Raw genomic sequence first — 57,671 nt, 5'->3', positions numbered from 1 at the left:
ACTACTTCGTCGACGACGCCGAGTTCGACCGGATGGTCGCGGCGGGGGAGTTCCTCGAGTACGCCGTCGTCCACAACGCGCACCGCTACGGCACGCCCCGCGGTCCCATCGACGCCGCGCTGGAGCAGGGCCGCCAGGTGATGCTCGAGATCGACATCCAGGGCGCGCGCCAGGTGCGCGAGCGGATGCCGGACGCCCGCCTGGTCTTCCTCCTGCCGCCGAGCTGGGACGAGCTGGTCCGTCGGCTGGTCGGCCGCGGCACCGAGAGCGCGGAGGAGCAGGAGCGCCGCCTGGCCACCGCGAGGGTGGAGCTGGCCGCGCAGGACGAGTTCGATTTCGCCGTCGTCAACAGCACCGTGCCCGAAGCGGCCCGCGAGGTCGTAGAATTGATGTCGCCTCGTGCCGACGGCGCGCCCGCTGACCCGGGCCGCTGACACCGGGCCACCGACCACCTCCGGGCCGACGCCCCGGGTCCCACCGGGCTCACGCCCCTCGGGGCCCGCGCGCCGTGTTGCTCCGGAGCCGCAGATCGGCGCTGATGCGCCTGCAAGGAGACACCCATGGCCAACAACCTCGGCATCATCGACCCGCCCATCGACGAGCTCCTCTCGAAGGTCGACTCGAAGTACGCGCTGGTGATCTTCGCCTCCAAGCGCGCCCGCCAGATCAACGACTACTACGCCGACCTCCACGAGGGCAGCCTGTTCGACAACGTCGGCCCGCTGGTCGACTCCACCATCGACGACAAGCCCCTCTCGGTCGCACTGCACGAGATCAACGAGGACAAGCTCGTCGCCAAGCCCCTCGCCGAGTAGTCCCCTCCGGGTGGGCTCCTCTCTCGAGGCCGGCCGACGGCTCAACGTCGTCGTCGGCATCACCGGCGGCATCGCCGCGTACAAGGCCGTCGGAGTCGTCCGCGCGCTGGTCCTCGCGGAGCACGACGTGCACGTCGTCGCGACCGAGGCCGCGCTGCGCTTCGTCGGGAAGCCCACCCTCGAGGCCATCTCGCGGAACCCGGTCCACACCGAGCTCTACGAGGGCGTCGCCGAGGTCCGGCACGTGGCCATCGGCCAGGCCGCCGACCTCATCGTGATCGCGCCCGCCACGGCGCACACGCTCGCGAAGCTCGCCGTCGGTCTCGCCGACGACCTGCTCGGCAACACGGTGCTGGCGAGCACGGCCCCGCTCGTGGTCGCCCCCGCGATGCACACCGAGATGTGGGCGAACGCCGCCACCGTCGCGAACATGGCGGTGCTCCGCTCCCGCGGCGTGCACGTCGTCGGCCCCGCGGTCGGGCGCCTCACCGGCGCCGACTCGGGCCCGGGCCGCATGGAGGAGCCCGAGACGATCGTCGCGGAGGCCCTCGCCGTCCACGCCCGCTCCGCCTCCGCCCGCCGCGACCTCGCGGGCGTGCGCGTCCTCGTGACCGCCGGCGGCACCCGCGAGCCCCTCGACCCGGTGCGCTTCGTCGGCAACCGCTCCAGCGGCAGGCAGGGCGTCGCGCTCGCGCTGGCCGCTGCGGCCCGGGGCGCGGAGGTCACCCTCCTCGCCGCGAACCTCGACGTGCCGGCGCCGGAGGGCGTCACGGTCCTCCCGGTGGGCACTGCGCTCGAGCTGCGCGAGGCCGCCCTCGCCGCGGCCCCCGGCGCGGACGTCGTGATCATGGCCGCGGCCGTCGCCGACTACCGGCCCGCCGCGGTCGCCGAGGCGAAGATCAAGAAGGAGCAGCAGGGCGACCGGCTCGTCCTCGAGCTCGTCAAGAACCCGGACGTCCTCGCCGAGATCTCCGCCTCCCGGCGGGAGGGGCAGATCGTCGTCGGCTTCGCCGCGGAGACCGAGCCGGACCGGGACGCGATGCTCGCCCTCGGCCGCGCCAAGATCGTCCGCAAGGGCTGCGACCTGCTCGTCCTCAACAGGGTGGGCTGGGCCGAGGGTTTCCAGAGCGACAGCAACGCCGTCGTGGTCCTCGATCGGGCCGGCGTTATAGTTGGCGAGGCCTCGGGCAGCAAGGCGGAGGTGGCCGATCGCGTCCTCGACGCGGTCGTGCGCTAGCCCGGCCGGTCCGCCCGCCCAGGCGCCGATCGCCTGCCGCCCGGCATCGCGCCCGCCAGGCCACTCCCGGTACGAACGACCCCGGTGCGCACGAGCCGGGACGAGAAGAGAAGCATGACCTCCGGTCCCCTCCGCCTGTTCACCTCCGAGTCCGTCACCGAGGGCCACCCGGACAAGATCTGCGATCAGATCTCGGACCGCATCCTCGACGCCCTGCTCCGCGAGGACCCGCACAGCCGGGTCGCCGTCGAGACGCTGGTCACGACGGGGCTCGTGCACGTCGCGGGCGAGGTCTCCACGAGCGGCTACGTCGAGATCCCCAAGATCGTCCGCGATACGATAGTCGAGATCGGCTACGACTCCTCGGAGAAGGGCTTCGACGGCCGCTCCTGCGGCGTCTCGGTCTCGATCGGCCAGCAGTCGCCCGAGATCGCGGCGGGCGTCGACACGGCGCTCGAGGTCCGCTCCTCCGAGGCGGGCGAGGACGCCTTCGACCGCCAGGGCGCGGGCGACCAGGGCCTGATGTTCGGCTTCGCGACCGACGAGACCCCCGAGTACATGCCGCTGCCGAGCTGGCTCTCGCACCGCCTCGCCGAGCGCCTGGCCGCCGTCCGCAAGTCGGGCGAGCTCGACTACCTCCGGCCGGACGGCAAGACCCAGGTCACCATCGGCTACGACGGCACCACGCCGTCCACCATCGACACCGTCGTGCTGTCCACCCAGCACGCCGAGCACGTCAGCACCGAGACCATCCACGCGGACATCGCGGCGCACGTCATCCGCCCCGTGCTCGAGACGGTCGACCTCGACTCCTCCGCCGTGCGCCTCCTGATCAACCCGACCGGCCGCTTCGAGATCGGCGGCCCGCAGGGCGACGCCGGCCTCACCGGCCGCAAGATCATCGTCGACACCTACGGCGGAGCGTCCCGCCACGGCGGCGGCGCGTTCTCGGGCAAGGACCCGTCGAAGGTGGACCGCTCGGCCGCCTACGCCATGCGGTGGGTCGCCAAGAACGCGGTCGCCGCAGGGCTCGCCTCGCGGCTGGAGGTGCAGGTCGCCTACGCCATCGGCAAGGCGGCCCCGGTCGGCCTCTACGTCGAGACCTTCGGCACCGGCACCGTCTCCGACGAGACGATCACCGAGGCGATCCGCTCGGTCTTCGACCTGCGCCCGGCCGCGATCATCCACGCGCTCGACCTGCTCCGCCCGATCTACGCGCAGACCGCGGCCTACGGCCACTTCGGCCGTGAGCTCCCCGACTTCACCTGGGAGCGTCTCGACCGGGTCGACGACCTGCGCTCCGCCGCGGGCCTCTCGTAGCGGACGCGGCGGCGATGGCGACGAGCGGAGCCGTCGCGCGCGTGCTCCTGGACTCGCCCCTCCCGCAGCTCGACCGGCTCCTGGACTACGCGGTGCCGGAGGCGCTGCGCGGCGGGGTGGTCCCCGGCGTGCGCGTGCGCGTGCCGTTGCGCACCGGGGGCCGGATCGCCGACGCGTTCGTCGTCGAGACGGGGGAGGGGACCGAGCACGCCGGAGCGCTCAGCGGCATCGAGGAGCTGGTCTCGCCGCTCGTCGTGCTGACTCCGGAGGTCTGGGCCCTGGCCCGCCGAGTGGCCGACCGCGCCTCCGGCGGCGCGAGCGACGTGCTGCGCCTGGCCGTGCCGCGCCGCCACGTCCGCGTGGAGAAGGCGCGCCTCGCCGCGGGTCCCGCTCCTGCGGCGCCCGCGGTCGAGGCGGGCGGCGTGACGGGCTACCCCGACGCCTCCTTCGCCGGGCTGGCCGAGGGGGCCCGCCTGGCGGTCGGGGCCGTGCCGGCTCCCGTGAGGCTCGCCTCGGGCGCCTGGGTCGGCGGCTGGGCCGTCACGCTCGCCGAGCTCGCCCGGGAGACGCTCGCCGCGGGCCGCGACGCGATCCTGGCCGTCCCCGACTACCGCGACCAGGAGCAGCTGGAGCTCGCACTCGCCGCCCTCGTCCCCGCGGAGGCGGTGGTGCGCCTCGATGCGCGGCAGAAGGGCGCCGAGCGGTACTCCGCCTTCGTCCGCTGCCTCGATCCCGGGCCGCGGGTCGTCGTCGGCAACCGCTCCGTCCTCTACGCGCCCTCCTCCGCCCTCGGCCTGATCGCGCTCTGGGACGACGGGGATCCCCTCTTCGCCGAGCCGCTCGCACCCTACGCGCACGCCCGCGACGTCGCCCTGGTGCGGCAGGAGCAGAGCGGCGCCGGCCTCGTCCTGCTCGGCAACACGCGCACGGTCGAGGTCGAGCGGCTCGTCGAGATCGGCTTCGCGACCGAGGTGGAGCCGCGGCCGAGCCGCCGCCCGCACGTCGTGCCGACGGCGCAGCAGTGGGCGGCCGACGAGCACGACGCGGCCGCGCGCATCCCCTCCTCCGCCTGGCGGGAGGCGCGGAAGGCCCTCGACTCCGGCCCGGTGCTGGTGCAGGTCGCGCGCCCCGGCTACGCGCCCGTGGTCGCCTGCGCCCGCTGCCGGACCGTCGCGCGCTGCAACCGCTGCCAGGGTCCGCTCGGCGTGCACTCCGAGGGCGGGCGGCCGAGCTGCGGCTGGTGCGGCCTGATCGCGGCCGACTGGACCTGCTCCGTCTGCGAGGCGACGGCTCTGCGCCTCGTCTCCCTCGGCGCCGGCCGCACCGCGGAGGAGCTCGGGCGCGCCTTCCCGGGAGCCACAGTGATCGTCGCCGACGGGCAGCGCCCTGTGCTCACCCTCCCCGACGAGCCCGCGCTCGTCGTGGCCACGCGCGGAGCGGAGCCGCGGGCCGACGGCGGTTACCACGCCGTCCTGCTGCTGGACGGCGAGCGCATGCTGGCTCGCGAGAGCCTGCGGGTCGCCGACGACGCGCTCCGCACCTGGTCGAACGCCGCGGCGCTGGCCCGCCCGGGCGCCCCGGTGCTCCTGGTCGGGGTCGGCGGCCGGCTCGCGACCGCCCTGGCGACCTGGCGGCAGGCCGAGTACCTCCGGGCCGAGCTGCAGGAGCGGCGCGCTCTGCGGTTCCCGCCCGCGGTGCGCCTGGCGACGGTGAGCGGTGACGCGCACGCGGTGGAGGAGGCGCTCGATGCGCTCGACGAGGACGACCGGCACGAGGTGCTCGGTCCGGTCGGGCTCGAGGACGGCTCCGTCCGGGCGATCGTGCGGTTCGACTACGCTCGCGGTGCGGAGGTGGCCGCCCGCCTCCGCTCCGCCGTGATCCGCAACGCCACGCGCCGCCGTCGCCCGCCGACCACGCCCGGCCGCTTCCGGCCGGCCCCCCGGCTCCGGGTCCGTTTCGACGACCCCGACATCCTCTGACTCCCCAGGAGACCCCCGTGCGCCTCGTCTTCGCCGGCACGCCCGCCGCCGCCGTCCCGACCCTCCGCGACCTCGCCGCCTCCGCGCACGAGGTCGCCGCCGTGGTCACCCGGGAGGACGCCCCGGTGGGCCGCAAGCGCGTGCTCACCCCCTCGCCGGTCGCCGTCGCGGCCGAGGAGCTGGGGATCCCGGTGATCCGGGCGAACCGCCTCGACGAGGACGTGACGGACCGGATCGCGGGGCTCGCCCCCGATCTCGGCGTGATCGTGGCCTACGGCGGCCTCGTCCGGCAGCGCCTGCTGGCGGTGCCGCGCCTGGGCTGGATCAACCTGCACTTCTCCCTGCTGCCGCGCTGGCGCGGGGCGGCCCCCGTCCAGCGGGCCCTGATGGCCGGCGACACGCGGATCGGTGCGAGCGTCTTCCAGCTGGTCGCCGAGCTCGACGCGGGCGACGTCTACGCCGAGCTCGCCGTCGACGCGGGGGAGCGCACCGCGGGCGAGCTGCTGGCGGAGCTGGCCGGGAGCGGCGCCGGCCTCACCCTCGGCGTGGTCGACGCGCTGGAGGAGGGCACGGCCGTCGCGACTCCGCAGGCCGGAGAGCCGACCCCCGCTCCCAAGCTCGACGCGGCCGACGGCCGGATCGACTGGACGCTCCCCACCGCGCGGGTCCTCGCGCTCGTGCGCGGAACGACTCCCGAGCCCGGAGCCTCGACCGCGGTGGGCGACGCCCGCCTCAAGGTGCTCGCGGTCCGCGCGGCGGAGGGCGACCTCGCTCCGGGCGTCGTCCGCCTCGACTCGGGGCGCGCCCTCGTCGGCACCGCGGACGGAGCGGTCGAGCTCGTCAGCGTCCAGCCCGCCGGCAAGAACCCGATGGCCGGCGCGGCTTGGGCCCGCGGTCTGCGCGAGAGCACGGTGCTCGCGTGAGCGCCCGGCGCGAGGCCGCTCCCGCCCGCCGGGTCGCCTACGACGTCCTGCTCGCGGTGAGCGGGTCGGACGCCTATGCGAACCTGGTCCTGCCGGCGCGGATCAGCGCCGCCGGCCTCTCGCCCGCCGACGCGGGACTGGCCACCGAGCTCTGCTACGGCACCCTGCGGATGTCCGGCTACTACGACCGCGTGATCGCCCTCGCGGCCGGCCGGTCCGTCGAGAGCATCGACGCGCCGGTGCTCGACGCGATGCGCCTGGGCGTGCACCAGCTCCTCGCGACCCGCGTGGCCCCGCACGCCGCGGTGAACGAGAGCGTCGCGCTCGTCGCGGCCGGCTCCTCGCGGGGAGCGGTCGCCTTCGCCAACGCCGTGCTGCGCACGGTCTCCCGCTCCAGCGCCGTCGACTGGCGGGAGCGGGTCTCCGTCGCCGCGGTCTCCGGGGACGACCGGATCGCCGCGCTGAGCTCGCACCCCGTGTGGATCGTGCGCGCCCTGCGACGGGCGCTGGCGGCGGAGGGGGCGGCCGATGAGCTCGACGCGCTGCTCGACGCCGACAACGCGGCTCCGCGCGTGAACCTGGTCGCTCTGCCGGGCCTGGCGTCTCCCGGCGAGATCGCCGACGCCGAGCCCGACCGGTTCTCGCCGGTCGGCATGACCAGCACCGGCGGCGACCCGGAGGCGTTCCCCGCGGTGCACGAGGGCCGCGTGCGAGTGCAGGACGAGGGCTCCCAGCTCGCCGCTCTGGCACTCTCCCGGGCACGGCCGGTCCGCCCGGGCGAGCGCTGGCTCGACCTGTGCGCGGGACCCGGCGGCAAGGCGGCGCTGCTCGCGGCGGAGGCGCGCACGGGAGGGGCGTCTCTGCTCGCGAACGAGGTGGTCCCGGGCCGCGCGGGCCTGGTGCGGCAGGCGCTGGCCGCCGTCGATCCGTCGGTCGAGGTGCGCACAGGCGACGGGCGCGACCTGGGCGACGAGCAGCCGGGATTGTTCGACCGCATCCTCCTCGACGCGCCCTGCACCGGTCTCGGCGCGCTGCGGCGGCGGCCCGAGGCGCGCTGGCGCAAGTCCGCGGCCGACGTGGAGCCGCTGGCCGCCCTCCAGGGCGAGCTGCTGGACTCCGCGGTGCGGGCTCTCGCTCCCGACGGGCTGCTGGCCTACGTGACCTGCTCGCCGCACCTCGGCGAGACCCGGCGAGTGCTCGCCCTGGCGCAGGAGCGGCACGAGCTCGAGCTCGTCGACACGCCGGCCGTGCTGCGCGGGGTGACGGCGGACCCGCTCCCGCTGCCGGACGGGCCCCTCCACGTGCAGCTCTGGCCGCATCGGCACGGCACCGACGCCATGTTCGTGCAGCTCCTCCGCCGCCGGCCCCTCGAGTCGGCGTCGCCGGACGCCTGACGTCCGGAGCGGGAGCGCGCGCGGCCGGGCGGTCGCGGAGGACGCTCCGATCTAGGCTGGAGGCATGCCCGCACGGATCAACCCCAGCATCCTCTCCGCCGACTTCGTGAACTTCGAGGCCGAGCTGCAGCGCATCGCCGGAGCCGACCTCGTGCACGTCGACGTGATGGACAACCACTTCGTGCCGAACCTCACCTTCGGGCTGACCATGGTCCAGCGCCTCCAGGAGGTCTCGCCCCGACCGCTCGATCTGCACCTGATGATCGAGGACCCCGACCGCTGGGCCCCCGACTACGCCGAGACCGGCGCCTACTCCGTGACCTTCCACGCCGAGGCCGCGCGCGACGCCGTGGCCCTCGCGAGGCGCCTGCGCGAGATCGGATCGCGGGCGGGGATCGCGCTCAAGCCGGGCACGATGGTGGACGAGTACCTCGACCTCCTGCCCGAGTTCGACCAGGTCCTCGTGATGACGGTCGAGCCCGGCTTCGGGGGACAGTCCTTCATGGAGGAGACGATGCCCAAGCTGCGCACGCTCCGGGACGTGGTGGACCGCACCGGGCTCGACGTCTGGCTCCAGGTCGACGGCGGGATCGCACCCGGGACGATCGAGATCGCAGCGGAGGCGGGGGCCGACACCTTCGTCGCGGGCTCCGCGGTCTTCGGCGCGGACGACCCGGAGGCCGCGATCGCGTCGCTGCGCGAGACGGCGACCGCGCACCTGCACCGGCACTGAGGCGGCGCGCGGGGGCCGGGGGGCGCGGGCCGGAGGTCGTGCGGACTGCAGGCCCCTGTGCGATCTGCAGGCTCCCGTGCGATCTGCAGGCTCCCGTGCCGTCTGCAGGACTCTGTGCGATCTGCAGGATCCTCGGGCCCGATCGCCGGTCCTGCCGCTTGCGAGCCGCGCGAGAGCGCGAATCCCCTGCACACGGCCCCTGCACACGGCAGGGTCGCCTGCACACGGCACGAACCCCTGCAGACGGCAGGGTCGCCTGCACACGGCAAGAACCCCTGCAGACGGCACGACCTCCTGCAGACGTTACCGTCCCCTGCGAATCGCACCATCACCGGCGGATCGCGGGGGAGCGACGTCCGCGCACGTCCGCCCTGCACCGCAGCCCCCACGCGGCTGCGGCCCGCCCGCCGTATAGACTTCCCCGGTGAAAACTTTCGACGACCTCTTCGCTGAGCTGGGCGAGAAGGCCGCCGCCCGTCCCGAGGGTTCGGGCACCGTCCGCGAGCTCGACGCCGGCGTGCACTTCATCGGCAAGAAGATCGTCGAGGAGGCCGCCGAGGTGTGGATGGCCGCCGAGTACGAGGGCGATGAGCGCACCGCCGAGGAGATCTCGCAGCTGCTGTACCACCTCCAGGTGCTCATGCTCGCCAAAGGACTGACGACGGCCGACGTCTACCGGCATCTGTGAGCCCCGCCCCGCTCGCCGGGGTGCGCCTCCGCTCCGCGCCGTCGCGCCCGCACGCTCCCCGAGGAGCCGTGCCGCCCCCTGAACAGCCGTCGAGTCATGAAGGACGTCCCGTGACCACCACCCCCGCCCCGGCGCTCCTGCGCGTCGCCGTCCCCAACAAGGGCTCCCTCTCGGAGACCGCCGGTCAGATGCTCGCGGAAGCGGGCTACACCGGCCGTCGCGACCCGAAGGAGCTGCACGTCGTCGACGAGCGCAACGGGGTGGAGTTCTTCTACCTGCGCCCCCGCGACATCGCCACCTACGTCGGCTCCGGCGCTCTCGACGTCGGGGTCACCGGCCGCGACCTCCTGATCGACTCCGGCTCCGAGGCGCGCGAGATCGCGAGCCTCGGCTTCGCGAACTCCACCTTCCGCTTCGCCGGGCCCGCCGGCCGCTACGACGAGCTCGCGCAGATCGACGGCCTCCGCGTGGCGACCAGCTACCCGGGGCTCGTGGGCCGCTTCCTCCGGGAGCACGGCGTCGAGGTGACGCTGATCCGCCTCGACGGCGCGGTCGAGTCCGCGATCCAGCTCGGCGTCGCCGACGTCATCGCCGACGTCGTCGAGACCGGCACCACGCTCCGCAAGGCCGGCCTCGAGATCTTCGGCCCGGTCATCCTGGACTCGACCGCCGTCCTCGTCTCCGCCGCGGGAGAGCCCGAGGGCATCCCGGTGCTGCTGCGCCGCCTGCAGGGCGTGCTGGTCGCCCGCGAGTACGTGCTGCTCGACTACGACTGCCCCGTCGCGCTCCTCGAGAGCGCCACGGCGATCGCGCCGGGCTTCGAGTCGCCGACGGTGTCACCGCTGCACGACGCCGAGTGGGTCGCCGTCCGTGTGATGGTGCCCCGCTCGGACATGAACCAGGTGATGGACCGCCTGTACGACCTGGGCGCCCGCGCGATCCTGGTCACCTCCATCCACGCCGCGCGCCTGTAGAGGGGGAGCCGATGAGTCTCGCCGTCCGCGTCATCCCCTGCCTCGACGTCGCCGCCGGCCGCGTCGTGAAGGGCGTCAACTTCCAGAACCTGCGCGACGCGGGCGACCCCGTCGAGCTCGCCCGCCTCTACTTCGAGCAGGGCGCCGACGAGCTGACCTTCCTCGACGTCACCGCCACGGTCGACGACCGCTCGACCACCTACGACGTGGTGAGGGCGACGGCCGAGCAGGTCTTCATCCCGCTCACGGTCGGCGGAGGCGTGCGCAGCGCCGAGGACGTCTCGCGACTGCTCGCGCACGGCGCCGACAAGGTGGGCGTCAACTCGGCCGCGATCGCCCGGCCCGAGCTCCTCGGCGAGATCGCCGACGTCTTCGGCGCTCAGGTGCTCGTGCTCTCGCTCGACGTCAAGCGGAGCGACGCCACGGCGTCCGGCTTCGTCGTCACCACCCACGGCGGCCGCCGCGAGACCGAGCTCGACGCCCTGGCCTGGGCGGCCGAGGCCGTCGAGCGCGGCGCCGGGGAGCTGCTGGTCAACTCCATCGACGCCGACGGCACCAAGCAGGGCTTCGACCTCGAGCTGATCGCCGCGATGCGCGAGCTGAGCTCCGTGCCGGTGATCGCGTCCGGAGGCGCCGGCGCCGTCGAGCACTTCGCCCCGGCCGTCGACGCGGGAGCCGACGCCGTGCTCGCCGCCTCCGTCTTCCACAACCGCGAGCTGACGATCGGCGACGTCAAGCGCGCGCTCGCCGCCTCCGGGATCGAGATCCGATGACCCCCGCCGAGCTCGACGCCGTGCTGGACCGCGCCGCCTTCGATCCGACCGGGCTCCTGCCCGCGATCATCCAGCAGCACGACACCCGCGAGGTGCTCATGATGGGTTGGATGGACCGCGAGGCGCTCCGGCGGACCCTCACTGAGGGCCGCGTCACCTTCTGGTCGCGCTCGCGTCAGGAGTACTGGCGGAAGGGCGACACGTCCGGTCACGCGCAGTACGTGCGGGGTGCCGCCCTCGACTGCGACGCCGACACCCTGCTGGTGCAGGTCGAGCAGATCGGCGCCGCCTGCCACACGGGCGAGCACGCCTGCTTCGACGTCGATCCCCTCGTCCCGTTCACAGGCGTCGGCCCGGCGGATCGAGCATGAGCGGACGGCGGCTGAAGTACACCGCGATCCTCGGGGTCGTGCTGCTCGCCGCGCTCGAGCTGACCTCCTCCACGCAGACCTGGTCCACGCTGACCCTGGCCGCGATCGAGGGGGAGGGCCAGCGGATCGACGTGGCCGGGACCGTCGCCGCGCCCGCGCTCTCCGCTCTGGCGCTCGCGGGCCTCGCCCTCGCTGCGGCCCTGGCCATCGCCGGTCCCGTCTTCCGGATCGTGCTCGGACTGCTCCAGGCCGTCCTCGGCGCCTCGGTGGTGCTCGCGGCCGCGACGGCGCTGGGCGATCCCGTGCGCGCCGGGGCCGCGCTGGTCACGGAGGCGACCGCCATCGCGGGGGAGCAGTCCGTCGCGGCGCTGGTGGCCTCGTCCTCCGCGACGGTCTGGCCCGTCGTCGCCCTGGTCTGCGGCGTGCTCACGGCGCTGCTCGGGATCGGCGTCCTCGCGACCTCGCGCCGCTGGCCGGGGGCGGCGAAGAAGCGCGCGTCCCGCTTCGAGCCCGCCGACGGCTACGGCCACGGCGCGACGACCGTGCAGACGGACGACGGCGACATCGATCCGGTCGTCTCGTGGGACGAGCTCTCCCGCGGCGGCGACCCCACCTCCGGCCGCTGACCCCGGCCGGGGCGCGTCCTGCGGTCCGGGATCCCGGCCTCCTGGGGGGCTCCTCGGGGCGAGTCCGGGGCCGGGTGCCCAGGCGCCTCACGCTAGACTGCTCTGGTCCCGATGCACCCCCAGGAGGAGACCCATGAGCACCGAGCACGACGACGACAACCACGGCCACTCGCCGGCAGCGTGGACGGCCGTCGTCATCATGCTGGTCGGATTCACGATCGGCACGATCGCGTTCTGGTTCGACGTGCCCCTGGTGGTCTGGCTCTCGGCCGGCCTGGTCGTGGTGGGCCTGCTCGTCGGCATGGGCATGGCCAAGGCGGGCTACGGCGTCGACGGCGCGAAGGCGAACCCGAAGGCGCGCGCCTAGGTGCTCGCCGACCTCACCGCCGGCGCCCTGGCCGACGCGGCCCGGCGCCGCGAGAGCGCTCCTCTCGAGGCCGTCGAGCGCCGTGCGCTCGCCCAGGCGCCCGCCCTCGACGCCCTGGCCGCACTGGCCCCCGCCGAGCGCGTCAGGATCATCGCCGAGGTCAAGCGCGCCAGCCCGTCGCGCGGAGCCCTCGCCGACATCCCCGTCCCCGCCGAGCTGGCCGGGCAGTACGAGCTCGGGGGAGCGAGCGCGATCAGCGTCCTCACCGAGGAGCGCCGCTTCAAGGGGTCCCTCGCGGACCTCGAGGCGGTCCGGGAGCGCGTGTCGATCCCCGTCCTGCGCAAGGACTTCGTCGCCGAGCCGTACCAGGTCCTCGAGGCCCGCGCGGCCGGAGCCGACCTGGTCCTCCTCATCGTCGCCGCGCTCGAGCAGCCCCTGCTCGTCGAGCTGCACGCCCTCGTCCTCGAGCTGGGGATGACCCCGCTCGTCGAGACGCACTCGGCCGATGAGCTCGACCGGGCCGCGGACCTCGGCGCACGGCTCATCGGCGTGAACGCCCGCGACCTCTCCACCTTCCAGCTCGACCGCGACCTCTTCGGCCGCCTCTCCGAGCGCTTCCCTGACGACGCGGTGAAGGTGGCCGAGTCGGCCGTCCTCACCGCCGACGACGTCGCGCACTACCGCGGCTCCGGAGCGGACGTCGTCCTCGTGGGCGAGGCTCTCGTCACCGGCGGCGACCCCGTCTCCACCCTCGCCGGCTTCCTGGCGCACTGACCACACCGATAGGCGGTACCCCCATGGCACTCCGGGATGAACTCGGCCCCTACTTCGGCGAGTTCGGCGGACGCTACGTCCCCGAGTCCCTCGTCGAGGCCCTCGACGAGCTGAGCGCCGAGTACGAGCGCACGAAGGTCGACCCCGCGTTCGCCGCCGAGCTGATGGAGCTGCACCGCAGCTACACCGGCCGTCCGTCGATCATCACCGAGGTGCCGCGGTTCGCCGAGCACGCCGGCGGTGCGCGGATCATCCTCAAGCGCGAGGACCTCAACCACACCGGCTCGCACAAGATCAACAACGTGCTGGGCCAGGCGCTGCTCACCAAGCGGATCGGCAAGACCCGCGTCATCGCCGAGACGGGAGCGGGCCAGCACGGCGTCGCGACCGCCACGGCCGCCGCCCTGTTCGGCCTCGACTGCGTGGTCTACATGGGCGAGGTCGACACCGAGCGCCAGGCCCTCAACGTCGCCCGCATGCGCCTGCTCGGCGCCGAGGTCATCCCCGTGACGACCGGCTCGCGCACCCTCAAGGACGCGATCAACGACGCGATGCGCGACTGGGTCACGAACGTCGGCACCACGAACTACATCTTCGGCACCGTCGCGGGCCCGCACCCGTTCCCGGCCCTCGTCCGCGACTTCCAGAAGATCATCGGCGAGGAGGCGCGCGAGCAGGTCCTCGAGCTCACCGGCTCGCTGCCCACCGCGGTCACCGCCTGCGTCGGCGGCGGCTCCAACGCGATGGGGATCTTCCACGCCTTCCTCGACGACCCCGAGGTCCGCCTCGTCGGCTTCGAGGCCGGCGGCGACGGGATCGAGACGCCCCGCCATGCGGCGACCATCAGCAAGGGCCGCCCCGGCGTCCTGCACGGCGCCCGCAGCTTCCTCCTCCAGGACGAGGACGGCCAGACCGTCGAGTCGCACTCGATCTCGGCCGGCCTCGACTACCCGGGAATCGGCCCGGAGCACGCGTGGCTCTCGAGCATCGGCCGCGCCGACTACCGCGCGGTCACCGACTCGGCGGCGATGGACGCGCTCATGCTCCTCAGCCGCACCGAGGGGATCATCCCGGCGATCGAGTCCGCGCACGCGCTGGCCGGCACGCTGGAGCTCGGGCGCGAGCTCGGCCCCGAGGCCACCATCCTGGTGAACCTCTCCGGCCGCGGCGATAAGGACATGACGACGGCGGCGCACTACTTCGGCCTCATGGACCAGGGCGCGGTGCAGTCGTGAGCGGCCGCGGACCGAGCGTCGCCGAGACCGTCCGGCGCCGGAACGAGGAGGCGGCGGGCGCCCTGATCGGCTACCTCCCCGTCGGCTTCCCGGACCTGCCGACCAGCATCGACGCCGCCGTGGCCATGGCCGAGAACGGCGTCGACGCGATCGAACTGGGCCTGCCGTACTCCGACCCGGTGATGGACGGTCCCGTCATCCAGGAGGCGACCCAGGCCGCCATCGCGGGCGGCTTCCGCCTCCGCCACGGCTTCGAGGCGGTCCGTGAGATCCGGGCGCGCGTCGACGTGCCGGTCCTGGTGATGACCTACTACAACCCGGTCCTGCAGTACGGGGTCGAGCGATTCGCCACCGATCTGGCCGAGGCCGGCGGGTCCGGCCTCATCACGCCCGACCTGATCCCGGACGAGGGCGCCGAGTGGCTCGCCGTCTCCGAGCGGCTCGGACTCGACCGCGTGTTCCTCGCGGCACCGTCCTCGACGGACACGCGCCTGCGTCAGGCCGTCGACTCGAGCCGCGGATTCGTCTACGCGGTCTCGACGATGGGCATCACCGGCGCGCGCACCGACGTCGACTCCGCGGCCCGCACCCTGGTCGACCGCCTCCGCGCCGCCGGCTCCGAGAGCGCGTGCGTCGGCCTGGGCATCTCGACCGGCGAGCAGGTCGCCGAGATCCTCGCCTACGCGGACGGCGCGATCGTCGGCTCCGCTCTCGTGCGCGCCCTGGCGTCCGGCGGTGTCGACGCGGTCGCCGAGACCTCCCGCGGCCTCGCCGAGGGCACCCGCCTGCGCTCCGCGCGCTGACACCCTCCCGCTACAATCGGGATGCCCACCGGGGCGCGGCCGAGCCGTGCCCGGGGGACCCCCTCCTTCGAAAGGTCGAGTACCGGTGTCCGTACCGCTGAGCATTCCGAGCCCCCCCGACGCGTGGAGTCAGTACGACCTCACGATCGGCACCTTCACGCTCGCGATCCACACCTACGCGCTCTGCATCCTCGCGGGGATCATCGTGGCGACGATCATGACGAACCAGCGCCTCAAGCGCCGCGGCGCCGAGCCGTGGGTCGTCCTCGACATCATCATCTGGGCGGTGCCGCTGGGCATCGTCGGCGCCCGCGCCTACCACGTGCTCACCCACCCCGGCGACTACTTCTACGACGGCGCCGACCCGTGGGAGGTCGTCCGCATCTGGAACGGCGGCAACGCCATCTTCGGCGGCCTGATCGGAGGCGCGGTCGGCGCGTTCATCGGCTGCCGCTGGACAGGAGTGCGCTTCTGGACCTTCGCCGACGCCCTCGCGCCGGGCATGCTCGCCGCGCAGGCGCTCGGGCGCCTGGGCAACTGGTTCAACCACGAGCTCTTCGGCCTGCCCACGACCCTGCCCTGGGGCCTCGAGATCGAGACCACCAACCCCGCCTTCCCCGTCGGCCTCCCGGCGGGCACGCTCTTCCACCCGACCTTCCTCTACGAGATCCTGTGGAACGTGGTGGGCATCGCGGTCATCCTCCTGCTCGAGCGCCGTCTGAAGCTGCAGTGGGGGACCGTCTTCGCCGCGTACCTGATCTGGTACGGGATCGGACGCGTCTGGTTCGAGTCCATCCGGATCGATCCGAGCGAGTTCTTCTGGGGCATCCGCACGAACGTCTGGGCCGCGCTCATCGCCGTGGTCGTCGGCCTGGTCCTCGTGGTGATCCAGAAGCGGGAGCACCCCGGTGCCGAGCCCTCGGCCTACCGCCCGGGTCGCGAGTGGACGCCCGCCCCGGCTGCGGTAGAATTCGAGGACGTCGAGTCCGACTCCGACGACACCACCACCCCTGCTTCCGGCACCGACGCCGAGAAGCCGACGGTCTCCCGCACCTGACGGAGGTCGCGGAGCCTCCGCGACAGCCACCCGGGTGCCCGACACCTCCACGACCGCCCCATCGCGGCGCAGCCACGAGCGCTGCCGCGGGCGGGTCGTCGTGCAGGCACCGCCGACGGCGCGCGACGCTCGCGCCGCGGCAGAACCCTGCGGCCCTCCCGATCGGGGAGCCGCCCCTCCTCCACCACCGCGGGCCAGCGACGTCCCGATCAGCCATCACCCCCGTGAGGACGGTTCCCATGGCCTCCGCCCAGCCCTCGACCCCGGCCCGCGCCGTGCCCTTCCTGGGCATGCCGCCGGCGCAGGGGATGTACGACCCGGCCGCCGAGAAGGACGCGTGCGGTCTCGCGATGGTCGCCACCATGCGCGGCACCGCCGGCCACGACATCATCGACGCCGCGCTGAACGCGCTGCGCAACCTCGAGCACCGCGGCGCGGTCGGTTCCGACGCCGGAACGGGCGACGGCGCGGGCATCATCACGCAGATCCCGGACGAGTTCCTCCGCGCGGTCGCTCCCTTCGAGCTCCCACCGCTGGGCCAGTACGCGGTCGGCAACGCCTTCCTCCCGGTGGACGTGTTCGAACGCGAGCGGGTCAAGTCGACGATCGCCGACATCGCCCGCGAGGAGAACCTCGCCGTGGTCGGCTGGCGCTCCGTGCCCGTGCAGCCCGACGAGATCGGCACGCTCGCCCGGGCCGCCATGCCGGCGATCGAGCAGCTGTTCATCCGGAGCGAGCTGACCGACGAGAGCGGCACGCCCCTCTCCTCCATCCGCCTCGACCGCCTGACCTTCCGCCTGCGCAAGCGCGTCGAGCGCGAGCTCGAGGTCTACTTCATGTCGCTCTCGAGCCGGACGCTCGTGTACAAGGGCATGGTGACGACGCTCCAGCTGGAGCCGTTCTACCCGGACCTGTCCGACGAGCGCTTCGCCTCGAAGCTCGCGCTGGTGCACTCCCGCTACTCCACCAACACCTTCCCGTCGTGGCCGCTCGCTCAGCCGTTCCGGATGATCGCGCACAACGGCGAGATCAACACGGTGCAGGGCAACCGCAACTGGATGCGCGCACGCCAGTCGCAGCTGAAGAGCCGCGAGCTGGGCGACCTGGCTCCGCTGTTCCCGATCGTCTCGCCCGGCCGCAGCGACTCCGCCTCGTTCGACGAGACCGTCGAGCTGCTCAACCTGGCCGGCCGGTCGCTCCCGCACGCGGTCATGATGATGGTCCCGGAGGCCTGGGAGAACCAGGACGGCGCGCTCGACCCGAAGCGGCGCGCGTTCTACGAGTACCACTCGATGCTCATGGAGCCGTGGGACGGCCCGGCCGCGATCGTCTTCACCGACGGCGAGCTCGTCGGCGCCACCCTCGACCGCAACGGCCTGCGCCCCGGCCGCTACGTCGTCACCGACGACGGGCTCGTGGTGCTGGCCAGCGAGATCGGCGTGCTCGACATCGACCCCGCGAAGGTGGTCCGCAAGGGACGCCTCCAGCCCGGACGCATGTTCCTCGTCGACACCGAGCAGGGCCGCATCGTCGAGGACGAGGAGATCAAGGGGCAGCTCGCCGCCTCCGGTCCGTTCGAGGAGTGGCTCGAGAAGGGCCGCATCAACCTCAAGGACCTCCCCGAGCGCGAGCACATCGTGCACACGCCGGCGTCGGTCAACCGCCGCCAGCGCACCTTCGGCTACACGGAGGAGGAGGTCCGTCTCCTCCTGCTGCCGATGGCGCGCGCCGGTGCAGAGCCGCTCGGAGCGATGGGCTCGGACACCCCCGTGGCCGTGCTGTCGAAGCGACCCCGCCTGCTCTTCGACTACTTCACGCAGGCCTTCGCGCAAGTGACGAACCCGCCGCTGGACTCGATCCGCGAGGAGGTCGTGACCTCGCTCCGCCTGGGGCTCGGCCCCGAGCGGAACCTGCTGACCGCCGGCGCCGAGCACGCACGCCAGGTGGTCCTCGACTTCCCGGTCATCGACAACGACGAGCTCGCGAAGATCCAGCACATCGCGCCGCGCCCGCTGAGCCACATCACCACGACGATCCGCGGCCTCTACCGCGTCGACGCGGGACCCCGGGCGATGCAGGACCGCATCGACGAGATGTGCGACGAGGCCGACGAGGCCATCGCCGCGGGAGCCCAGTTCCTGGTGCTCTCGGACCGCGACTCCACCAAGGACCTCGCGCCGATCCCGTCGCTGCTGATGCTCGCCGCCGTGCACCACCACCTCATCCGCACCGAGAACCGGATGCGCGTGGGGCTCGTGGTCGAGGCGGGCGACGTCCGCGAGGTGCACCACGTGGCGACGCTGATCGGCTACGGCGCCTCCGCGGTCAACCCGTACCTGGCGATGGAGACCTGCGAGGACCTGGTCCGCAGCGGCATGCTGTCGGACGTCTCGCCGGAGAAGGCCGTGAAGAACGTGATCAAGGCGCTCGGCAAGGGCGTGCTGAAGATCATGTCCAAGATGGGGATCTCCACCGTGTCGAGCTACGCCGGCGCGCAGACCTTCGAGGCCGTCGGCCTCAGCCAGGTGTTCGTCGACCAGTACTTCACCGGCACCGTCTCGAAGCTCGGCGGCATCGGCATCGACGTCGTCGCCGAGGAGAACGCCGCGCGCCACCGCGCCGCGTACCCCGAGGACGGCGCGATCGTCGCCCACGAGCGCCTGGCGGTCGGCGGCGAGTACCAGTGGCGCCGCGACGGCGCCCCCCACCTGTTCAACCCGGACACGGTGTTCCGCCTGCAGCACTCGACGCGTAACCGCCGCTACGACGTCTTCCGCGAGTACACGAAGATGGTCGACGACCAGGCGAGCTCGCTGATGACCCTCCGCGGCATGTTCACGCTCGACACCGCGGGACGCACCCCGATCCCGATCGACGAGGTCGAGCCGGTCGAGGCGATCGTCAAGCGCTTCTCGACGGGCGCGATGAGCTACGGCTCCATCTCGCCGGAGGCGCACGAGACCCTCGCCATCGCGATGAACCGCCTCGGCGCCAAGTCGAACACCGGAGAGGGCGGCGAGGACACCGAGCGGCTGCTCGACCCCGAGCGCCGCTCCGCGATCAAGCAGGTCGCGTCGGGTCGCTTCGGCGTCACGAGCATGTACCTCACCCACGCCGACGACATCCAGATCAAACTCGCTCAGGGCGCCAAGCCCGGCGAGGGCGGTCAGCTGCCGCCCACGAAGGTCTACCCGTGGATCGCGCGCACCCGGCACGCGACCGCCGGCGTCGGCCTGATCTCGCCGCCGCCCCACCACGACATCTACTCGATCGAGGACCTGAAGCAGCTGATCTTCGATCTCAAGCGGGCGAACCCGTCGGCGCGCATCCACGCGAAGCTGGTCAGCCAGTCGGGCATCGGAGCGGTCGCCGCCGGCACCGCGAAGGCCCTCGCCGATGTGATCCTCGTCTCGGGTCACGACGGCGGCACCGGTGCGAGCCCGGTGAACTCGCTCAAGCACGCGGGCACGCCCTGGGAGCTCGGCCTGGCCGAGACCCAGCAGACGCTGATGCTCAACGGCATGCGCGACCGCGTGGTCGTGCAGGTGGACGGCCAGATGAAGACCGGCCGCGACGTCGTCATCGGCGCGCTGCTCGGAGCCGAGGAGTTCGGCTTCGCGACGGCTCCGCTGATCGTCGAGGGCTGCATCATGATGCGCGTCTGCCACCTCGACACGTGCCCGGTGGGCGTCGCGACGCAGAACCCGGAGCTGCGCCAGCGGTTCTCCGGCAAGCCCGAGTTCGTCGTCAACTTCTTCGAGTTCATCGCCCAGGAGGTGCGCGAGTACCTCGCGAAGCTCGGCTTCCGGAGCGTCGACGAGATCGTCGGCCACCGCGAGCTGCTCGACGTCGACCGGGCGATCGAGCACTGGAAGGCGAGCGGGCTCGACCTGACGCCGATCCTCGTCGGACCGGTCTTCACGGCCGAGGAGCCGCGCCGCCACGGCCGCGCGCAGGAGCACGAGCTCGAGCGCCACTTCGACAACGAGCTGATCCGCGTCGCGGCGAACGTGCTCGACCACCGCGGCACCGTCCGGATCGAGCGCGAGATCAAGAACACCGAGCGCGCCGTCGGCACCATGCTCGGCCACGAGGTCACGGTCCGCTTCGGCGAGAACGGCCTGCCGGCCGACTCCATCGTCGTGTCGCTCCGCGGCTCGGCCGGGCAGTCGCTCGGAGCCTTCCTTCCCGCCGGCATCACGCTGCGGCTCGAGGGCGACTCCAACGACTACGTCGGCAAGGGCCTCTCGGGCGGCCAGATCGTGGTGCGGCCGGATCGCCGCAGCACCTTCGACGCCTCGACGAACGTGATCGCGGGCAACGTGATCGGCTACGGGGCGACCCAGGGCACCATGTTCATCCGCGGGATGGTCGGCGAGCGCTTCCTGGTCCGCAACTCCGGCGCCACCGCCGTGGTCGAGGGAGTGGGCGACCACGCGCTGGAGTACATGACGGGCGGTCTGGCCGTGATCCTCGGCGAGACCGGGCGCAACCTCGGCGCAGGCATGTCCGGCGGCACCGCCTACATCCACGGCCTGCGCCGCGAGCTCGTGAACCGCGACGCGATCGCCTCCGGCGAGCTGACCCTCTCCGAGCTCGGCAGCGCCGATGTGGAGATCCTGCGCGACCTGCTCGAGCGGCACGTCGCGGAGACCGAGTCGACCCTGGCCCAGGGGATGCTCGACGATTTCGACGGAACGGTCTCGCGTTTCGTCAAGGTACTGCCCCGCGACTTCGCCGCGGTGCTCGCGACGCGCGCATCCGCTGTGGAGGAGGGGCTCGACCCCGACGGCGACGTCGTCTGGGGACGGATTCTGGAGGTGACCGGTGGCTGATCCCAAGGGGTTCCTGAAGGTGCAGGACCGGGAGCTGCCCAAGCGGCGTCCCGTGTCCGTCCGCCTGATGGACTGGAAAGAGGTCTACGAGCAGGGCGACTCCGCCGTGCTGCGCCGGCAGGCGGGCCGCTGCATGGACTGCGGCATCCCGTTCTGCCACAAGGGCTGCCCGCTGGGGAACCTGATCCCCGAGTGGAACGACCTGATGTGGCGCGGCGAGGGTCGCCAGGCGATCGAGCGCCTGCACGCGACGAACAACTTCCCGGAGTTCACGGGCCGGCTCTGCCCGGCGCCGTGCGAGTCGTCCTGCGTGCTCGGCATCAACCAGCCGGCCGTCACGATCAAGCAGATCGAGGTCTCGATCATCGATCAGGCGTTCGGCAACGACTGGGTGCAGCCGCACCCGCCGGAGCGCCTGACCGGCAAGACCGTCGCGGTCGTCGGCTCCGGACCCGCGGGGCTCGCCGCCGCGCAGCAGCTCACCCGCGCCGGGCACACCGTCGCGGTCTACGAGCGCGACGACCGCATCGGCGGCCTCCTGCGCTACGGGATCCCGGACTTCAAAATGGAGAAGAAGCACCTCGAGCTGCGCCTGAACCAGATGAAGGCCGAGGGCACCCGCTTCCGCGCGGGCGTCGACATCGGCTCCGACATCACCTGGGACGACCTGCGGGCGCGCTACGACGCGGTCGTCGTCGCCACCGGCGCCCTCGTGCCGCGCGACCTGCCGATCCCGGGTCGCGACCTCGACGGCGTGCACTTCGCCATGGAGTACCTCGTGCAGTCGAACCACGCGATCGCGGGCGACCGCGTCTTCGAGCAGATCTCGGCCGAGGGCAAGCACGTCGTCGTCCTGGGTGGAGGCGACACCGGAGCGGACTGCATCGGCACCGCCCATCGCCAGAAGGCCGCCTCGGTCACGAACCTGGCGATCGGGCAGCAGCCGCCGTCGCAGCGCCCGGACAGCCAGCCCTGGCCGATGGACCCGACCGTGTTCGAGGTCTCGAGCGCTCACGAGGAGGGCGGGGAGCGGATGTTCCTCGCGTCGACCGTGGAGTTCCTCGCGAACGAGGGCGGCGAGGTCCGCGCGGTGCGCGTGGCCGAGACCGAGTACCTCGACGGACGCCGCGTCCCCAAGGCGGGCACCGAGCGCGAGATCCCGGCGGACCTGGTCCTCCTGGCGCTCGGCTTCACCGGTCCGGAGTCGGACCACCTCGGCCGCCAGCTCGAGGTCCCCTTCACCGAGCGCGGCAACGTCGCGCGCGGCGACGCCTTCGAGACCAGCGTCCCCGGGGTCTTCGTGGCCGGAGACGCCGGGCGGGGCCAGTCCCTGATCGTCTGGGCGATCGCCGAGGGCCGCTCCGTCGCGGCCGAGGTCGACCGCTACCTCGAGGGCACGACCCAGCTGCCCGCGCCGGTCGGTCCGAACGACCGGGGCTTCACGCTCTAGTCCCCGGGACGCGATAGTCTCGGCCCGCCAGCAATCAGCTCACCCTCCCCGCTAACGACGCGCCTCCGGGCGCAGAACAACGGAGCACCCCCTCAATGAGACGAGCGAAAATCGTCGCCACCCTCGGCCCGGCAACGTCGTCGTACGAGACCATTCGTGCGATCATCGACGCCGGCGTGGACGTGGCCCGCATGAACCTCAGTCATGGAAGCTACGACGTCCACGAAGGGATCTACCGCCTCGTGCGGAAGGCCGCGGACGACGCCGGGCGCGCGGTCGCGATCCTCGTCGACCTGCAGGGTCCGAAGATCCGCCTCGGCAAGTTCGAGGGCGGTCCGTACGCCCTCGCCGAGGGCGACGTCTTCACCATCACCACCGAGGACGTCCTCGGCACGCGCGAGCTCTCGGGCACCACGTTCAAGGGCCTCCCGGACGACGTGAACCCGGGCGACATGCTCCTCATCGACGACGGCAAGGTCGCTGTCCGCGTCACCGCCGTCGAGGGCCCCCGGGTCGTCACCGAGGTCGTCGTCCCCGGCAACGTCTCGAACAACAAGGGCATCAACCTGCCCGGCGTCGCGGTCAACGTCCCCGCACTCTCCCAGAAGGACGAGGACGACCTCCGCTGGGCGATCCGCCTCGGCGCCGACATCATCGCCCTCTCCTTCGTGCGCAACGCCAGCGACATCGAGCGCGTGCACGAGATCATGGCGGAGGAGGGCCGCAAGGCTCCCGTCATCGCCAAGATCGAGAAGCCGCAGGCGGTCGACAACCTCCAGGAGATCATCGACGTCTTCGACGGCATCATGGTCGCCCGCGGCGACCTCGGCGTCGAGCTGCCCCTCGAGGCGGTGCCGATCGTGCAGAAGCACGCCGTCGAGCTCGCCCGCCGCTGGGCGAAGCCGGTCATCGTCGCCACCCAGATGCTCGAGTCGATGATCGAGAGCCCCCGCCCCACGCGGGCCGAGGCCTCGGACGTCGCGAACGCCATTCTCGACGGCGCGGACGCGGTCATGCTCTCGGGCGAGACCAGCGTCGGCGCCTGGCCCGTCGTCACCGTGCAGACCATGGCCCGCATCGTCGAGTCCACCGAGGAGCACGGCCTGGAGCGCATCCCCCCGCTGGGCAGCAAGCCCCGCACCCAGGGCGGATCGGTCACGCTGGCCGCCGCCGAGGTCGCGGAGTTCGTCGAGGCGAAGTTCCTCTGCGTGTTCACGGAGTCGGGCGACTCGGTCCGCCGCATGACGCGCCTGCGCCACGGCATCCCGATCATCGGCTTCACCCCCGAGCCCGCCGTCCGCCGCCGCATGGCGCTGAACTGGGGCGTCCAGTCCTTCGTCACGCCGCGCGTCAACCACACCGACGCGATGTTCGCGCAGGTGGACGCGGTGCTGCTCCGCGAGGGCCTCGCCCAGGCGGGCGAGACCGTGGTCGTCGTCTCCGGATCGCCCCCCGGGCGCGCCGGCACGACGAACGACATGCGGGTGCACATCGTCGGCTCGTCCAGCTCGGCCGACAGGGCCGAGAACTGGGACCACTGAGACCAGCACCCCCGGAGGGCCCGGCCGCGCGAGCGGCCGGGCCCTCCGGCGTTCCCCGGCGGTCCGCGTGGCGGGACGTGCCTCCGCGGGCCTATACCGTGGACCCATGCGACTCGGCGTACTCGACATCGGCTCCAACACGGTCCACCTGCTCCTCGTCGACGCGCACCCCGGCGCCCGCCCGGTGCCCTACCGCTCGCACAAGCGGAGCCTCGCTCTCGTGGCGCACCTGGACGCGGCGGGGGAGATCACCGAGCGTGGCCAGCGCGAACTGATCGCATTCGTGACCGAGGCCGCCGAGGTCGCCCGCGAGCATCGCGCGGAGGACCTGCTGGCGTTCGCGACCTCCGCGATCCGCGAGGCCGGCAACGGTGCGGCGGTCCTCGACCGGGTCCGCGCCGAGACGGGTGTGCACCTCCAGGAGCTCGGAGGCGAGGCGGAGGCCTCGGCCACCTTCCTCGCCGTGCGCCGCTGGTTCGGCTGGGGCGCGGGCTCGATCCTGGACCTCGACATCGGCGGCGGCTCGTTCGAGCTCTCGATGGGTGTGGACGAGGTGCCCGAGCTCGCCGTGTCGGTCCCGCTCGGAGCGGGCAGGGTGACGCGCGACCTGCTGCTCGGCGATCCCGCTTCGGCCACGAGCGTGAAGGCCGCCCGGCGTCACGCCCGCGAGGTGCTCGCGGAGCCCGTCCGCGGCTTCCTCGCCCTGGGGCGCCCCGACCTGGTCGCAGGCACGTCGAAGACCTTCCGCTCCTTGGCGCGGATCACCGGCGCCGCTCCGAGCGCGGCCGGTCCGCTGGTGCGCCGCGAGCTGCACCTGGTCGACCTCCGGCTGTGGTCCTCCCGCCTCGCCGCGATCAGCACGGCCGACCGCTCAGCCCTCCCCGGCGTCTCCGCTCTGCGGGCTCCGCAGCTGCTCGCGGGCGCTCTCGTCGCGGAGGCGGCCATGGACGCCCTCGGCGTCGAGACGCTGGTGATCTGCCCCTGGGCCACCCGCGAGGGGCTCATCATCCGCCGCTTCGAGCTGCTCGACGCGCAGATCCAGCGCGAGGACGTTCAGCTCAGCGCGATGCTGTAGGACAGCGACCGCCGTCCGCCCGGCTCGAGGACGATCTGGCGCGGCTTGTCGACGATGTCGCCGTCCCAGCCCTCGGGTGTCGGGACGCTCCGCCACGGCTCGAGGCAGACGAACGGTGCCCCGACGGGCTTCCATACGCCGACCACGTCGAAGTCCCCGGTGTCGACGACGATCGCACGGGCGGCGCCGTCGGCCTCGAGCCTGAGGGTCCGGCGGCGAGGCTCGTCGAAGATCATCACGCCCTCCTCGAAGCGGCCGTCGTCCACCGTCAGGACCCCGTCCTCGAGCGGCGCCGGGTGGCGGGCCTCCAGCAGCAGGTTCTCCGGAGCGCGGCGGAACCCCTCCGGCTCGGGCTGCGCGAAGCGGATGCGGTGCTCGCCGCGGCCCTCGGGCAGCGGCAGCGCGAATGCCGGGTGGTTGCCGAGCGAGAAGCCCAGGGGAGAGGGACCCCTGTTCTCGACGGTCTGGGTGATCCGGAGCGAGGCGCCGGTCACGGCGTAGGCGATGAGGAGCGTCCAGTCGAAGGGGAACACCGCGCGCGTGGCGTCGTCGCTCCGGAGCCGGAACACCGCCTCGTCCGCCGAGACGCCCGCGAGCTCGAAGACGCGGTCCCGCGCGAAGCCGTGCTGACCCATCCGGTGGTCCGCGCCGTCGTGGTGCAGCGTGTCGCCGGGGAGGCGGCCGATGATCGGGAACAGCACGGGCGCGTGCCGGCGCCACTCCGGGCCGGCCTGCCACAGGTACTCGCGGCCCTCCTCGTCGCGGAGGGACGTCATCTCGGCGCCGGCGGTCGTCAGGGCGAGGCGCAGGCTCTCGCTGCCGAGGGTGAGGGCGGTGGGCGCGGGGGAGTCGCTGCTGGTCATTCTCCGATTCTGCCCGTCGCGCGGTGCGGGCGGGCATGTCGGCGGCGCGTGGCAGCATGGGGCGGTGCCTCCCGAGTCGATCCCCTCCTCCTGGCGCGCCCGCGTCGGCGAGCTCAGCGGATCCGCCGAGGCCGAGTCGCCGCCCGTCCTCACGCCGATCGGGCTGCAGTTCGAGCTGCGCCGACTGGTGCGCCGGGCCGACGATCCGTGGAGGGCGCCCGCGAGCGAGCGCGTCACGGCGAAGACCTACGACCCCGGCGAGCGCCGCGACCACCGTCTGGCCACCCGCCCCGTCGTCCGCGGGCGCGGGGGCGCCTGGAACCGCACCACCCTCACGTGGAAGTCGCTGAACTTCCAGACCCACCGGCTCTCGCTCGACCCCGCTCACCAGCGCTGGTTCGCCGAGTTCGCGGCCCTGCACCGCGCCACGCGCACCGTCCACCTGGGGCAGGACCCCGACTGGATCCACCTCGACGACTACGAGAGCCCGCTGCTCTGGCGGCTTCTCGAGCAGGCGCAGGCCGCCGGGATCCCGCTGCTCGCCCCGGAGAAGGGATCGGTCCGCCTCGCCGGTCCCGCGCACGTGGCGGTGACGGTCTCGGCGGAGGAGGGATCGCTCCGGTTGCGGCCGGTGCTGCGGATCGACGGTGCGGAGCACTCACCGGAGTCGGCGCGTCCGGTCGCCCGGCACGGCGTGTACGCGGTCGAGGGCGGCGATCCTTCCTCGCTCCTGCTCGCGCCCGCGTCCCTTCCCTTCGACGACGAGGAGCTGCGGCTCCTCGACCACCCCGAGGAGACGGTGGTCCCGGCGGAGGACGTGCCCGAGTTCGTCGGCGAGCACCTCCCCGCCCTCCGGGGCCGGGTCGCGGTCCGCGAGGAGGGCGTCGACCTCGTCCTGGACGACCCGGAGCCGCCGCGCCTGGTCTGCACGGTCTCGTTCGAGCCGCGGCGCGCCGTCAGGGTCGGCTGGCACTGGCGCCGCTCGCCCGATCGCGCGGGCGAGCTCGACGGCACGGCCGACGCGGCTCTCGAGCGCGCGGTGCTCCGCCGGGTGCGCTCGGTGCTCGGCGAGGCCGGATCCGCCGTCGTGCCGGAGCCGGGGACGAGCGCGGTCCTGCGCGGGGCCGAGGCGGCGGTGTTCGTGGTGGAGCAGCTCCCGCAGCTGGAGGGGATCGGCGGCGTCCGGGTCGAGCGCGAGGGCGCGGCCCCGGACTACCGCCTGCTGAACGGGCCGCTCACGCTCACCATCACCGCCGTCGACACCGAGAGCGCCGACTGGTTCGACCTCGGCGTCGTCGTGACGATCGGCGACGCGACCGTGCCGTTCCTGCCCCTCTTCCGCGCTCTGGCGGCGGGCGGCGACCGCATCCGCCTGGTCGACCACTCCTACCTCTCGCTCGCGCACCCCGGCCTCGACCGGCTCCGGGAGCTGCTGACCCGGGCGGACGAGCTCGAGGAGTGGGAGACGGGACCGCGGCTCGGCCGGCACCAGACCGGGCTCTGGAACGAGCTGGAGGAGCTCGCTGACGAGAGCGTCCCCTCCGACGCGTGGCGCGCCGTGCTCGACTCCGCGCTGGCCGCCGGGTCGCCGGAGGACGTGGAGCCGCCGGAGGGACTGACCGCCCGGCTGCGCCCGTACCAGCGGGCGGGCTACGCCTGGCTCGTGCACCGCCTCCGCCACGGACTGGGCGGGATCCTGGCCGACGACATGGGCCTCGGCAAGACCCTGCAGGCGCTGGCCATGATGCTCGACGCGGTCGAGGAGGCGGGCCGCGCCGGGATCCGCCGCGCGCCGTTCCTCGTGGTCGCCCCCACGTCGGTCGTGCCGGGCTGGCGCTCGGAGGCCGAGCGCTTCGCGCCCGCCCTGCGCGTCCACGTCGTCGCGAGCTCGCGGGAGGGCGCGCTCGACGCGATCCCGGCCGACGCGGACGTGGTCCTCACCAGCTACGCGGTCCTGCGCCTCGGTGGCGAGCGCTGGGCGGCGAGGACGTGGTCGGCGCTGATCCTCGACGAGGCCCAGTTCGTCAAGAACCGGGCCTCGCAGACGCACCGGGCCGCCCGCGGGGTCGGCGCGCCCGTCACGCTCGCTCTCACGGGCACTCCGCTGGAGAACTCGCTCGATGAGCTCTGGGCGGTCCTCGCCCTCGTGGCGCCCGGGCTCCTGCCGCCGCTGCGCCGCTTCCGCGAGGAGTACACCCGGCCGATCCTGCACGCGGAGGCGCCCGTCGGCATCGCCTCGCCCGATCTGTCCGAGGGGCGGACCGTCAGCCACACCGAGGGCGCGCGCCGCCGCCTCGAGAGACTGCGCCGGCGACTGCGTCCGTTCCTGCTCCGCCGCACCAAGGAGGCGGTGGCGCCGGAGCTCCCCGAGAAGCAGGAGCAGACGATCGAGGTCGCGCTGACTCCCGCCCACCGAGTGCTCTACGACGGCTACCTCCAGCGCGAGCGCCGGAAGCTCCTGGGCCTGGTCGACGACCTCGACCGGCAGCGCTTCACGGTGTTCCGCTCGCTCACCCTGCTGCGCCTGCTCGCGCTCGACGCGTCTCTGGTCGACCCGGCCTACCGGCACGTCCCGTCCGCGAAGCTCGACGTGCTCGTCGAGCAGCTCGACGACGTGATCGCGGAGGGCCGCCGAGCCCTCGTCTTCAGCACTTTCACGTCGTACCTGGAGCGGGCGGGGGAGCGGCTGCGCCGGCGCGGCATCCCCTTCGTGCAGCTCGACGGCTCCACCCGGGACCGCGCGGGAGTGATCGAGGAGTTCCGCTCGGGAGCCGCGCCCGTCTTCCTGATCAGCCTGAAGGCGGGGGGCACCGGGCTCACGCTCACCGAGGCCGATCACGTCTTCATCCTCGACCCGTGGTGGAACCCGGCGGCCGAGGCGCAGGCCGTCGACCGCGCGCACCGCATCGGCCAGGAGCGGCGGGTGAACGTGTACCGGCTGGTGGCGGCGGACACGATCGAGGAGAAGATCGTGCGCCTCCAGGAGCGCAAGGGCCGCCTCAGCGCAGCGGTGCTCGACGAGGGCGAGCTCTTCGCGCGGGCGCTGACGGCCGATGACGTCCGCGAGCTGTTGGCCGAGTGACCACGGCCCCACGAAGGGTGACGGAACGGCCAGCCGCGACCCAGGGTCCGAGCGCACACTGAGCGGATGAGACGCCGCCGCCCCCGCCCCCGCGCCGACTGGATCGTGGCCCTCGAGAAGGGCGACGACGCCGGGCTCTTCGGACCGGGCAGCGCGGTCTGGGCGGTGAACGGAGGGCTGCCGACGATGATCGCCGGAGTGCGGGCTCTGCTCATGCAGACCCTTCACGCCGGAGCGATGGCCGGTGTCCACGACCACTCCCGCTACCGCGAGGACCCGATGGGCCGGCTCGACAACACGGTCCGCTGGGTCCTGACCACCAGCTTCGGGGACACCGCCGCGGCGAGCGGAGCGGCGCGCTGGGTGACCGGCGTGCACGAGCGGATCGTCGGCTCCTACGAGGACGCCGGCGGGCGCGAGCGCTCCTACTCCGCCCAGGATCCCCGCCTGCTGCTCTGGGTGCACGACGCCTTCACCGACGCGTTCCTCGGCGCTCACGAGATCTGGGGTGGACGGATCCCCGGCGGCCCCGACGCCTACGTGCGCGAGTGGGCCGCCTCCGGCCGACTGCTCGGAGTGGAGGATCCGCCCGAGAGCGTCGCGGAGCTCCGCGCGCAGCTCGCCGGATTCGCGGGCGAGCTCAAGCCCGACGCGCGCGTGCACGAGGCGGTCGGCTTCCTCCGTGACATCCGGCTGCCGGGCGAGGCGGGCGTGGTCTACCCGCTGCTGTTCGCCGGCGCGGTCGCCTCGCTCAGCCCCGAGGTGCGGAGGCTCCTGGGCCTCCGGCGCCCGTGGTGGCCGGCGATCACGGCGAACCGCCTGCTGTTCGTGTTCCTGGGCCGGTATCTCGGCCGGGTCTCGCCGAGCGAGCAGGCCGCGATCGACCGCATCGCCGGCCTCGATCCGGTGCGCACCGGCGCCTGACGCTCTTTCCGTACACCTGTCCGGGAAGTGGTAGACTGCCGTCGATGACTTCCGCCCGCCTCGCCTCCGTGCCCGCGGCGGAGTCCCCGGTGGCGCCCGGTTCCGCCGACCCGCGGGCCCGGCGCACCCGCCGCCGCGTGTTCGACGCGGTCGAGCGCCTCGTCATGCAGAGCGACGGCGAGAGGGCCGAGGGCATCGCGGTGAGCGACATCGTGCGCGAGGCCGGGATCAGCCGCAGCTCGTTCTACGCCCACTTCGACGACGCGGCGGGAGTCGCCTCCGCGCTGCTCCGCCAGGACCTCGCGGTCGCCGACGTCGCCGAGGGCGATCCCGCCGACCGCTGCGGAGCCGACGCCCTGCAGCGCGGCTACTCGCGGCTCGTCGAGCGGCTGGTCGACCGCCACGCCTTCCACGCCCGGCTCCGCGCGCGAGCCTCCGCCCGGGTCGCCTCCGACGACGCCGTGCTCGACACGGCGCTCGCCCTGCACCGCGAGGTGCTCGGCCGGGTCGACGTCCCCGCATCGGTCGACCCCGAGCTCACCGCGGTCTTCGCGGCCGGCGGTGTCCTCTCCGTGGTCGGCGCCTGGCTCGCCGGCTCCCTCGACGGCACCGACGAGGAGCTGGTCGAGCACCTCGTCGCGCTGCTCCCGGCCTGGCTCGCCGCGGCGCCGCTGCGCCCCCTGGACTCCTCACTCCCACCACGCCCCACGACGAAAGGCACGACATGATGACATTCGAGGTCGGCGAGACGCTGGTCTACCCGCACCACGGAGCGGTGACGATCACCGGGCTCGAGAAGCGCTCAGTCAAGGGCGTCGAGAAGACGTTCATGACCATGAACGTGCACACCAGCGAGCTCACCATCACCCTCCCCGTCGAGAACGCCGAGCTCGTCGGCGTCCGCGAGATCATCGACGACGCCGGAGTCCAGGCCGTCTACGACGTCCTGCGCAGCGACGTCGCGGAGGAGGCCAGCAACTGGTCCCGCCGCTTCAAGGCCAACCAGGAGAAGATGGCCAGCGGCAGTGTGTACCGCGTCAGCGAGGTCGTCCGCGACCTGTGGCGCCGCGAGCAGGCGGGCGGCGTCTCCGCCGGCGAGAAGCGGATGCTCCTCAAGGCGCGTCAGATCCTCGTGTCGGAGCTCTCGCTCGCCCTGAAGGGCACCGATGAGGAGGCCTCGGCCAAGCTCGACGAGGTCCTCGCCTCGGCGATCTGACCTCCCGTCGCGGCGGGCCGGCTCACTCGGGTCGGCACGCCGCGATGATCCTCGCGGCGACCTCGTCCTGCGAGGCGGAGCCGTCGATCCGCACCAGGAGCTCGCGCTCGTCGTAGACCTCCGCCAGGGGAGCGGTCTCGCGCTCGTAGACCTCGATCCGGTTCCGGACGACCTCGGGGTCGTCGTCGGCACGGTCCTGCTCCTGCGCCCGCACGTGCAGCCGCGCGAGGACCACGTCCGCGTCGGCCGTGAGCAGCACGACGCACGTCAGCGGCGTGCCCCGCTCCTCGAGGAGCTCCGCCAGCGCGTCCACCTGGGCGAGCGTGCGCGGGTAGCCGTCGAGGATGAACCCGTCCCGGGCGTCCTCCTCGGCGATGCGCTCCGCCACCAGCGCGTTCGTCAGCTCGTCCGGCACGTACTCGCCGGCCTCCACGAGCGCCTGCAGGCGCCGTCCGAGGTCGGTGCCGTCGGCGACGTGCGCGCGGAACAGATCGCCGGTGGAGATGGCCGGCACCCCCAGCTCGCGCGACAGCACGGCCGCCTGGGTGCCCTTGCCCACGCCGGGCGGGCCCATCATGATGACGCGCATCGCTCGTCCTCCTCGGTGTCGTCAGGCGATGCTAGCGGTGCGGAGCGGGGAGGCCGGTGCACACCGCGCCCGTAGGCTGGCGGGACGAGCCGAGGAGGACCGATGCCCGCAGCACCAGGGGCCGAGCAGGCCGCCGCCGATCTGGCCGCGCTCCTGCGCGAGGTCTCCGCCGAGCTCGACGCCCGCGGCATCGCCGACCAGGCCGTCGCCGAGCTGCGGACTCCGCGCGCGATCCTCGGCTTCCGCCGCAAGCCCGTGATGGCCTCCGTCACCCGCGCGTGGCGCCTGGGCGTCGTGCTCCTCGGGCGCGGAGGCGAGCTGTTCGCGACGGGCTCGGTGACCCGCGCCGTCGCTCCACTGCACGCCAACAACCAGTCGGAGTCGCAGGAGGCGCGCCGCGAGATCCGGCGCGCCGCCTTCGACGGACCGTTCCAGGAGGGCGAGATCGTCAACTACGGCTGGCGTCGCCTCATCCTGGACGCCCCGGCGCTCGAGTCTGGCCAGGAGCCGCTGGCCCTGCGCGGCTCCGAGGTGCTCGTGCGCTGGGCGCCCGGTCTGGGCGAGCAGGGACTGATGCCGCTGCGACGGTACCTGGCCGACCGCCTCGACCTCCTCGAGGCCGACTAGCGCCGGGTCACTCCTCCTCGGCCACCGGGTGGAACCACGGCGGGTAGACAGCGACGCGGGGAGAGGCGTCGATGCCCTCGAAGAGAGCCTTGACGCGGTTCCGGGCGGCGACCGACGCCACGCCGACAGTCGCGACGCCGTCGAGCGGGAAGCGCTCGGGCACGAGCGCCTCGGCGCTGCGCAGAGCCGGCTCGTCGACGAGGAGGCGCGCGAAGGTGCGCACGAGCGCGTCGCCCTCGGTGAAGCGCGTGAGGACGTGGGAGGCGTCGCCGTCGCTCAGCACCGGGGCGGAGGCGAGCGAGCCCACCAGGACGACGTACTGCGAGGCCGTGGTCGTGTGGGCGCTCGGCGACCAGTGCGGAGCGACCCGCTCGCCGCGCAGATCGGCCCAGAGTGCGGCGTCGGGGGAGAGGAAGAAGGGCACGAAGCCGGCGACGCTCATGCCGTCCTTCACCTGCACGGCACGGCGGTGCTCGCGGGTGGTCTCGGCACTGACGTCGATCGCGGGGCGCTCCTCGAGCTGCTGGTCCGCCAGGATCGCGCCGGCGGCGACGATCGCCTCGAGGTTGTCGAGGTGGGTGACGTGGTAGATCCGCTGCGCGGCGATGTCGACCTTGGGCAGGGGCTTCTCGCGCGCCGTGCCGCGCGCGGCCGCGCGGGCGGTGGCTGCACGGGAGGTTCCGGGCACGCGCGCGGGGGTGCGGGTGGCACGGCCGACCTGCTCGGGGAGCTTCTTCGGGGTGCAGACGTCGCAGAGCGCGATGTCGAGGCCGTGGATGCATTCGGTGGGCACTCTGGATTCCTTCTGCGCGCGGGCTCGGGGTTCCGCCGCAGGGACGACGTTACGCGACCGGGGCCCCCGTGCGTCCCGGCGGCGGCGATCCGCCGGGCCGCGGCGCCCGGCCGGGCATCCTCTGGGAGGCGCCGGAGCGCCGCTCCCCGCCGCGTAGCGTGAGCGGGATGAAGCGTGTGCCGCCCGCCGAGGGCCAGGAATCCGTCTGGGACTACCCGCGACCCCCCAGGGTCGAGACCACCTCCGAGCACGTCGTCGTGACGCTCGGGGGAGTCGTCGTCGCCGAGACCCGCGAGGCGCTGCGCGTCCTCGAGACGAGCCACCCTCCCGTCTACTACCTCCCCGTGTCCTCGTTCGCGCCAGGGGCGCTCGAGCCCGCGCCCGGCCGCAGCATCTGCGAGTTCAAGGGCGCGGCCTCCTACCTCACCGTGCGCGGAGGAGGAGCGGTCGCGGAGGCGGCGGGCTGGACGTACCCGGAGCCGATGGGCGGCTTCGAGGCCCTCGTCGACACGGTCGCCCTCTACCCCGGGCGGATGGACTCCTGCACGGTCGACGGCGAGACGGTCCAGCCGCAGCCGGGCGACTTCTACGGCGGTTGGATCACCTCACGCGTGGTCGGTCCGTTCAAGGGGTCCCCGGGCACGATGTTCTGGTGAATCAGGCCGGGGAGGACGGACCGAGCGAGTCCTGGACGAGGATCGCCCGTGCACCGTCGAGCCCAGCGACCCCGAGCGTCCACTCCGGCCGCACCAGGGTCTCCGGGGTGACGCGGAATCGCAGCTCCTCGACCGACGCGCCGTCCGGGCCGACGATCCGGTGCGCCCCGTTCGGCTGGTAGCCGAGAGCCTCCGACACCCGGATCGAGCGAGCGTTCCAGGCGAGGGCGGCGCTCTCGGCGACCTCGGCTCCGAGGTGGTCGAAGGCGAGCAGGAGCACGGCGGCGCGCATCTCGCGCCCGAGGCCGCGGCCCTGCGCCGAGCGGGTGAGCCACGAGCCCGAGGTCAGGGTGCGGGTGGCGGCGAAGGACTCGCCGACCACGTCCTGGCAGCCGACGACCCGGCCGTCCTCGACCACGGCGAACGCGACGCGCCACGACTCCCGCGTCGTCTGCGCGCGCTGCGACCAGTGGAAGCGGGCGAGCTCGCCGGGCAGGCGCTCCGGCGGCGCCTCGGCCCAGGGGGAGGGGAACGGCGAGCGGCCGCTGTCGTGCACGCCCGCGAGAGCGGCGTCGGCGAGAGGGCCGAGGTCGGCGTCGCGGACCGGATGCAGCTCGAGCCGCGGCGTGCGCAGCTCCAGCGAGAACAGGGGCCAGGGGTCGGTGCTCATCCGACGACGCTAGCGAGCGGAGGCGCGCAGCGCGCGACCCGGCGGGTACCGGTGGTGGGACTCGAACCCACAAGCCCTCTCGGACAGAGCATTTTGAGTGCCCCGCGTCTGCCATTCCGCCACACCGGCTCATCACCAGCCCGTCGAGAATACCGTAGGCTCATCGGCGTGACTGACCAGGAACCCTCGTCGACCGCACCCCGTCGGGTCGTCGTCGCCGAAGACGAATCCCTCATCCGCCTCGACATCGTGGAGATCCTCCGCGACAACGGCTTCGAGGTCGTCGGCGAGGCCGGCGACGGCGAGACCGCTGTGGCCCTTGCCACCGAGCTGCGCCCCGACCTCGTCATCATGGACGTCAAGATGCCCCAGCTCGACGGCATCTCGGCGGCCGAGCGCCTCTCGAAGGCGCACATCGCGCCCGTCGTCCTGCTCACCGCCTTCAGCCAGAAGGAGCTCGTCGAGCGTGCCAGCGAGGCCGGAGCGCTCGCCTACGTCGTGAAGCCCTTCACGCCCAACGACCTGCTGCCCGCGATCGAGATCGCCCTCTCGCGGTACGCGCAGATCCTCACCCTCGAGGCCGAGGTCGCCGACATGGTCGAGCGCTTCGAGACCCGCAAGCTCGTCGATCGCGCCAAGGGCCTGCTCAACGAGAAGATGGGCCTCACCGAGCCCGAGGCGTTCCGCTGGATCCAGAAGGCGTCGATGGACCGCCGCCTCACCATGCACGACGTCGCCCAGGCGATCATCGAGCAGCTGAGCCCGAAGAAGGCCTAGCGCTCACCGCCCTCCGGGGCTCACGGCCAGAGGCGGGTGCGCTCCCACGGGGAGCCGCCCGCCTCCGTCGTTCCCGGGCGGTACTCGAGGCGGGTGTGGTCCTGCTCCGGCGCCGTCGAGCCCTGCCAGAACTCGATGCGCTCGGGGACCACGCGGTACACGGCCCATTCGCGGTCGAGCGTAGCGGGTGAGCAGCCGACGGCGACGCTGGTCTGCAGCGTGACGAGCCCGAAGTCCTGGGCGCTGCGCATCGGCTCGCTCTGGCGTCCGACGAGCAGGGCGGTGCGCCCGGCCTCGGAGCGGCGGCGGAAGTCGTCGGCCGACTCCTGCGCGGACGCGCGCTCGACGCGGCCCTCGACCCGGACCTGCCGGCCCTGCACCGGCCAGAAGAAGGTCAGCGCGGCGTGCGGGTTCTCCTCCATGGCGCGCCCCTTGGGGCTGGTGGCGTGGGTGGAGAACGCCCAGCCCGCCTCGTCGATCTCGCGCAGCACGAGCACGCGTGCCGAGACGGTGCCGTCGTCGGAGGCGGTGGAGAGCGTCGCGCCGTGGGGGAGGAGCTGCCCGGCGTCCTTCGCCTCCTCGAGCCACTGCGCGAACAGCTCGAGGGGATCGGCCGGTGCCGCCTCCGCGTCGAAGGAGGGCAGATCGGAGGGCATGGACGGGAGGCTCTTGAGGAGTTGGCGAAGGCTCATCCGCTCAGTGTCGTCCTTCGTGCGCCACCTGGCACAGTCGCGCGCCGTCGCTTGACAGGGCTGCGCGCCGCGGTGCTACGGTCCGAATGGTCACCCACGGAGGATGCTCTTTCGGTCAGCGAATCGGTCGCTCAGCGATGTGGAGCGGCTGCCGGGGTCGCGATCGCTGCAGCCGACCCCGCTCACGACGAAGGGAAATGCGTCGGTGTTCGGCACCCGCACTCTGTGGCCGTTGCATCCTTCCCCGTCGTGGAACCGTGCAGGGAGTAGGAAATGGTCCGAGTACACGCAGTTCGTGAGCCCAGATGGGGTCGACCTCGGACCAGGCTCGGCCTTCTTCTCTTCACCGTCTCGCTCGTCACCTTTCTCGCGGTCGGGGCATCTCGATCCGCCATCGAGACGACGGCGCCTCCCGTGATCCTGATCGGCGGCCTCCTCATCCTCGCTTTCGTGCCACGAGCGATCCCGCCGTCTTCGGGAGGACGGTGGTCATGGTTCTTCGAACGAATCAGCACGAGGTCTGCGGCACGGGCGTACTACCTGCAACTCGCGGTGGGCATCGTCGGCGCGGTGGTCGCTCTTGAGGTCGGAGCGCCGATCGCATCATCGATCGCGGCGGGGATCGTGGCGGTCCTCGGCACGGTCCTCGATCTCATCTTCCGCAGCGATGCCTGACCGAGCTCGGATCCGCGCGGTCAGCGGGCGTCGCGGATGATGTTGGTGATCCGCACGGTCGAGAGGCGGCGCCCCTCCTGATCGCGCACGACGATCTCGTGGGTGGTGAGGGTGGAGCCGAGGTGGATCGCGTCGCAGGTGGCGATCACGAAGCCGGAGTGGATCGAGCGGCTGTGGCTCGCGTTCAGCTCGATGCCCATCGCCAGCCGGCCCTCGCCCGCGTGCACGTTCGCCGCGATCGAGCCCATCGACTCGGCGAGCACGACGTGCGCGCCGCCGTGCAGGATGCCGACCGGCTGCCGGTTGCCCTCGACGGGCATCGAGGCCACCGAGTGCTGCGGCGTGAGCTCGTGCCAGAGGATCCCCATCCGCTCGGCGAGCTCGCCCATGCCGCGGCCGATCCCGGCGACGAGGTCGAGCGCGGGCGGGCGGATCCAGGCGGTCGTGGTGGGGGTCGGCTCGGTCACGTCGCTCCTCGAACTGGAGCCTCGGAGCGGTCCTGACCGGCGGGCGCGAGCGGGCCGATCCGGTGTCGGAGGCGCTGTGTAGTCTGGCCCTGTGTCAGATCCGGAACAGCCTACCCTCCTGCTCGTCGACGGCCATTCCCTGGCGTTCCGGGCGTTCTACGCGCTTCCGGTCGACAGCTTCCAGACCCGCGAGGGCCAGCACACGAACGCCATCCACGGCTTCCTGTCGATGCTGATCCTGCTGCTGAAGAACGAGAAGCCGACCCACCTCGGCGTCGCTTTCGACATCTCCCGCTACTCGTTCCGCACCCGCGAGTACCCGGAGTACAAGGGCACCCGCGGCGAGACCCCGCCCGAATTCAAGGGCCAGGTCCCCCTCCTCGAGGAGGCGCTGCACGCCATGAACATCCGCACCGTCTCGAAGGAGGACTTCGAGGCCGACGACATCCTCGCGACGCTCGCGCGGCAGGGGGCCGAGGCCGGCTTCCGCGTGCTGGTCGTCTCGGGCGACCGCGACACCATCCAGCTGGTGACCCCCGACGTCACCCTGCTCTACCCCTCCACTCAGGGCGTCTCGCAGCTCACCCGCTACGACCGCGACAAGGTTTTCGAGAAGTACGGTGTCGAGCCGCACCAGTACCCCGAGATCGCCGCCCTCGTCGGCGAGACGAGCGACAACCTGCCCGGCGTCGACAAGGTCGGCCCCAAGACGGCCGCGAAGTGGGTCAACCAGTACGGCACGGTCGCCGACATCATCGCCCACGCCGACGAGATCAAGGGCGTGGTCGGCGAGAAGCTGCGCGAGCAGAAGGAGAACGCCCTCCGCAACCGCCGCCTGAACCGGCTGGTGACGGACGTCGAGCTCCCTCTCGGCCCGCACGACCTGACGCGCCGTCCGATCGACCCCGACGCGGTCCGCGAGATCTTCAGCCGCCTCGAGTTCAAGACCCTGCAGGAGCGGGTCCTCACGATCGCCGCGGAGGAGGGCGTCGACGGCGCCGCCGCGGCCCTGGCGGGCGACGTGGTCACGACCTCCGCCCCCGCCGTCCGCACCCTGGTGGACGAGGAGCTCGCGCACTGGCTCGACCGCGTCTCGGCGAAGGGCACCGCCCCCGTCGCCGTCCAGGTGCAGCTCGGAGCCGGCGGGCTCGAGGGCGTGGGCCTGGCGGTCGAGAAGGAGACGGCGTTCGTCCCGTGGGCCGACGAGCGGCCGGACTACACCGCGCTCGAGCAGTGGCTGGCCGGTTCCGCTCCCAAGTACTTCGCCGACGCGAAGCCCCAGATCAAGGCGCTGCGGCGGGCCGGACTCCCCGTCGGGGGGCTCGCCTTCGACACCCGCGTCGCCTCCTGGCTGGTGCAGCCCACCGGGCACCCGGCCACGCTCGCGGCGCAGGTCGCGCAGCACCTCGACGAGACCATGGCGCAGGGCGACCCGAACCAGCTGGTCCCCACCGTCGAGCCGATGGGGCCCGCGACCGAGGCCTGGTACGCGTACCGGCTGGTCGCTCCGCTGCGCGAGCGCCTGGGCGAGGGGATGCTCTCGGTGCTCGTCGACATCGAGCTGCCGATCGTCCAGGTCCTCGCGACCATGGAGCTCACCGGCGTCGCGATCGACGCCGACGTGCTCGCGCGCCTCCGCGCCGAGCTGACCGTCTCGGCCGCCGACCTGGCGAGCCGCGCTTTCGCCGAGATCGGCCACGAGATGAACCTCGGCTCGCCGAAGCAGCTGCAGCAGGTCCTCTTCGAGGAGCTCGACATGCCGCGCACCCGGGCGACGAAGACGGGCTACACCACCGACGCCTCCGCCCTGGCCGACCTGCAGGAGTCGCACCCGCACCCGTTCCTCGGGCTGCTGCTCGAGCACCGCGACGCGACCAAGCTCAAGCAGATCATCGAGACGCTCGAGAAGTCGGTCACCGCCGACGGCCGGATCCACACCAGCTACGACCAGACCGGCACGGCCACCGGCCGCATCTCCTCCAACGACCCGAACCTGCAGAACATCCCGGTCCGCAGCGAGGTGGGCCGCCGCATCCGCACCGCCTTCGTCCACGGAGCGGAGGCGAGCACCCTCCTCACCGCCGACTACTCGCAGATCGAGATGCGGATCATGGCGCACCTGTCCGGGGACGCCGGACTGATCGAGGCCTTCCACTCCGGCGAGGACCTGCACCGCTTCGTCGGATCGCGGATCTTCGGCGTCGATCCGGGCGACGTCACGTCGGCCATGCGCAACAAGGTCAAGGCGATGTCGTACGGCCTCGCCTACGGCCTGAGCGCCTTCGGCCTGTCGAAGCAGCTGCGCATCTCGAGCGCCGAGGCCAAGCAGCTGATGACCGACTACTTCGTCCGCTTCGGCGCGGTGCGCGACTATCTCCGCAGCGTCGTCGAGCAGGCTCGCGAGACCGGCTACACCGAGACGATCTTCGGTCGCCGGCGTCCGTTCCCCGACCTGCAGAGCGCGAACCGCGTCCTCCGCGACAACGCCGAGAGGGCGGCGCTGAACTCGCCGATCCAGGGCTCGGCCGCCGACATCATGAAGCGCGCGATGATCGGCGTGCAGGCCGACCTCGACGGGCAGGGGCTCGGCTCGCGGATGCTCCTCCAGGTGCACGACGAGCTGATCTTCGACGTCGCCCCCGGCGAGGAGGAGCCGCTCGAGGCGATCGTCCGCGGCCGGATGGCGGGGGCCGCCGACCTGAGCGTCCCGCTCGAGGTGCAGGTGGGCCACGGGTCCGACTGGGACGTCGCCGCGCACTGAGCCGGACGCAGCGCCTGGCTAGGCTCGGAGGCATGAGCCCCGACCTCCCCCGCGAGCCCACCGCCGTCGACGCCGTCGCCGAGCGCTGGGTCGACACCCTCGTCGACCTCGACCCCACCCTCGGCACCGCGATCGGACGCAGCGGCGCGAACGGCCGGCTGGGCGACTACTCGCCGGCCGGTCTCGAGCGCGCCCGAGCGGCGACCGCCTCGGCCCTGGCCGAGCTCGAGGCCGCCGAGCCCGAGGACGACGTCGACCGCGTCACGGTCGCCGACCTCGGCGCCGAGCTCCGGCTCTCCCTGGAGGGGCACGACGCCGGCCTGCCGCTGCGGGACCTCAACGTGATCGCGTCCCCGGCGCAGGAGCTGCGCGACGTCTTCGACCTGATGCCGACGGACGAGGTCGCCGACTGGGAGGCGGTCGCCGAGCGGCTGCTGGCCGTGCCGGCCGCGCTCGAGGGCTACGCGGAGACCCTGCGCGAGGGGATCCGCACCGGCGTGGTCCCCGCCCGCCGCCAGGTCGAGCTCGTCGCCGAGCAGGCGCGGAAGATCGCTGCTCCCCGCGGGTTCTTCGCCGAGCTGGCCGCGGAGGCCGCTCCCACCGCGGGATCCCTGCCCGCGTCGCTCGCCCAGCGGCTGGAGGACGGCGCCCGCCGCGCTTCGGCCGCCTACGGGTCGCTCGCGCAGTTCCTCCGGGGTGAGCTCGCCCCCGCCGCGACCGAGCAGGACGCCGTCGGCCGGGAGCTGTACGCGCTGCACTCCCGCCGCTTCCTCGGCGCGGTCGTCGACCTCGACGAGACCTACGAGTGGGGGATCGAGGAGCTGGCCCGGATGACGTCCGAGCAGGAGGCGATCGCGCGCGAGATCCTGCCCGGCGCCTCCGTCGCCGAGGCCGTCGCCCACCTCGAGGCGGACCCGGCCCGCACTCTGCACGGCGTCGACGCTCTGCAGGCCTGGATGCAGGAGACCAGCGACCGCTCGGTCCGCGAGCTCGCCGGCACCGCGTTCGACATACCGGAGGAGGTGCGCCGCCTCGAGTGCAGGATCGCGCCGACCCAGGAGGGCGGCATCTACTACACCGGCCCGAGCGACGACTTCTCGCGGCCGGGTCGGATGTGGTGGTCGGTCCCGGCCGGGGTCACCGAGTTCGCCACCTGGCGAGAGCTGACCACGGTCTACCACGAGGGCGTCCCGGGCCATCACCTGCAGATCGGCCATGCCGTCCACAACCGCGCCCGCCTCAACACCTGGCGCCGTCAGCTGGCCGGGACCTCCGGCCACGCCGAGGGCTGGGCGCTCTACGCGGAGCGGCTGATGGAGCGCTTCGGCTACCTCGACGACCCGGCCGACCGCCTGGGCATGCTGGACGGCCAGCGGATGCGCGCGGCGCGCGTCGTGCTGGACATCGGCGTGCACCTGCAGAAGCCGTTGCCGGGCTCCGCCACCGTCTGGACCGCCGACTCGGCCCTCGACTTCCTGCGCGCCAACGTCAACATGGACGACGCGTTCGTGCGCTTCGAGGTGAACCGGTACCTCGGCTGGCCGGGACAGGCTCCGTCCTACAAGATCGGGCAGCGGATCTGGGAGCAGCTGCGCGACGAGGCGGAGGCGCGCGAGGGCGCCGCGTTCTCGCTCGCGGGCTTCCACCGGAGGGCGCTCGACCTCGGCGGCGTCGGTCTCGACACCCTCCGCTCCTCCCTCGCCGGCTGACCTCGGAACACGCGCCTGGACGGGTGCGGCGAGATTGCCGTGCGCCTCCCGGGGCGTCTAAGCTGGGGTGTCACATCTGTGGCGCCGCCGTGCCCGCGGCGCGCGAGGAAGGCCGGTCATCCGGCCGGCCGAGCGCGGCTCCCGGGTCGGAGGCACATCCCTCACCACCGCAGTGGTCGCCACTCCGCCGAGCCGCGAGGCCCGCAGGCGGCCGCCGCCCGAGACCCATCCATCCTGGAGCATCCCTTAATGACAACCGCAACGACCGACAAGGCAACCAAGCAGGTCGCGATCAACGACATCGGGTCTGCTGAAGACTTTCTTGCCGCGGTCGAAAAGACTCTGAAGTTCTTCAACGACGGAGACCTCATCGAAGGCACCGTCGTGAAGATCGACCGCGACGAGGTCCTCCTCGACGTCGGCTACAAGACCGAGGGCGTCATCCCCTCGCGCGAGCTCTCCATCAAGCACGACGTCGACCCCTCCGAGGTCGTCAACGTGGGCGACAGCGTCGAGGCCCTCGTCCTCCAGAAGGAGGACAAGGAGGGTCGCCTGATCCTGTCCAAGAAGCGTGCGCAGTACGAGCGCGCGTGGGGCGACGTCGAGAAGATCAAGGAGTCGGACGGCGTCGTCACCGGCTCGGTCATCGAGGTCGTCAAGGGCGGTCTCATCGTCGACATCGGCCTCCGCGGCTTCCTCCCGGCCTCGCTCATCGAGCTGCGCCGCGTCCGCGACCTCACGCCGTACCTCGGCCAGGAGATCGAGGCGAAGATCCTCGAGCTCGACAAGAACCGCAACAACGTGGTCCTGTCGCGTCGCGCGCTCCTCGAGCAGACCCAGTCCGAGAGCCGCACCACGTTCCTGAACAACCTGCACAAGGGTCAGGTCCGCAAGGGCGTCGTGTCGTCGATCGTCAACTTCGGTGCGTTCGTCGACCTGGGCGGCGTCGACGGTCTCGTCCACGTCTCCGAGCTCTCCTGGAAGCACATCGAGCACGCCTCCGAGGTCGTCGAGGTGGGCCAGGAGGTCACCGTCGAGATCCTCGAGGTCGACCTCGACCGCGAGCGCGTGTCGCTCTCGCTCAAGGCGACCCAGGAGGACCCGTGGCAGGTCTTCGCCCGCACCCACGCGATCGGACAGGTCGCGCCGGGCAAGGTCACGAAGCTGGTCCCGTTCGGTGCCTTCGTCCGCGTCGCGGACGGCATCGAGGGTCTCGTCCACATCTCCGAGCTGTCGGGCAAGCACGTCGAGCTCGCCGAGCAGGTCGTGTCGGTCGGCGAAGAGGTGTTCGTCAAGGTCATCGACATCGACCTCGACCGTCGCCGCATCTCCCTCTCGCTCAAGCAGGCGAACGAGAACATCGACCCCGAGGGCACCGAGTTCGACCCGGCGCTCTACGGCATGGCCACGGAGTACGACGACCAGGGGAACTACAAGTACCCCGAGGGCTTCGACCCCGAGACCAACGAGTGGCGCGAGGGCTTCGAGTCGCAGCGCGAGGCCTGGGAGCAGGAGTACGCCGCTGCTCAGGCGCGCTGGGAGGCCCACAAGGCCCAGGTCGCCAAGTCGCAGGAGGAGGCGGCCACCGTCTCCGAGGGCGTCTCGGTCGGTGCCGGCTTCACCAGCGAGTCGACCACCGGCGGCACCCTCGCCGACGACGAGTCGCTCGCCGCGCTCCGCGAGAAGCTGTCCTCGAACAACTGATCGCGAGCACATCGCAACGAACGGCCGGTCCCCTCGGGGGCCGGCCGTTCGGCGTTCCGGGCGACGGCGCTGGGTAGGGTGGCCGGGTGCATCTCGTCGCCCTCACCGGAGGCATCGCCTCGGGCAAGTCCACCGTCGCCCGCCGTCTCGCCGAGCACGGAGCGGTGGTGGTCGACGCCGACGTCCTCGCGCGGGAGGTCGTCGAGCCGGGGGAGCCGGCGCTGGCGGCGATCTCCGAGCGCTTCGGCCCGTCCGTGATCCGCGCGGACGGCACGCTCGACCGTCCGGCGCTCGGCGCGATCGTCTTCTCGGACGCCGCGGCGCGGGCGGATCTCAACGCCATCACCCATCCGGCGGTGACTCTCCGCTCGCAGCGGCTGTTCGCGCAGGCCGCCGAGGCGGACCCGGCCGCGGTGGTCGTCTACGACGTCCCCCTTCTGGCCGAGGGCCGTGGCGCGGGGGAGTTCGACGAGGTGGTCGTCGTGCACGCGCCGCAGCACGTCCGCATCCAGCGCCTCGTCGCCCTCCGGGGGATGACCGAGGAGGAGGCGCGTGCGAGGGTCTCGTCGCAGGCGAGCGACGAGGAGCGTCTCGCTCTCGCCGACGTCGTGATCGACTCCTCCGGCACGCTGGAGGAGACGCTCGCCCGGACCGACGCGCTGTGGGAGCGGCTCGCCCGCTGACGGTCCTCCGAGGGCACCTCCCTCGGGGTGGAGCAGTCCGGCCGGGGAGCGCACCCCCGTTCGCCGCCAGCGCACGCGCCGTCCGGTGTCGGTGGTCGCGGCTACGCTTCGAACCATGGAGCCAACCCGTGCCGTGCACCCGTTCGAGGTCATCAGCGAGTACAAGCCGAGCGGTGACCAGCCCGGCGCGATCGCCGATCTGAGCGCCCGCATCAACGCCGGCGAGACCGACGTCGTCCTCCTGGGCGCCACCGGAACCGGCAAGTCCGCGACCACGGCCTGGCTCGTCGAGGCCGTGCAGCGCCCCACGCTCGTGCTCGCGCACAACAAGACCCTCGCGGCGCAGCTCGCCAACGAGTTCCGCGAGCTGTTCCCGAACAACGCCGTCGAGTACTTCGTCTCGTACTACGACTACTACCAGCCCGAGGCCTACGTCCCGCAGACGGACACCTTCATCGAGAAGGACAGCTCGGTCAACGCCGAGGTCGAGCGGCTGCGCCACTCCACCACGAACTCGCTCCTGAGCCGCCGCGACGTGATCGTGGTGTCGACCGTCTCCTGCATCTACGGCCTCGGGCAGCCCGAGCAGTACCTCGAGGCGATGGTGGCTCTCCAGGTCGGCCAGCGCGTCGACCGCGACCGGCTCATCCGCAAGTTCGTGTCGATGCAGTACGCGCGCAACGACGTCGACTTCGCCCGCGGCACCTTCCGGGTGCGGGGCGACACGATCGAGATCATCCCGATGTACGAGGAGCTCGCGATCCGGATCGAGATGTTCGGCGACGAGATCGAGGCGCTCTACACGCTCCACCCGCTCACCGGCGACATCGTCCGGAAGCTCGACTCCGTGTCGGTCTTCCCCGGCTCGCACTACGTCGCCAGCCAGGACGTCATGCACCGCGCGATCGACACCATCCAGCAGGAGCTCGAGGTGCGCCTGGCCGACCTCGAGAAGCAGAACAAGCTCCTCGAGGCCCAGCGCCTGCGGATGCGCACGACCTTCGATCTCGAGATGATGCAGCAGATCGGCTTCTGCTCCGGCATCGAGAACTACTCCCGCCACATCGACGGCCGCGAGTCGGGCGAGGCTCCGCACTGCCTGCTCGACTACTTCCCGGACGACTTCCTCGTCGTGATCGACGAGTCGCACGTGACGGTGCCGCAGATCGGCGCGATGTACGAGGGCGACGCCTCCCGCAAGCGCACGCTGGTCGAGCACGGCTTCCGGCTGCCCTCGGCGATGGACAACCGGCCCCTGAAGTGGGAGGAGTTCAAGTCGCGCGTCGGCCAGACCGTCTACCTCTCGGCGACCCCGGGCCGCTACGAGATGGGCATCGCCGACGGCATCGTCGAGCAGATCATCCGCCCGACCGGCCTGATCGACCCCGAGATCGTCGTCAAGCCGACGAAGGGCCAGATCGACGACCTGCTCGAGGAGATCAAGCGCCGCACCGAGCGCGACGAGCGCGTGCTCGTCACGACGCTGACGAAGCGCATGGCCGAGGAACTGACCGACTTCCTCACGGAGGCCGGAGTCCGCGTCCGCTACCTGCACTCCGACGTCGACACCCTGCGCCGGGTCGAGCTCCTCTCGGAGCTGCGGGCGGGCGTGTACGACGTCCTGGTCGGCATCAACCTGCTGCGCGAGGGGCTCGACCTGCCCGAGGTCTCGCTCGTGGCGATCCTCGACGCCGACAAGGAGGGCTTCCTCCGCTCGTCCACGTCGCTCATCCAGACGATCGGCCGTGCCGCCCGCAACGTCTCGGGCGAGGTCCACATGTACGCCGACAAGGTGACGGACTCGATGCGGCTCGCGATCGACGAGACCGACCGCCGACGCGAGAAGCAGGTCGCCTACAACCTCGACCACGGCATCGACCCGACGCCGCTGCGGAAGAAGATCGCCGACATCACCGACGCCCTCGCCCGCGAGGGGGCCGACACCGCCAAGCTGCTCGCCGGCCGCGACGCCAAGAAGAAGAGCCCGACGCCGAACCTGCGCCGTCAGGGTCTCGCCGCGAACGGCGGCAACGATCTCGAGGCGATCATCTCCGACCTGAACGGGCAGATGCTCCAGGCGGCGGGCGAGCTCAAGTTCGAGCTCGCGGCCCGGCTGCGCGACGAGGTCCAGGAGCTCAAGCGCGAGCTCCGCCAGATGGAGAAGGCCGGACACCTGTCCTGATCGGCGGCGCTGATCCGCAAGGGGAGGGGCCCGCGGATCAGCGCCCAGCGAACGCCACGGGCGATGTCGGTGGCTCCGCATACACTTTCCGAGTGTCGATCCTGAACGCCGTTACGGACCCCTCCTCCACCCCCTCTCCCTCCTTCCACCGCTTCGTCTCCTCGCTCGACGAGTCGTCCTCGAAGCTGGTGGTGAGCGGCGCGCGGGTGCACAACCTGCAGAACGTCGACCTCGAGATCCCGCGCGACTCGATGGTGGTGTTCACCGGTCTCTCGGGCTCGGGCAAGTCCTCCCTGGCCTTCGACACGATCTTCGCGGAGGGGCAGCGGCGCTACGTCGAGTCCCTCTCCGCGTACGCCCGCCAGTTCCTGGGCCAGGTGGACCGGCCGGACGTCGACTTCATCGAGGGCCTCAGCCCCGCGGTCTCGATCGACCAGAAGTCGACGAACCGCAACCCGCGCTCGACCGTCGGCACGATCACCGAGATCTTCGACTACATGCGCCTGCTCTGGGCGCGCATCGGCGTGCCGCACTGCCCCATCTGCAGCGAGCGGATCTCGGCGCAGACCGTGCAGCAGATCGCCGACCAGCTGATGGAGCTCGAGACGGGCACCCGGTACCAGATCCTCAGCCCCGTCGTCTCGCAGAAGAAGGGCGAGTTCGTCGACCTCTTCAAGGAGCTGACGGCGGGCGGGTACTCCCGCGCGATGGTGGACGGGAAGCTCATCCAGCTGAGCGAGCCGCCGGTGCTCAAGAAGCAGTACAAGCACGACATCTCGGTCGTCGTCGACCGCCTCGTCGCCGGACCGGACATCCTCGGGCGCCTCACGGACTCCCTCGAGACGGCCCTGCGGCTCACCGACGGCATCGTGCAGATCAACTTCGTCGACGGCGAGGGCGACGGCGCCTGGACCACCTACTCCGAGAAGCTGTCCTGCCCCAACAACCACCCGATCTCGCTCACCGAGATCGAGCCGCGGACCTTCTCCTTCAACGCGCCCTTCGGCGCCTGCCCGGAGTGCTCGGGCCTCGGCACCCGCATGTCGGTCGACGACGAGCTGCTGCTCGGCGACCCCGACCTGAGCATCGCCGAGGGCGTCATCATCCCCTGGACCACCCAGGGCAAGGGACTGTTCCAGTACTACGAGAAGTTGCTCGACGGCCTCTCCCGCGACCTCGGATTCTCGCTGACCACCCCGTGGAAGCGCCTCAGCACCGAGGTGCAGCAGGCGGTCCTCCACGGCGACAACTTCGAGGTCAAGGTCAAGTGGAAGAACCGCTACGGCCGCGAGATGAGCTACACCTCCGGCTTCGAGGGCGTCGTCCCCTACATCGAGCGCCAGTTCGTCCAGGCCGAGACCGACGTCCAGCGCACCCGCTGGTCCGAGTTCCTCCGCGAGGTGCCCTGCCCCGTGTGCAAGGGCTCCCGCCTCAAGCCCGAGGTGCTCGCCGTGCTCGTGCACGGGGCGAGCATCGCGGACGTGGCCGATCTCAGCCTCGGCGACGCTCAGGACTTCATGAGCCGGCTCGAGCTGACCGACCGCGAGGCGCACATCGCCGCACAGGTGCTGCGCGAGATCCGCGCGCGCATCGACTTCCTCATCGAGGTCGGGCTCAACTACCTCAACCTCTCGCGCGCGGCCGCCTCCCTCTCCGGCGGCGAGGCGCAGCGCATCCGCCTGGCGACCCAGATCGGCTCGGGCCTCACCGGAGTGCTCTACGTGCTGGACGAGCCGAGCATCGGCCTGCACCAGCGCGACAACCGCCGGCTGATCGACACGCTCATCAAGCTGCGCGATCTGGGCAACACCCTGATCGTGGTCGAGCACGACGAGGACACGATCCGCACCGCCGACTGGATCGTCGACATCGGCCCGGGCGCCGGCGTCAACGGCGGCAGGGTCGTGCACTCCGGCTCCTACGAGTCGCTGCTCGAGAACACCCACTCGCTGACCGGCGACTACGTGTCCGGGCGCAAGGCGATCGAGGTGCCGAAGAAGCGGCGGAAGATCGACCGCAAGCGGATGATCAAGGTCGTCGGCGCGAACGCCAACAACCTGCGCAAGGTCGACGCGGAGTTCCCGCTCGGCACCTTCGTCGCGGTCACCGGCGTCTCCGGCTCCGGCAAGAGCACCCTGGTGAACGACATCCTCTACCGGGTGCTCGCCAACCAGCTCAACGGCGCCCGCAAGGTGCCGGGCAAGCACACGCGCGTCACCGGCCTCGAGAACCTCGACAAGGTCGTGCACGTCGACCAGAATCCGATCGGCCGCACGCCGCGCTCGAACCCCGCCACCTACACGGGCGTGTTCGACCGCATCCGCAACCTCTTCGCCGAGACCACCGAGGCGAAGGCGCGGGGGTACCTGCCCGGCCGGTTCAGCTTCAACGTCAAGGGCGGCCGCTGCGAGGCGTGCTCGGGCGACGGCACCATCAAGATCGAGATGAACTTCCTGCCCGACGTCTACGTCGCGTGCGAGGTCTGCGGGGGAGCGCGCTACAACCGCGACACCCTGACCGTGCACTACAAGGGCAAGAACATCGCCGAGGTGCTCGACATGCCGATCGCCGAGGCGGCCGACTTCTTCGAGCCGATCACGGCGATCCACCGCTTCCTCCGCACGCTGGTGGAGGTGGGGCTCGGCTACGTCCGCCTCGGTCAGAGCGCGACGACGCTCTCCGGCGGCGAGGCGCAGCGCGTCAAGCTGGCCACCGAGCTCCAGCGCCGCTCCAACGGCCGCAGCGTCTACGTGCTCGACGAGCCGACGACCGGCCTGCACTTCGAGGACGTCCGCAAGCTCCTCCTGGTCCTCAACGGCCTGGTCGACAAGGGCAACACGGTGATCACCATCGAGCACAACCTCGACGTCATCAAGTCGGCCGACTGGCTGATCGACATGGGTCCCGAGGGCGGCGCCGGCGGCGGCCAGGTGGTCGCGGTGGGCACCCCCGAGCACGTGGCGAAGGTCGAGGGCAGCCACACCGGCATGTTCCTCGCCGAGATCCTCGGCTGACGCGAGCGAGAGGCATGGCGCAGACAGTCGACTTCCGGCCGAAGCCGGGCGAGATCCCGACCCTCCCGGGCGTGTACCGCTTCACGGACGCCCGCGGGCGGGTGCTCTACGTGGGCAAGGCCAAGAACCTCCGCGCGCGGCTGAGCAACTACTTCGCCCCGCTGCCGAGCCTGCACGAGCGCACCCGGCGGATGGTCACCTCGGCCTCCGGGGTCGAGTGGACCGTCGTCGGCACCGATGTCGAGGCCCTGCAGCTCGAGTTCACCTGGATCAACGAGTTCGATCCGCCCTTCAACGTCAAGTTCCGCGACGACAAGTCGTACCCCTACATGGCGGTGACGCTCGGCGACGAGGCGCCGCGGGTGATGGTCACGCGGAACGCCAGGATCAGGAAGGCCCGCTACTTCGGGCCCTACCCGAAGATCTGGGCGATCCACGAGACCATCGACCTGATGATCAAGGCGTTCCCGATCAGGACGTGCAACGACTCCAACTACAAGCGCGCGATGCAGAGCGGCAGACCCTGCTTCGCGTCGCAGATCGGCCGCTGCGGCGGGCCCTGCTCCCACCGCGTCACCTTCGCCGAGCACCGCGAGATGGTGGACCGCTTCGTCGCCTTCATGGGCAGCCACGACCGCCGGATGATCGGCGAGCTCGAGAAGGAGATGCGCGAAGCCGCCGCGGCGATGGAGTACGAGCGCGCAGGCAAGCTGCGCGATCAGGCCGCCGCCCTCGACGCGGTCCTCGCCAAGAGCGCGGTCGTGCTGAAGGACAACGTGGACGTCGACCTCTACGCGATCGTCCACGACGAGCTGGCCGCCTCGGTGCAGCAGTTCCGGGTCCGCGGCGGCCGCATCCGCGGCGAGCGGGGCTGGGTGGTCGACAAGGAGCTCGACATGAGCACGGCGGAGCTCGTCGACACGGCCCTCCAGGCCGCCTACGAGACCGGCGACGTCCCGCCCCGGGAGGTCGTCGTGCCGGAGCTGCCCGAGGACACCGAGGCGCTCGAGGAGTGGCTGAGCGGACTGCGCGGCACGAACGTCCGCCTCCGAGCGGCCCAGCGCGGGGACAAGGCCGCCCTCCTCGAGACGGCGACGCAGAACGCGAAGCACTCGCTGATGCTCTACAAGACCCGCCGCTCCGCCGACTTCACCGCTCGGACGCAGGCCCTCGAGGACATCCGCGACGCCCTCGGCATGAGCGAGGCACCGCTGCGGATGGAGTGCTACGACGTCTCCCACCTCAGCGGCACCAACATCGTCGCCTCGATGGTGGTCTTCGAGGACGGGCTCGCGCGGAAGGACCAGTACCGGCGCTTCTCCATCGCGGAGTCGACGGACGACACCGAGTCGCTGCACCAGGTGCTCACCCGCCGCCTCGCCTACCTGCGCGAGCCGGCCGAGCCCGCCGCGGTCGACCCCGAGACCGGCGAGGCCAAGCGGCGCAAGTTCTCGTACCCCCCGCAGCTGCTGATCGTCGACGGCGGCCAGCCGCAGGTCGCGGCCGCCCAGCGCGCGCTCGACGAGTCGGGGGTGACCGGCATCACCCTCTGCGGGATCGCCAAGCGGCTCGAGGAGATCTGGCTGCCGGACTCCGACTTCCCCGTCATCCTGCCGCGCAACAGCGATGCGCTCTTCCTCTTCCAGCGCATCCGCGACGAGGCGCACCGCTTCGCGATCACCCACCAGAGGACGCGTCGCAAGCGCGACATCTCGTCGCAGCTGGCCGAGGTGCCCGGGCTCGGAGGCACGCGCGTGCGCGACCTGCTGAAGCACTTCGGATCCGTCGCCCGGCTCCGCGAGGCGGGCGAGGCCGAGATCGCCGAGGTCAAGGGCATCGGCCCGACGCTGGCGGGCGCGATCCATGCGCACCTGCACCCGGACGGGCCCGCCCTCGGGGGCACGCCCTAGGCTGGAGGCCCGCGCTCCGGGGGAGAGCGGCCGGTGCGGGCACCGAGGACACGAGCAGACACGAGCACGGAGAGCGCATGAGCACGGAGAGCGAGCAGCAGGACGTGCTGATCGTCACGGGGATGTCCGGAGCGGGCCGTTCCACGGCCGCGAACGCGCTGGAGGACCTCGGCTGGTACGTCGTCGACAACCTGCCGCCGCAGATGCTGCGCCCGCTGGTCGACCTGGCGCAGCGTGCGGGGGACACGCTGCCGAAGATCGCGGCGGTCGTCGACGTCCGCGGACGCGACTTCTTCGAGGACCTCGGCGACATCGTCCGCGAGCTGCGCGCAGGGGTCGACCTGCGCGTGGTGTTCCTCGAGGCCACCGACGCCGCGCTCGTCCGCCGCTTCGAGCAGGTGCGCCGTCCGCACCCGCTGCAGGGCCGGGGGACCCTCCTCGACGGCATCTCCGCCGAGCGCGCGCGCCTCGCGCAGCTGCGGGAGTCGGCCGACATCGTCATCGACACCTCGGACCTCAACATCCACCAGCTGGCCACGAGCATCACCGATCGCTTCGCCGAGGCCGGCCGCGCCGGCCTCCAGATCACGGTGATGAGCTTCGGCTTCAAGTACGGGCTGCCGACGGACGCCGACATGGTGGCCGACGCGCGGTTCCTGCCGAACCCGTACTGGATCCCGGAGTTGCGTCCGCACACGGGTCTCGACGAAGAGGTGAGAGACTACGTGCTGGCCCAGCAGGGCGCCGAGGAGTTCATCGACTCCTACTCCCGGGCCCTGCGCCCCGTGCTCGACGGCTACCAGCGCGAGAACAAGCGCCACGCGACCATCGCGATCGGCTGCACGGGAGGCAAGCACCGCTCCGTCGCGGTCGCGGGCCGTGTCGCGGCCCGCCTGGCCGAGCTGCCGGGCGTCGCCGTCAACGTGGCGCACCGCGACCTCGGCCGAGAATGATCCGCGCGCGCTCCGCCGCGCACCCGACGTAAGGAAGACTCCGTGGCCCTCACCGCAGACGTCAAGGGCGAACTGGTCGCGATCGTCTCGCGCAAGAACACCGTCCGTGCCGCCGAACTGGCGACCATCCTCCGCTTCTCCGGGGGACTGCACATCATCTCCAACCGCCTCGCGGTCGAGGTCGAGCTCGACTCCGCCCCGCTCGCGACCCGCGTGCGCCGCGACCTCGCCGAGCTGTACGGCGTCCGCAGCGAGGGCAGCATCGTCTCGGCCGGCGGGTCCCGCCGGACCACGAGCTGGCTGGTGCGCGTCGTCGAGGGCGGGGACACCCTCGCGCGGCAGACCGGCCTCCTCGACCAGCGGGGCCGGCCCGTCCGCGGCCTGCCGAACCGCCTGACCACCGGCTCCCGCGAGGAGCTCGCCGCCCTGTGGCGCGGCGCCTTCCTGGCGCAGGGCTCGCTGACCGACCCGGGCCGCTCCGCGGCGCTCGAGATCGTCTGCCCCGGCAACGAGGCGGCGATGGCGATCGTCGGAGCGGCCGGACGCCTGGGCGTCCAGGCCAAGTCCCGCGAGGTCCGCGGCGTCCACCGGGTCGTCATCCGCGACGGCGAGAGCATCAGCGCGATGCTCACCCTGATGGGCGCGACCGCGACCGTCGCGAGCTGGGAGGAGCTGCGCCAGCGCCGCGAGGTCCGGGCGACCGCCAACCGCCTCGTGAACTTCGACGACGCGAACCTCCGCCGCTCCGCCCAGGCCGCCGTCGCCGCGTGCGCCCGCGTCGAGCGCGCGATGGAGATCCTCGGCGACGACATCCCCGAGCACCTCCGCTACGCCGGGCGCCTGCGCCTCGCCCACCGCGACGCGAGCCTCGACGAGCTCGGCCACCACGCCGATCCGCCGATGACGAAGGACGCCGTCGCCGGCCGCATTCGCCGACTGCTGGCGATGGCCGACAAGCGCGCCTCCGACCTCGGCATCCCGGGCACCGACGCGAACCTCCCGGCCGAGCTGCAGGATCTGTAGGCCCGGCCGCGCGGCGCGCCCCGCCCGGCGAACGCTGAGTGTCTCCTGGTCGAACAACGCAAGCCCTCCGAACGCGGAGTGGCCCCCTCGCTAGACTGATCGGGTCGCTCAGGACACTCCCGGCCCTCCTCCTCCGCCTCGCGGAGGACGCCGAGACGCCGGCGGGTCGCACGGGAGCGACGACCACGAACAGGAGATCGCACATGGCTGACTACACGCTCGCCGAACTGCCCTACGACTACTCGGCCCTCGAGCCGAACATCAGTGGGCGGATCATGGAGCTCCACCACGACAAGCACCACGCGACGTACGTGGCCGGGGCGAACACCGCCCTCGCCTCGCTGCAGGAGGCTCGCGACAGCGAGAACCTCGCGAACGTGAACAAGCTCCAGAAGGACCTCGCCTTCAACCTCGCCGGTCACGTGAACCACACCGTGTTCTGGAACAACCTCTCGCCGGACGGCGGCGACAAGCCCGTCGGCGAGCTCGCCGCGGCCATCGACGACAACTTCGGGTCGTTCGACAAGTTCCGCGCCCACTTCACCGCCTCCGCCCTCGGCATCCAGGGCTCCGGCTGGTCGATCCTGGCCTGGGACTCGCTCGGCGAGAAGCTCATCATCGAGCAGCTCTACGACCACCAGGGCAACCTCGCCGCGGCGACCGTCCCGGTCCTCCTCCTCGACATGTGGGAGCACGCCTTCTACCTCGACTACGTCAACGTGAAGGCCGACTACGTCAAGGCGTTCTGGAACATCGTGAACTGGGCCGACGTCTCCGCGCGCTTCGAGAAGGCCCGCGAGAAGACTTCGGGCCTGCTGCTACTGTCGTAGCGATCTCGGCGTCCCGGGCCCCGCGTCCGGGACGCCCTGTCGTCGGCTTCCACCCCTCCACTGCACCGTCGAGGTGCCTTTCCTCACCAGGAGATATCTGTGTCCGTCAAGATCGGCATCAACGGCTTCGGCCGTATCGGCCGTAACTTCTTCCGTGCAGCCCTCGCCAAGGGCAGCGACCTCGAGATCGTCGCGGTCAACGACCTCACCGACAACAAGGCCCTCGCGCACCTCCTGAAGTACGACTCCATCACGGGCCGCCTCGACGCGACCGTCGAGCTCGACGGCGACCGCATCGTCGTCAACGGCAAGCCGATCATCGTCCTCGAGGAGCGCGACCCCGCGAACCTCCCCTGGGGCGAGCTGGGAGTCGACGTCGTCATCGAGTCGACCGGCCGCTTCACCAAGTCGGAGGATGCGCGCAAGCACATCACCGCGGGTGCCAAGAAGGTCATCGTCTCCGCTCCCGCCACCGGCAGCGACGTCGCGACCCTCGTCCTCGGCGTGAACGAGAACACCTACGACCCGGCGACGCACGACATCATCTCGAACGCGTCCTGCACCACGAACTGCCTCGCGCCGCTCGCCAAGGTGCTGCTCGACAACTTCGGCATCGAGCGCGGCCTGATGACCACGGTCCACGCGTACACCGCCGACCAGAACCTGCAGGACGGCCCCCACAGCGACCTGCGTCGCGCGCGCGCCGCCGCCGTCAACATCATCCCGACCTCGACCGGTGCCGCCAAGGCGCTCGGCCTGGTCATCCCGGAGCTCGTCGGCAAGCTCGACGGCTACGCCCTCCGCGTCCCGGTCCCGACCGGCTCGATCACCGACCTCACCGTCGAGCTGACCACGCCCGCCACCGTCGAGGAGATCAACGCGGCGTACAAGGCCGCCTCCGAGGGCGACCTCAAGGGCATCCTCAAGTACACGGAGGACCCGATCGTCTCGAGCGACATCGTGACCGACCCGCACTCGTCGATCTTCGACGCGGGCCTCACGAAGGTCATCGGCAGCCAGGTCAAGGTCGCCTCCTGGTACGACAACGAGTGGGGCTACTCCAACCGCCTCGTCGACGTCACCGAGTTCGTCGCCGGCAAGCTCTAAGGGCTGCGCGCAGTGACGCTCCGCACTCTGGACTCACTGGGCTCCCTCGCAGGCAAGCGCGTCGTCGTCCGCTGCGATCTGAACGTCCCCCTGAAGGACGGAACGATCACGGACGACGGCCGCGTGCGAGCGTCGGTGCCCACGCTCCAGCGTCTGGTCTCCGAGGGTGCCCGAGTCGTGGTCGTGAGCCACCTCGGGCGCCCCGAGGGGAAGCCCGAGGCGAAGTACAGCCTCGCTCCCGTCGCCGCCCGCCTCGGCGAGCTGCTCGACGCTCCGGTCGCCTTCGCCGAGGACACCGTCGGCGAGGCCGCCTCGGCCGCCGTCGACGCCCTCGAGGACGGCCGGGTCGTCGTCCTGGAGAACCTCCGGTTCAATGCCGGCGAGACGAGCAAGGACGAGGCCGAGCGCCGCGCCTTCGCCGAGAAGCTGGCCGCCTACGGCGACGCCTTCGTCTCCGACGGGTTCGGCGTCGTGCACCGCAAGCAGGCGAGCGTCTACGAGCTCGCCGAGCTGCTCCCCAGCGCGGCCGGCACGCTGATCGCGGCCGAGCTCGAGGTGCTGGAGCGGCTCACCGAGAAGCCCGAGCGCCCCTACGCGGTCGTGCTCGGCGGCTCGAAGGTCTCGGACAAGCTCGGAGTGATCGAGCACCTGCTGCCGAAGGTCGACTCGATCCTCATCGGCGGTGGAATGCTCTTCACCTTCCTCAAGGCCCAGGGCCACGCGGTCGGCGCCAGCCTGCTGGAGGCCGACCAGGTCGACACCGTGCTCGGCTACCTCGCGAAGGCGAAGGAGCTGGGCGTGGAGATCGTCCTGCCGACGGACGTCGTCGTGGCGTCGGAGTTCGGCCCCGACGCCGAGCACCAGGTCGCCTCGGCCGACGCCATCGAGGGCACGCCCTTCGGCGAGAAGGGCCTAGGCCTGGACATCGGACCGGACACCGCGGCGCACTTCGCCGAGATCATCGCGGCGTCCAGGACGGTGTTCTGGAACGGCCCCATGGGCGTCTTCGAGCTCGAGCCGTTCGCGGCCGGCACGAAGACCGTCGCTCAGGCGCTCACCGAGGTCGACGGGCTCAGCGTCGTCGGCGGAGGCGACTCCGCCGCGGCCGTCCGTGCCCTCGGCTTCACGGACGACCAGTTCGGCCACATCTCGACGGGAGGCGGAGCGAGCCTCGAATTCCTCGAGGGCAAGCGCCTCCCCGGACTGGAGGTCCTCGGATGGTAGACACCACCGCCCGCACCCCGCTCATCGCCGGCAACTGGAAGATGAACCTGGACCACCTCCAGGCCATCGCCTTCGTCCAGAAGCTGGCGTGGAGCCTCAAGGACGCCGATCACGACTTCGACGGCGTCGAGGTCGCGGTGTTCCCGCCCTTCACGGATCTCCGTCCCGTGCAGATCCTCGTCGACTCGGACAAGCTGCCGCTCAAGTACGGCGCGCAGGACGTCTCGAAGTTCGACAGCGGCGCCTACACCGGCGAGATCTCGGGTCAGTTCCTCAAGCAGCTCGACTGCGACTACGTGATCGTCGGCCACTCGGAGCGTCGCACGCTCCACGGCGAGACGGACGCGGACATCGCGGCCAAGTCCGCTGCGGCTCTCAAGCACGGCGTCGCTCCGATCGTCTGCGTCGGCGAGACCGCGGAGGACCTCGAGAAGCACGGCCCCTCGGCCGTGCCGGTCGCGCAGCTGAGGGAGGCCCTCACCGGCCTCCCCGCGGACGCCGACCTCGTCGTCGCCTACGAGCCGGTCTGGGCCATCGGCTCCGGACAGGCCGCGACGCCCGAGCAGGCCCAGCAGGTCTGCAAGGCGCTCCGCGGAGTCGTCGCCGACGTCCTGGGCGCCGACACCGCCGCGAAGACCCGCATCCTCTACGGCGGCTCCGTGAAGTCCGGCAACATCGCCGGCTTCATGCGCGAGCCCGACGTCGACGGAGCACTCGTCGGAGGCGCCAGCCTCCAGGTCGACGAGTTCGCGGCGATCGCACGATTCCGGAATCACGTCGGGGTCTGAGTTTCTGCGACGAAAGGGCGGGCCCGTCGGGCCCGCCCTTTCGTCGTCCACGCCGCTCCCTGCGCGGCGTGGCGCGGTCGGCTTCGCGACGGGGATGGTTTCCGAGAGCGGGGTGCGGTCGGCTACGTCGATCCGCTGGGACGCGGATCGCCGGTTCGCCTCGGACGGGCCCGCTCGGGTTCCCGACGTTCGGCGGCCTCGTGCTTGCGCTTGGCCGCGGGGTGCGGTTCCGAGAGCGGGGTGCGGTCTGCCACGTCGATCCGCTGACACGCGGATCGCCGGTTCCCCTCGCACGGGGCCGCGCGGCTCCCCGACGTTCGGCGGCCTCGTGCTGGCGGCTCGGCCGCGGGATGCGTTTCAGGGAGCGGGGTGCGGTCTGCCACGGCGATCCGCTGGCACGCGGATCGCCGGTTCGCGGTGCTGTGGTCCACGCCGCTCCTCGCGCGGCGTGGCGCAGTCGGCTTCGCGGCGCGGTGCGTTTCCGAGAGCGGGGCGCGTACGGCTACGCCGATCCGCTCCCACGCGGATCACCGGTCCGTCTTGCGCGGCCTCGCACCGGCTCACGGGTCGGGCGGCATCACGTGCTCGGCACGGTCGGGTGGTGCGTCCCCGGACCGGCCGGATCGGGTGGCCTCGTCGCGGTGCCCGGCCGGGCCTGGCGAGCGCCCCGCAGGGGCGCTGGAGGGCACCGCGACGAGGCCATCCGCTCCGCCCCCCGTATACATCGGGCCGAACACGGGACGACGCATTCCTCGCGGATTCGCAGGCGCCGTTATACTCGA

49 protein-coding genes and 1 tRNA gene (1 of these 50 running past the window's edge) are annotated in these 57,671 nt (G+C 72.1%); 43 read left to right on the top strand and 7 right to left on the bottom strand.

Annotated features, from left to right (window positions below):
• The 22 genes from gmk to C5C24_RS07870 form a co-directional block, all read left to right on the top strand.
• Nucleotides 1-434, top strand: partial view of a guanylate kinase gene (gmk, locus tag C5C24_RS07975; RefSeq protein ID WP_104277687.1) — the final stretch only. 493 nt of this gene lie to the left of the window's left edge; 434 of the gene's 927 nt are visible here — the last part of the coding sequence; its start codon lies beyond the left edge, outside the window; the stop codon is at nucleotides 432-434.
• Nucleotides 435-560: 126 nt separating this feature from the next.
• The gene (rpoZ, locus tag C5C24_RS07970) at nucleotides 561-815 is read left to right on the top strand and encodes a DNA-directed RNA polymerase subunit omega (protein ID WP_104221835.1); all 255 of its coding nucleotides are present in this window, start codon (nucleotides 561-563) and stop codon (nucleotides 813-815) included.
• A 10-nt stretch (nucleotides 816-825) separates the two neighbouring features.
• Nucleotides 826-2,052, top strand: coding sequence for a bifunctional phosphopantothenoylcysteine decarboxylase/phosphopantothenate--cysteine ligase CoaBC (gene coaBC / locus C5C24_RS07965; RefSeq protein ID WP_104304706.1), 1,227 nt, complete (start codon nucleotides 826-828; stop codon nucleotides 2,050-2,052).
• 114 nt (nucleotides 2,053-2,166) lie between these two features.
• Nucleotides 2,167-3,372, top strand: coding sequence for a methionine adenosyltransferase (gene metK, locus C5C24_RS07960; protein WP_104221839.1), 1,206 nt, complete (start codon nucleotides 2,167-2,169; stop codon nucleotides 3,370-3,372).
• A 14-nt stretch (nucleotides 3,373-3,386) separates the two neighbouring features.
• Nucleotides 3,387-5,351, top strand: a complete 1,965-nt coding sequence (locus C5C24_RS07955; protein ID WP_104304705.1) for a hypothetical protein — start codon at nucleotides 3,387-3,389, stop codon at nucleotides 5,349-5,351.
• 17 nt (nucleotides 5,352-5,368) lie between these two features.
• Nucleotides 5,369-6,274, top strand: coding sequence for a methionyl-tRNA formyltransferase (locus C5C24_RS18410; RefSeq protein ID WP_104277690.1), 906 nt, complete (start codon nucleotides 5,369-5,371; stop codon nucleotides 6,272-6,274).
• Complete coding sequence (locus tag C5C24_RS07945) at nucleotides 6,271-7,668, top strand: RsmB/NOP family class I SAM-dependent RNA methyltransferase (RefSeq protein ID WP_258065094.1); 1,398 nt, start codon at nucleotides 6,271-6,273, stop codon at nucleotides 7,666-7,668. The genes C5C24_RS18410 and C5C24_RS07945 overlap by 4 nt, the downstream gene beginning before the upstream one ends.
• 64 nt (nucleotides 7,669-7,732) lie before the next feature.
• Nucleotides 7,733-8,401 (top strand): ribulose-phosphate 3-epimerase, encoded by a 669-nt coding sequence (gene rpe / locus C5C24_RS07940; protein WP_104304703.1) that lies wholly within the window; start codon nucleotides 7,733-7,735, stop codon nucleotides 8,399-8,401.
• 424 nt (nucleotides 8,402-8,825) lie between these two features.
• The gene (locus tag C5C24_RS07935; RefSeq protein ID WP_055791842.1) at nucleotides 8,826-9,089 is read left to right on the top strand and encodes a phosphoribosyl-ATP diphosphatase; all 264 of its coding nucleotides are present in this window, start codon (nucleotides 8,826-8,828) and stop codon (nucleotides 9,087-9,089) included.
• 110 nt (nucleotides 9,090-9,199) lie between these two features.
• Nucleotides 9,200-10,063 carry an ATP phosphoribosyltransferase gene (gene hisG / locus C5C24_RS07930; protein WP_104221851.1) on the top strand — a complete coding sequence of 288 codons (864 nt, stop codon included), beginning with the start codon at nucleotides 9,200-9,202 and terminating at the stop codon, nucleotides 10,061-10,063.
• A gap of 11 nt (nucleotides 10,064-10,074) precedes the next feature.
• Nucleotides 10,075-10,836, top strand: a complete 762-nt coding sequence (gene hisF, locus C5C24_RS07925; RefSeq protein ID WP_104221853.1) for an imidazole glycerol phosphate synthase subunit HisF — start codon at nucleotides 10,075-10,077, stop codon at nucleotides 10,834-10,836.
• Complete coding sequence (gene hisI / locus C5C24_RS07920) at nucleotides 10,833-11,207, top strand: phosphoribosyl-AMP cyclohydrolase (RefSeq protein WP_104304702.1); 375 nt, start codon at nucleotides 10,833-10,835, stop codon at nucleotides 11,205-11,207. Before hisF ends, hisI begins: the two co-directional genes overlap by 4 nt.
• Nucleotides 11,204-11,833 carry a Trp biosynthesis-associated membrane protein gene (locus tag C5C24_RS07915; RefSeq protein WP_104304701.1) on the top strand — a complete coding sequence of 210 codons (630 nt, stop codon included), beginning with the start codon at nucleotides 11,204-11,206 and terminating at the stop codon, nucleotides 11,831-11,833. The genes hisI and C5C24_RS07915 overlap by 4 nt, the downstream gene beginning before the upstream one ends.
• 133 nt (nucleotides 11,834-11,966) lie before the next feature.
• Nucleotides 11,967-12,200 (top strand): DUF6704 family protein, encoded by a 234-nt coding sequence (locus tag C5C24_RS07910; RefSeq protein ID WP_104275568.1) that lies wholly within the window; start codon nucleotides 11,967-11,969, stop codon nucleotides 12,198-12,200.
• Nucleotides 12,201-12,974 (top strand): indole-3-glycerol phosphate synthase TrpC, encoded by a 774-nt coding sequence (trpC, locus tag C5C24_RS07905; protein WP_104275569.1) that lies wholly within the window; start codon nucleotides 12,201-12,203, stop codon nucleotides 12,972-12,974.
• Nucleotides 12,975-12,997: 23 nt separating this feature from the next.
• Entirely contained in the window at nucleotides 12,998-14,209 is a 1,212-nt protein-coding gene (trpB, locus tag C5C24_RS07900) for a tryptophan synthase subunit beta (RefSeq protein WP_104225310.1), read from the top strand.
• The gene (trpA, locus tag C5C24_RS07895) at nucleotides 14,206-15,012 is read left to right on the top strand and encodes a tryptophan synthase subunit alpha (RefSeq protein ID WP_104232657.1); all 807 of its coding nucleotides are present in this window, start codon (nucleotides 14,206-14,208) and stop codon (nucleotides 15,010-15,012) included. Before trpB ends, trpA begins: the two co-directional genes overlap by 4 nt.
• 85 nt (nucleotides 15,013-15,097) lie before the next feature.
• Entirely contained in the window at nucleotides 15,098-16,069 is a 972-nt protein-coding gene (lgt, locus tag C5C24_RS07890; RefSeq protein ID WP_258065093.1) for a prolipoprotein diacylglyceryl transferase, read from the top strand.
• A 239-nt stretch (nucleotides 16,070-16,308) separates the two neighbouring features.
• Nucleotides 16,309-20,904, top strand: coding sequence for a glutamate synthase large subunit (gene gltB, locus C5C24_RS07885; protein ID WP_104304700.1), 4,596 nt, complete (start codon nucleotides 16,309-16,311; stop codon nucleotides 20,902-20,904).
• Nucleotides 20,897-22,354, top strand: a complete 1,458-nt coding sequence (locus C5C24_RS07880) for a glutamate synthase subunit beta (protein ID WP_104304699.1) — start codon at nucleotides 20,897-20,899, stop codon at nucleotides 22,352-22,354. Before gltB ends, C5C24_RS07880 begins: the two co-directional genes overlap by 8 nt.
• 95 nt (nucleotides 22,355-22,449) lie before the next feature.
• Entirely contained in the window at nucleotides 22,450-23,895 is a 1,446-nt protein-coding gene (pyk, locus tag C5C24_RS07875; protein ID WP_104275572.1) for a pyruvate kinase, read from the top strand.
• Between the two features lie 106 nt (nucleotides 23,896-24,001).
• Entirely contained in the window at nucleotides 24,002-24,970 is a 969-nt protein-coding gene (locus tag C5C24_RS07870; RefSeq protein WP_104275573.1) for an exopolyphosphatase, read from the top strand.
• On the opposite strand, the gene C5C24_RS07865 is transcribed toward C5C24_RS07870, so the two are convergent.
• Nucleotides 24,949-25,833, bottom strand: a complete 885-nt coding sequence (locus C5C24_RS07865; protein WP_104304698.1) for an aldose 1-epimerase family protein — start codon at nucleotides 25,831-25,833, stop codon at nucleotides 24,949-24,951. The two genes, C5C24_RS07870 and C5C24_RS07865, sit on opposite strands and share 22 nt — an antisense overlap.
• Before the next feature lie 64 nt (nucleotides 25,834-25,897).
• On the opposite strand from C5C24_RS07865, the gene C5C24_RS07860 reads away from it, so the two are divergent.
• The 4 genes from C5C24_RS07860 (at nucleotide 25,898) to C5C24_RS07845 (ending at nucleotide 31,055) form a co-directional block, all read left to right on the top strand.
• Nucleotides 25,898-28,915 carry a DEAD/DEAH box helicase gene (locus tag C5C24_RS07860; RefSeq protein WP_258065092.1) on the top strand — a complete coding sequence of 1,006 codons (3,018 nt, stop codon included), beginning with the start codon at nucleotides 25,898-25,900 and terminating at the stop codon, nucleotides 28,913-28,915.
• A 66-nt stretch (nucleotides 28,916-28,981) separates the two neighbouring features.
• Nucleotides 28,982-29,839, top strand: a complete 858-nt coding sequence (locus tag C5C24_RS07855) for an oxygenase MpaB family protein (protein WP_104280637.1) — start codon at nucleotides 28,982-28,984, stop codon at nucleotides 29,837-29,839.
• 44 nt (nucleotides 29,840-29,883) lie between these two features.
• Nucleotides 29,884-30,567 carry a TetR/AcrR family transcriptional regulator gene (locus tag C5C24_RS07850; protein ID WP_104304697.1) on the top strand — a complete coding sequence of 228 codons (684 nt, stop codon included), beginning with the start codon at nucleotides 29,884-29,886 and terminating at the stop codon, nucleotides 30,565-30,567.
• Nucleotides 30,567-31,055: a CarD family transcriptional regulator gene (locus C5C24_RS07845; RefSeq protein WP_068257183.1), complete on the top strand. Its 489-nt coding sequence runs from the start codon at nucleotides 30,567-30,569 to the stop codon at nucleotides 31,053-31,055. The genes C5C24_RS07850 and C5C24_RS07845 overlap by 1 nt, the downstream gene beginning before the upstream one ends.
• Nucleotides 31,056-31,077: 22 nt before the next feature.
• Here C5C24_RS07845 and C5C24_RS07840 read toward each other — a convergent pair whose 3' ends face one another.
• Complete coding sequence (locus C5C24_RS07840) at nucleotides 31,078-31,644, bottom strand: adenylate kinase (protein WP_104280635.1); 567 nt, start codon at nucleotides 31,642-31,644, stop codon at nucleotides 31,078-31,080.
• A gap of 102 nt (nucleotides 31,645-31,746) precedes the next feature.
• On the opposite strand from C5C24_RS07840, the gene C5C24_RS17920 reads away from it, so the two are divergent.
• Nucleotides 31,747-32,271 (top strand): hypothetical protein, encoded by a 525-nt coding sequence (locus tag C5C24_RS17920; protein ID WP_181109975.1) that lies wholly within the window; start codon nucleotides 31,747-31,749, stop codon nucleotides 32,269-32,271.
• Nucleotides 32,272-32,278: 7 nt separating this feature from the next.
• On the opposite strand, the gene C5C24_RS07830 is transcribed toward C5C24_RS17920, so the two are convergent.
• A complete protein-coding gene (locus tag C5C24_RS07830) occupies nucleotides 32,279-33,064 on the bottom strand; it encodes a DarT ssDNA thymidine ADP-ribosyltransferase family protein (RefSeq protein ID WP_181118418.1) in 786 nt (261 codons plus the stop codon).
• 167 nt (nucleotides 33,065-33,231) lie between these two features.
• Here C5C24_RS07830 and C5C24_RS07825 point away from each other — a divergent pair, with 167 nt between their 5' ends.
• On the top strand, nucleotides 33,232-33,720 hold the full coding sequence (locus C5C24_RS07825; RefSeq protein WP_104280633.1) for a DUF427 domain-containing protein: 489 nt from the start codon (nucleotides 33,232-33,234) through the stop codon (nucleotides 33,718-33,720).
• 1 nt (nucleotide 33,721) lies between these two features.
• On the opposite strand, the gene C5C24_RS07820 is transcribed toward C5C24_RS07825, so the two are convergent.
• Together C5C24_RS07820 and C5C24_RS07815 are read right to left on the bottom strand one after the other, a co-directional pair.
• Nucleotides 33,722-34,390: a GNAT family N-acetyltransferase gene (locus tag C5C24_RS07820; protein ID WP_104304695.1), complete on the bottom strand. Its 669-nt coding sequence runs from the start codon at nucleotides 34,388-34,390 to the stop codon at nucleotides 33,722-33,724.
• Nucleotides 34,391-34,436: 46 nt separating this feature from the next.
• Nucleotides 34,437-34,519 (bottom strand) — tRNA-Leu (locus tag C5C24_RS07815).
• 39 nt (nucleotides 34,520-34,558) lie between these two features.
• Between C5C24_RS07815 and C5C24_RS07810 the strand changes: the two genes are divergently transcribed.
• The gene (locus C5C24_RS07810) at nucleotides 34,559-35,167 is read left to right on the top strand and encodes an ANTAR domain-containing response regulator (RefSeq protein WP_104275582.1); all 609 of its coding nucleotides are present in this window, start codon (nucleotides 34,559-34,561) and stop codon (nucleotides 35,165-35,167) included.
• A 20-nt stretch (nucleotides 35,168-35,187) separates the two neighbouring features.
• Here C5C24_RS07810 and C5C24_RS07805 read toward each other — a convergent pair whose 3' ends face one another.
• Entirely contained in the window at nucleotides 35,188-35,859 is a 672-nt protein-coding gene (locus C5C24_RS07805) for a pyridoxal 5'-phosphate synthase (protein WP_104304694.1), read from the bottom strand.
• 414 nt (nucleotides 35,860-36,273) lie between these two features.
• Here C5C24_RS07805 and C5C24_RS17625 point away from each other — a divergent pair, with 414 nt between their 5' ends.
• Complete coding sequence (locus C5C24_RS17625; RefSeq protein ID WP_146082563.1) at nucleotides 36,274-36,534, top strand: hypothetical protein; 261 nt, start codon at nucleotides 36,274-36,276, stop codon at nucleotides 36,532-36,534.
• A gap of 20 nt (nucleotides 36,535-36,554) precedes the next feature.
• Here the strand turns inward: C5C24_RS17625 and C5C24_RS07800 are convergent, their stop codons facing one another.
• Nucleotides 36,555-37,001: a PaaI family thioesterase gene (locus C5C24_RS07800; protein WP_374955326.1), complete on the bottom strand. Its 447-nt coding sequence runs from the start codon at nucleotides 36,999-37,001 to the stop codon at nucleotides 36,555-36,557.
• A gap of 91 nt (nucleotides 37,002-37,092) precedes the next feature.
• Between C5C24_RS07800 and polA the strand changes: the two genes are divergently transcribed.
• The 13 genes from polA to tpiA all read left to right on the top strand — a co-directional run bounded on the left by polA (nucleotide 37,093) and on the right by tpiA (nucleotide 56,889).
• Complete coding sequence (polA, locus tag C5C24_RS07795) at nucleotides 37,093-39,762, top strand: DNA polymerase I (protein WP_104304693.1); 2,670 nt, start codon at nucleotides 37,093-37,095, stop codon at nucleotides 39,760-39,762.
• 32 nt (nucleotides 39,763-39,794) lie between these two features.
• Nucleotides 39,795-41,471 carry a DUF885 domain-containing protein gene (locus C5C24_RS07790; protein ID WP_104304692.1) on the top strand — a complete coding sequence of 559 codons (1,677 nt, stop codon included), beginning with the start codon at nucleotides 39,795-39,797 and terminating at the stop codon, nucleotides 41,469-41,471.
• A gap of 249 nt (nucleotides 41,472-41,720) precedes the next feature.
• The gene (rpsA, locus tag C5C24_RS07785; protein WP_104275586.1) at nucleotides 41,721-43,175 is read left to right on the top strand and encodes a 30S ribosomal protein S1; all 1,455 of its coding nucleotides are present in this window, start codon (nucleotides 41,721-41,723) and stop codon (nucleotides 43,173-43,175) included.
• Between the two features lie 86 nt (nucleotides 43,176-43,261).
• Nucleotides 43,262-43,858: a dephospho-CoA kinase gene (gene coaE / locus C5C24_RS07780; protein WP_104275587.1), complete on the top strand. Its 597-nt coding sequence runs from the start codon at nucleotides 43,262-43,264 to the stop codon at nucleotides 43,856-43,858.
• Between the two features lie 115 nt (nucleotides 43,859-43,973).
• Nucleotides 43,974-46,040: an excinuclease ABC subunit UvrB gene (gene uvrB, locus C5C24_RS07775; RefSeq protein WP_104221901.1), complete on the top strand. Its 2,067-nt coding sequence runs from the start codon at nucleotides 43,974-43,976 to the stop codon at nucleotides 46,038-46,040.
• A 188-nt stretch (nucleotides 46,041-46,228) separates the two neighbouring features.
• Nucleotides 46,229-49,054, top strand: a complete 2,826-nt coding sequence (gene uvrA / locus C5C24_RS07770; RefSeq protein WP_258065095.1) for an excinuclease ABC subunit UvrA — start codon at nucleotides 46,229-46,231, stop codon at nucleotides 49,052-49,054.
• Between the two features lie 14 nt (nucleotides 49,055-49,068).
• Nucleotides 49,069-50,964, top strand: a complete 1,896-nt coding sequence (gene uvrC / locus C5C24_RS07765; protein WP_104280627.1) for an excinuclease ABC subunit UvrC — start codon at nucleotides 49,069-49,071, stop codon at nucleotides 50,962-50,964.
• A 77-nt stretch (nucleotides 50,965-51,041) separates the two neighbouring features.
• A complete protein-coding gene (rapZ, locus tag C5C24_RS07760; protein ID WP_104275589.1) occupies nucleotides 51,042-51,917 on the top strand; it encodes an RNase adapter RapZ in 876 nt (291 codons plus the stop codon).
• Between the two features lie 42 nt (nucleotides 51,918-51,959).
• On the top strand, nucleotides 51,960-52,940 hold the full coding sequence (gene whiA, locus C5C24_RS07755; RefSeq protein WP_104275590.1) for a DNA-binding protein WhiA: 981 nt from the start codon (nucleotides 51,960-51,962) through the stop codon (nucleotides 52,938-52,940).
• Between the two features lie 203 nt (nucleotides 52,941-53,143).
• Nucleotides 53,144-53,770 (top strand): superoxide dismutase, encoded by a 627-nt coding sequence (locus tag C5C24_RS07750; protein WP_104221907.1) that lies wholly within the window; start codon nucleotides 53,144-53,146, stop codon nucleotides 53,768-53,770.
• A 99-nt stretch (nucleotides 53,771-53,869) separates the two neighbouring features.
• Entirely contained in the window at nucleotides 53,870-54,877 is a 1,008-nt protein-coding gene (gene gap / locus C5C24_RS07745; RefSeq protein WP_104275591.1) for a type I glyceraldehyde-3-phosphate dehydrogenase, read from the top strand.
• 12 nt (nucleotides 54,878-54,889) lie between these two features.
• On the top strand, nucleotides 54,890-56,101 hold the full coding sequence (locus tag C5C24_RS07740) for a phosphoglycerate kinase (RefSeq protein ID WP_104280626.1): 1,212 nt from the start codon (nucleotides 54,890-54,892) through the stop codon (nucleotides 56,099-56,101).
• The gene (gene tpiA / locus C5C24_RS07735; RefSeq protein WP_104275593.1) at nucleotides 56,095-56,889 is read left to right on the top strand and encodes a triose-phosphate isomerase; all 795 of its coding nucleotides are present in this window, start codon (nucleotides 56,095-56,097) and stop codon (nucleotides 56,887-56,889) included. Before C5C24_RS07740 ends, tpiA begins: the two co-directional genes overlap by 7 nt.
• Nucleotides 56,890-57,671: the final 782 nt, after the last annotated feature.

It is taken from the genome of Rathayibacter sp. AY2B3, from assembly GCF_002931755.1.
Lineage (GTDB): Bacteria > Actinomycetota > Actinomycetes > Actinomycetales > Microbacteriaceae > Rathayibacter.
Note: the sequence above shows the minus strand (reverse complement) of the source record. Positions and strands in the feature narration are given on the sequence as shown.

Coding starts and splice junctions, on each gene's coding strand:
- rpoZ (WP_104221835.1), top strand. CDS start 561: ATGGCCAACAACCTCGGCATCATCGACCCGCCCATCGACGAGCTCCTC.
- metK (WP_104221839.1), top strand. CDS start 2,167: ATGACCTCCGGTCCCCTCCGCCTGTTCACCTCCGAGTCCGTCACCGAG.
- C5C24_RS07955 (WP_104304705.1), top strand. CDS start 3,387: ATGGCGACGAGCGGAGCCGTCGCGCGCGTGCTCCTGGACTCGCCCCTC.
- rpe (WP_104304703.1), top strand. CDS start 7,733: ATGCCCGCACGGATCAACCCCAGCATCCTCTCCGCCGACTTCGTGAAC.
- hisF (WP_104221853.1), top strand. CDS start 10,075: ATGAGTCTCGCCGTCCGCGTCATCCCCTGCCTCGACGTCGCCGCCGGC.
- hisI (WP_104304702.1), top strand. CDS start 10,833: ATGACCCCCGCCGAGCTCGACGCCGTGCTGGACCGCGCCGCCTTCGAT.
- C5C24_RS07915 (WP_104304701.1), top strand. CDS start 11,204: ATGAGCGGACGGCGGCTGAAGTACACCGCGATCCTCGGGGTCGTGCTG.
- C5C24_RS07910 (WP_104275568.1), top strand. CDS start 11,967: ATGAGCACCGAGCACGACGACGACAACCACGGCCACTCGCCGGCAGCG.
- trpB (WP_104225310.1), top strand. CDS start 12,998: ATGGCACTCCGGGATGAACTCGGCCCCTACTTCGGCGAGTTCGGCGGA.
- gltB (WP_104304700.1), top strand. CDS start 16,309: ATGGCCTCCGCCCAGCCCTCGACCCCGGCCCGCGCCGTGCCCTTCCTG.
- pyk (WP_104275572.1), top strand. CDS start 22,450: ATGAGACGAGCGAAAATCGTCGCCACCCTCGGCCCGGCAACGTCGTCG.
- C5C24_RS07870 (WP_104275573.1), top strand. CDS start 24,002: ATGCGACTCGGCGTACTCGACATCGGCTCCAACACGGTCCACCTGCTC.
- C5C24_RS07865 (WP_104304698.1), bottom strand. CDS start 25,833: ATGACCAGCAGCGACTCCCCCGCGCCCACCGCCCTCACCCTCGGCAGC.
- C5C24_RS07855 (WP_104280637.1), top strand. CDS start 28,982: ATGAGACGCCGCCGCCCCCGCCCCCGCGCCGACTGGATCGTGGCCCTC.
- C5C24_RS07850 (WP_104304697.1), top strand. CDS start 29,884: ATGACTTCCGCCCGCCTCGCCTCCGTGCCCGCGGCGGAGTCCCCGGTG.
- C5C24_RS07845 (WP_068257183.1), top strand. CDS start 30,567: ATGACATTCGAGGTCGGCGAGACGCTGGTCTACCCGCACCACGGAGCG.
- C5C24_RS07840 (WP_104280635.1), bottom strand. CDS start 31,644: ATGCGCGTCATCATGATGGGCCCGCCCGGCGTGGGCAAGGGCACCCAG.
- C5C24_RS17920 (WP_181109975.1), top strand. CDS start 31,747: ATGCCCGCAGCACCAGGGGCCGAGCAGGCCGCCGCCGATCTGGCCGCG.
- C5C24_RS07825 (WP_104280633.1), top strand. CDS start 33,232: ATGAAGCGTGTGCCGCCCGCCGAGGGCCAGGAATCCGTCTGGGACTAC.
- C5C24_RS07820 (WP_104304695.1), bottom strand. CDS start 34,390: ATGAGCACCGACCCCTGGCCCCTGTTCTCGCTGGAGCTGCGCACGCCG.
- C5C24_RS07805 (WP_104304694.1), bottom strand. CDS start 35,859: ATGAGCCTTCGCCAACTCCTCAAGAGCCTCCCGTCCATGCCCTCCGAT.
- C5C24_RS07790 (WP_104304692.1), top strand. CDS start 39,795: ATGAGCCCCGACCTCCCCCGCGAGCCCACCGCCGTCGACGCCGTCGCC.
- rpsA (WP_104275586.1), top strand. CDS start 41,721: ATGACAACCGCAACGACCGACAAGGCAACCAAGCAGGTCGCGATCAAC.
- uvrB (WP_104221901.1), top strand. CDS start 43,974: ATGGAGCCAACCCGTGCCGTGCACCCGTTCGAGGTCATCAGCGAGTAC.
- uvrC (WP_104280627.1), top strand. CDS start 49,069: ATGGCGCAGACAGTCGACTTCCGGCCGAAGCCGGGCGAGATCCCGACC.
- rapZ (WP_104275589.1), top strand. CDS start 51,042: ATGAGCACGGAGAGCGAGCAGCAGGACGTGCTGATCGTCACGGGGATG.
- C5C24_RS07750 (WP_104221907.1), top strand. CDS start 53,144: ATGGCTGACTACACGCTCGCCGAACTGCCCTACGACTACTCGGCCCTC.
- tpiA (WP_104275593.1), top strand. CDS start 56,095: ATGGTAGACACCACCGCCCGCACCCCGCTCATCGCCGGCAACTGGAAG.